At 65.3% G+C, this 56,009-nt stretch carries 52 protein-coding genes (2 of these 52 cut by a window edge); 26 read left to right on the plus strand and 26 right to left on the minus strand.

Translation table 11 applies throughout. The features are described from left to right. Positions 1–331, minus strand: partial view of a 3'(2'),5'-bisphosphate nucleotidase CysQ gene (gene cysQ / locus WCE05_RS04115; protein WP_225786627.1) — the 5' end (the start) only. 497 nt of this gene lie to the left of the window's left edge; 331 of the gene's 828 nt are visible here — the first part of the coding sequence; it begins with the start codon at positions 329–331; its stop codon lies off the left edge, out of view. Continuing rightward, positions 328–894, minus strand: coding sequence for an ADP compounds hydrolase NudE (gene nudE, locus WCE05_RS04120; RefSeq protein WP_225786628.1), 567 nt, complete (start codon positions 892–894; stop codon positions 328–330). The genes cysQ and nudE overlap by 4 nt, the downstream gene beginning before the upstream one ends. A gap of 64 nt (positions 895–958) precedes the next feature. Here nudE and yrfG point away from each other — a divergent pair, with 64 nt between their 5' ends. Further along, positions 959–1,621, plus strand: a complete 663-nt coding sequence (gene yrfG, locus WCE05_RS04125; protein ID WP_368815486.1) for a GMP/IMP nucleotidase — start codon at positions 959–961, stop codon at positions 1,619–1,621. A 134-nt stretch (positions 1,622–1,755) separates the two neighbouring features. On the opposite strand, the gene lysM is transcribed toward yrfG, so the two are convergent. Continuing rightward, positions 1,756–2,196 (minus strand): peptidoglycan-binding protein LysM, encoded by a 441-nt coding sequence (gene lysM, locus WCE05_RS04130; protein ID WP_225786630.1) that lies wholly within the window; start codon positions 2,194–2,196, stop codon positions 1,756–1,758. 176 nt (positions 2,197–2,372) lie between these two features. Between lysM and fdhD the strand changes: the two genes are divergently transcribed. Together fdhD and WCE05_RS04140 are read left to right on the plus strand one after the other, a co-directional pair. After that, positions 2,373–3,203 carry a formate dehydrogenase accessory sulfurtransferase FdhD gene (fdhD, locus tag WCE05_RS04135; protein ID WP_253080286.1) on the plus strand — a complete coding sequence of 277 codons (831 nt, stop codon included), beginning with the start codon at positions 2,373–2,375 and terminating at the stop codon, positions 3,201–3,203. A gap of 212 nt (positions 3,204–3,415) precedes the next feature. Continuing rightward, on the plus strand, positions 3,416–3,898 hold the full coding sequence (locus WCE05_RS04140; RefSeq protein ID WP_225786632.1) for a glycine zipper domain-containing protein: 483 nt from the start codon (positions 3,416–3,418) through the stop codon (positions 3,896–3,898). A 66-nt stretch (positions 3,899–3,964) separates the two neighbouring features. Here the strand turns inward: WCE05_RS04140 and WCE05_RS04145 are convergent, their stop codons facing one another. The 3 genes from WCE05_RS04145 to hslO all read right to left on the minus strand — a co-directional run bounded on the left by WCE05_RS04145 (position 3,965) and on the right by hslO (position 7,699). Beyond that, positions 3,965–4,399 carry a thioesterase family protein gene (locus WCE05_RS04145; RefSeq protein WP_253080287.1) on the minus strand — a complete coding sequence of 145 codons (435 nt, stop codon included), beginning with the start codon at positions 4,397–4,399 and terminating at the stop codon, positions 3,965–3,967. Positions 4,400–5,075: 676 nt separating this feature from the next. Further along, complete coding sequence (locus WCE05_RS04150) at positions 5,076–6,617, minus strand: phosphoenolpyruvate carboxykinase (protein WP_253080288.1); 1,542 nt, start codon at positions 6,615–6,617, stop codon at positions 5,076–5,078. Positions 6,618–6,796: 179 nt separating this feature from the next. Next, complete coding sequence (gene hslO, locus WCE05_RS04155; protein ID WP_225786635.1) at positions 6,797–7,699, minus strand: Hsp33 family molecular chaperone HslO; 903 nt, start codon at positions 7,697–7,699, stop codon at positions 6,797–6,799. Between the two features lie 108 nt (positions 7,700–7,807). On the opposite strand from hslO, the gene WCE05_RS04160 reads away from it, so the two are divergent. Continuing rightward, positions 7,808–8,608, plus strand: a complete 801-nt coding sequence (locus WCE05_RS04160; RefSeq protein WP_368815487.1) for a phosphatase PAP2 family protein — start codon at positions 7,808–7,810, stop codon at positions 8,606–8,608. Between the two features lie 44 nt (positions 8,609–8,652). Here WCE05_RS04160 and WCE05_RS04165 read toward each other — a convergent pair whose 3' ends face one another. Further along, positions 8,653–9,054, minus strand: a complete 402-nt coding sequence (locus WCE05_RS04165; protein WP_225786637.1) for an RNA-binding S4 domain-containing protein — start codon at positions 9,052–9,054, stop codon at positions 8,653–8,655. Between the two features lie 109 nt (positions 9,055–9,163). On the opposite strand from WCE05_RS04165, the gene WCE05_RS04170 reads away from it, so the two are divergent. Both WCE05_RS04170 and rimK read left to right on the plus strand, forming a co-directional pair. Then, the gene (locus WCE05_RS04170) at positions 9,164–9,646 is read left to right on the plus strand and encodes an ATP-dependent zinc protease (protein ID WP_225786638.1); all 483 of its coding nucleotides are present in this window, start codon (positions 9,164–9,166) and stop codon (positions 9,644–9,646) included. Then, positions 9,643–10,548: a 30S ribosomal protein S6--L-glutamate ligase gene (rimK, locus tag WCE05_RS04175; RefSeq protein WP_225786639.1), complete on the plus strand. Its 906-nt coding sequence runs from the start codon at positions 9,643–9,645 to the stop codon at positions 10,546–10,548. Before WCE05_RS04170 ends, rimK begins: the two co-directional genes overlap by 4 nt. Positions 10,549–10,577: 29 nt before the next feature. Here the strand turns inward: rimK and WCE05_RS04180 are convergent, their stop codons facing one another. Together WCE05_RS04180 and ompR are read right to left on the minus strand one after the other, a co-directional pair. Continuing rightward, positions 10,578–11,891 carry an ATP-binding protein gene (locus tag WCE05_RS04180; protein ID WP_225786640.1) on the minus strand — a complete coding sequence of 438 codons (1,314 nt, stop codon included), beginning with the start codon at positions 11,889–11,891 and terminating at the stop codon, positions 10,578–10,580. Between the two features lie 118 nt (positions 11,892–12,009). Continuing rightward, complete coding sequence (gene ompR, locus WCE05_RS04185; RefSeq protein ID WP_225786641.1) at positions 12,010–12,750, minus strand: two-component system response regulator OmpR; 741 nt, start codon at positions 12,748–12,750, stop codon at positions 12,010–12,012. Positions 12,751–12,981: 231 nt separating this feature from the next. Here ompR and WCE05_RS04190 point away from each other — a divergent pair, with 231 nt between their 5' ends. The 4 genes from WCE05_RS04190 to WCE05_RS04205 all read left to right on the plus strand — a co-directional run bounded on the left by WCE05_RS04190 (position 12,982) and on the right by WCE05_RS04205 (position 18,046). Continuing rightward, a complete protein-coding gene (locus WCE05_RS04190) occupies positions 12,982–15,300 on the plus strand; it encodes a Tex family protein (protein WP_368815488.1) in 2,319 nt (772 codons plus the stop codon). Next, positions 15,300–15,683 (plus strand): PaaI family thioesterase, encoded by a 384-nt coding sequence (locus WCE05_RS04195; protein ID WP_368815489.1) that lies wholly within the window; start codon positions 15,300–15,302, stop codon positions 15,681–15,683. The genes WCE05_RS04190 and WCE05_RS04195 overlap by 1 nt, the downstream gene beginning before the upstream one ends. Positions 15,684–15,836: 153 nt before the next feature. Continuing rightward, positions 15,837–17,414 (plus strand): glutamate--cysteine ligase, encoded by a 1,578-nt coding sequence (gene gshA, locus WCE05_RS04200; protein ID WP_368815490.1) that lies wholly within the window; start codon positions 15,837–15,839, stop codon positions 17,412–17,414. Then, the gene (locus tag WCE05_RS04205) at positions 17,414–18,046 is read left to right on the plus strand and encodes a TetR/AcrR family transcriptional regulator (RefSeq protein WP_368815491.1); all 633 of its coding nucleotides are present in this window, start codon (positions 17,414–17,416) and stop codon (positions 18,044–18,046) included. The genes gshA and WCE05_RS04205 overlap by 1 nt, the downstream gene beginning before the upstream one ends. 114 nt (positions 18,047–18,160) lie before the next feature. Here WCE05_RS04205 and WCE05_RS04210 read toward each other — a convergent pair whose 3' ends face one another. The 9 genes from WCE05_RS04210 to WCE05_RS04250 all read right to left on the minus strand — a co-directional run bounded on the left by WCE05_RS04210 (position 18,161) and on the right by WCE05_RS04250 (position 25,965). Continuing rightward, positions 18,161–18,376 carry a molybdopterin-binding protein gene (locus WCE05_RS04210; RefSeq protein ID WP_003255829.1) on the minus strand — a complete coding sequence of 72 codons (216 nt, stop codon included), beginning with the start codon at positions 18,374–18,376 and terminating at the stop codon, positions 18,161–18,163. Positions 18,377–18,408: 32 nt separating this feature from the next. Continuing rightward, positions 18,409–19,221: an aliphatic sulfonates ABC transporter ATP-binding protein gene (gene ssuB / locus WCE05_RS04215; RefSeq protein ID WP_368815492.1), complete on the minus strand. Its 813-nt coding sequence runs from the start codon at positions 19,219–19,221 to the stop codon at positions 18,409–18,411. Further along, positions 19,218–20,015 carry an aliphatic sulfonate ABC transporter permease SsuC gene (gene ssuC, locus WCE05_RS04220; RefSeq protein ID WP_253090677.1) on the minus strand — a complete coding sequence of 266 codons (798 nt, stop codon included), beginning with the start codon at positions 20,013–20,015 and terminating at the stop codon, positions 19,218–19,220. The genes ssuB and ssuC overlap by 4 nt, the downstream gene beginning before the upstream one ends. 10 nt (positions 20,016–20,025) lie before the next feature. Beyond that, a complete protein-coding gene (ssuD, locus tag WCE05_RS04225; RefSeq protein WP_253080294.1) occupies positions 20,026–21,174 on the minus strand; it encodes an FMNH2-dependent alkanesulfonate monooxygenase in 1,149 nt (382 codons plus the stop codon). Positions 21,175–21,231: 57 nt separating this feature from the next. Further along, a complete protein-coding gene (locus WCE05_RS04230; RefSeq protein ID WP_253080295.1) occupies positions 21,232–22,197 on the minus strand; it encodes a sulfonate ABC transporter substrate-binding protein in 966 nt (321 codons plus the stop codon). A 92-nt stretch (positions 22,198–22,289) separates the two neighbouring features. Continuing rightward, positions 22,290–22,883 carry an NADPH-dependent FMN reductase gene (ssuE, locus tag WCE05_RS04235; RefSeq protein WP_225786651.1) on the minus strand — a complete coding sequence of 198 codons (594 nt, stop codon included), beginning with the start codon at positions 22,881–22,883 and terminating at the stop codon, positions 22,290–22,292. A 167-nt stretch (positions 22,884–23,050) separates the two neighbouring features. Next, complete coding sequence (locus WCE05_RS04240) at positions 23,051–23,296, minus strand: DUF3077 domain-containing protein (RefSeq protein WP_253080296.1); 246 nt, start codon at positions 23,294–23,296, stop codon at positions 23,051–23,053. A 542-nt stretch (positions 23,297–23,838) separates the two neighbouring features. Next, entirely contained in the window at positions 23,839–24,477 is a 639-nt protein-coding gene (locus tag WCE05_RS04245) for a peroxiredoxin (RefSeq protein WP_225786653.1), read from the minus strand. Between the two features lie 156 nt (positions 24,478–24,633). Beyond that, on the minus strand, positions 24,634–25,965 hold the full coding sequence (locus WCE05_RS04250) for an OprD family porin (RefSeq protein WP_368815493.1): 1,332 nt from the start codon (positions 25,963–25,965) through the stop codon (positions 24,634–24,636). 510 nt (positions 25,966–26,475) lie between these two features. Between WCE05_RS04250 and tauA the strand changes: the two genes are divergently transcribed. From tauA to tauD, 4 genes are read left to right on the plus strand one after another with little or no spacing between them, the layout of a single operon-like run. Further along, positions 26,476–27,447 carry a taurine ABC transporter substrate-binding protein gene (tauA, locus tag WCE05_RS04255; protein ID WP_368815494.1) on the plus strand — a complete coding sequence of 324 codons (972 nt, stop codon included), beginning with the start codon at positions 26,476–26,478 and terminating at the stop codon, positions 27,445–27,447. A gap of 13 nt (positions 27,448–27,460) precedes the next feature. Next, positions 27,461–28,255 carry a taurine ABC transporter ATP-binding subunit gene (gene tauB, locus WCE05_RS04260; RefSeq protein WP_368815495.1) on the plus strand — a complete coding sequence of 265 codons (795 nt, stop codon included), beginning with the start codon at positions 27,461–27,463 and terminating at the stop codon, positions 28,253–28,255. Continuing rightward, complete coding sequence (gene tauC / locus WCE05_RS04265) at positions 28,252–29,091, plus strand: taurine ABC transporter permease TauC (protein WP_368815496.1); 840 nt, start codon at positions 28,252–28,254, stop codon at positions 29,089–29,091. The genes tauB and tauC overlap by 4 nt, the downstream gene beginning before the upstream one ends. Before the next feature lie 46 nt (positions 29,092–29,137). Further along, on the plus strand, positions 29,138–29,971 hold the full coding sequence (gene tauD / locus WCE05_RS04270) for a taurine dioxygenase (protein WP_368815497.1): 834 nt from the start codon (positions 29,138–29,140) through the stop codon (positions 29,969–29,971). Positions 29,972–30,014: 43 nt separating this feature from the next. Here tauD and betT read toward each other — a convergent pair whose 3' ends face one another. Beyond that, positions 30,015–31,976, minus strand: a complete 1,962-nt coding sequence (betT, locus tag WCE05_RS04275) for a choline transporter BetT (protein WP_253080307.1) — start codon at positions 31,974–31,976, stop codon at positions 30,015–30,017. Between the two features lie 310 nt (positions 31,977–32,286). Next, entirely contained in the window at positions 32,287–33,219 is a 933-nt protein-coding gene (epsC, locus tag WCE05_RS04280; protein WP_225786659.1) for a serine O-acetyltransferase EpsC, read from the minus strand. A 286-nt stretch (positions 33,220–33,505) separates the two neighbouring features. Here epsC and tcyJ point away from each other — a divergent pair, with 286 nt between their 5' ends. From tcyJ to WCE05_RS04325, 9 genes are all read left to right on the plus strand, one after another. Continuing rightward, positions 33,506–34,300 (plus strand): cystine ABC transporter substrate-binding protein, encoded by a 795-nt coding sequence (tcyJ, locus tag WCE05_RS04285; protein ID WP_225786660.1) that lies wholly within the window; start codon positions 33,506–33,508, stop codon positions 34,298–34,300. Next, complete coding sequence (gene tcyL / locus WCE05_RS04290) at positions 34,297–34,965, plus strand: cystine ABC transporter permease (RefSeq protein ID WP_225786661.1); 669 nt, start codon at positions 34,297–34,299, stop codon at positions 34,963–34,965. Before tcyJ ends, tcyL begins: the two co-directional genes overlap by 4 nt. Positions 34,966–34,967: 2 nt before the next feature. Then, the gene (tcyN, locus tag WCE05_RS04295; RefSeq protein ID WP_368815498.1) at positions 34,968–35,729 is read left to right on the plus strand and encodes an L-cystine ABC transporter ATP-binding protein TcyN; all 762 of its coding nucleotides are present in this window, start codon (positions 34,968–34,970) and stop codon (positions 35,727–35,729) included. Between the two features lie 274 nt (positions 35,730–36,003). Then, entirely contained in the window at positions 36,004–37,245 is a 1,242-nt protein-coding gene (locus WCE05_RS04300; protein WP_368815499.1) for an SfnB family sulfur acquisition oxidoreductase, read from the plus strand. Between the two features lie 132 nt (positions 37,246–37,377). Next, positions 37,378–38,559 (plus strand): SfnB family sulfur acquisition oxidoreductase, encoded by a 1,182-nt coding sequence (locus WCE05_RS04305; RefSeq protein WP_253080301.1) that lies wholly within the window; start codon positions 37,378–37,380, stop codon positions 38,557–38,559. Beyond that, positions 38,559–39,947, plus strand: coding sequence for an LLM class flavin-dependent oxidoreductase (locus WCE05_RS04310; RefSeq protein WP_368815500.1), 1,389 nt, complete (start codon positions 38,559–38,561; stop codon positions 39,945–39,947). Before WCE05_RS04305 ends, WCE05_RS04310 begins: the two co-directional genes overlap by 1 nt. Further along, positions 39,940–40,740: a MetQ/NlpA family ABC transporter substrate-binding protein gene (locus WCE05_RS04315; protein WP_253080303.1), complete on the plus strand. Its 801-nt coding sequence runs from the start codon at positions 39,940–39,942 to the stop codon at positions 40,738–40,740. The genes WCE05_RS04310 and WCE05_RS04315 overlap by 8 nt, the downstream gene beginning before the upstream one ends. Before the next feature lies 1 nt (position 40,741). Further along, complete coding sequence (locus WCE05_RS04320; protein WP_368815501.1) at positions 40,742–41,851, plus strand: methionine ABC transporter ATP-binding protein; 1,110 nt, start codon at positions 40,742–40,744, stop codon at positions 41,849–41,851. Further along, positions 41,841–42,485, plus strand: coding sequence for a methionine ABC transporter permease (locus tag WCE05_RS04325; RefSeq protein ID WP_225786668.1), 645 nt, complete (start codon positions 41,841–41,843; stop codon positions 42,483–42,485). The genes WCE05_RS04320 and WCE05_RS04325 overlap by 11 nt, the downstream gene beginning before the upstream one ends. Positions 42,486–42,524: 39 nt before the next feature. Here WCE05_RS04325 and dibA read toward each other — a convergent pair whose 3' ends face one another. Then, positions 42,525–44,420, minus strand: coding sequence for a phosphodiesterase DibA (gene dibA, locus WCE05_RS04330; RefSeq protein ID WP_253080304.1), 1,896 nt, complete (start codon positions 44,418–44,420; stop codon positions 42,525–42,527). A 268-nt stretch (positions 44,421–44,688) separates the two neighbouring features. Here dibA and desA point away from each other — a divergent pair, with 268 nt between their 5' ends. The 3 genes from desA to WCE05_RS04345 all read left to right on the plus strand — a co-directional run bounded on the left by desA (position 44,689) and on the right by WCE05_RS04345 (position 47,647). After that, positions 44,689–45,873 carry a delta-9 fatty acid desaturase DesA gene (gene desA, locus WCE05_RS04335; RefSeq protein WP_253080305.1) on the plus strand — a complete coding sequence of 395 codons (1,185 nt, stop codon included), beginning with the start codon at positions 44,689–44,691 and terminating at the stop codon, positions 45,871–45,873. 142 nt (positions 45,874–46,015) lie between these two features. Beyond that, a complete protein-coding gene (locus tag WCE05_RS04340; protein WP_225786864.1) occupies positions 46,016–47,005 on the plus strand; it encodes a sensor domain-containing diguanylate cyclase in 990 nt (329 codons plus the stop codon). Positions 47,006–47,191: 186 nt separating this feature from the next. Next, entirely contained in the window at positions 47,192–47,647 is a 456-nt protein-coding gene (locus WCE05_RS04345; protein WP_225786671.1) for a type II toxin-antitoxin system PemK/MazF family toxin, read from the plus strand. A gap of 153 nt (positions 47,648–47,800) precedes the next feature. Here WCE05_RS04345 and WCE05_RS04350 read toward each other — a convergent pair whose 3' ends face one another. The 5 genes from WCE05_RS04350 to WCE05_RS04370 all read right to left on the minus strand — a co-directional run. Next, positions 47,801–49,042 carry a response regulator gene (locus tag WCE05_RS04350; protein ID WP_253080306.1) on the minus strand — a complete coding sequence of 414 codons (1,242 nt, stop codon included), beginning with the start codon at positions 49,040–49,042 and terminating at the stop codon, positions 47,801–47,803. A gap of 140 nt (positions 49,043–49,182) precedes the next feature. Continuing rightward, the gene (gene gabT, locus WCE05_RS04355) at positions 49,183–50,460 is read right to left on the minus strand and encodes a 4-aminobutyrate--2-oxoglutarate transaminase (RefSeq protein WP_225786673.1); all 1,278 of its coding nucleotides are present in this window, start codon (positions 50,458–50,460) and stop codon (positions 49,183–49,185) included. Between the two features lie 184 nt (positions 50,461–50,644). After that, complete coding sequence (gabD, locus tag WCE05_RS04360; protein WP_225786674.1) at positions 50,645–52,087, minus strand: NADP-dependent succinate-semialdehyde dehydrogenase; 1,443 nt, start codon at positions 52,085–52,087, stop codon at positions 50,645–50,647. 398 nt (positions 52,088–52,485) lie between these two features. After that, positions 52,486–54,162, minus strand: coding sequence for an aryl-sulfate sulfotransferase (locus tag WCE05_RS04365; protein WP_368815502.1), 1,677 nt, complete (start codon positions 54,160–54,162; stop codon positions 52,486–52,488). 17 nt (positions 54,163–54,179) lie between these two features. Beyond that, on the minus strand, positions 54,180–56,009 hold the 3' portion of the coding sequence (locus WCE05_RS04370; RefSeq protein WP_368815503.1) for a TonB-dependent receptor. The gene runs 510 nt beyond the window's last position; 1,830 of the gene's 2,340 nt are visible here — the last part of the coding sequence; the start codon falls outside the window, past its right edge; its stop codon occupies positions 54,180–54,182.

Here is a 56,009-nt window from a genome sequence, read left to right on the forward strand (position 1 = left end):
CCTCGATCAAGGCGATGTTGACGGTGAATTCCTCGCTGCCGGCGATGAACTCCTTGGTGCCGTCCAGCGGGTCCACCAGCCACCAGCGCTGCCAGGCCTGGCGCTCGGCCAGGGGGATGTCGCAGTCCTCCTCGGACAGCACCGGGATCTGCGGCGCCAGGGCTTGCAAGCCCTCGACGATGACCCGGTGGGCGGCCAGGTCGGCGGCGGTCACCGGCGAGTCGTCGGCCTTGGTGGTCACCGCGACGCCAGCACGCCAGAACGGCAAGATGGCCTTGCCGGCCAGGCCTGCCAGCCTGGCCACCTCGTGCATCAGCTGTTGGTCGTTCATACCTCGAGCAGCCCCCGCTGGGCCAGCAGGTCGCGAGCCAGGTACAGCGCCGCCAGGGCACGGCCTTCGGAGAACTGCGGGTGCATGGCCAGGGCCGACAGTTCACGCAGGCTGACCTTGTCGACCCGCATCGGCTCGGGCTCGTCGCCTTCCAGGCGCTCCTCGTAGAGGTCGGTGGCCAGCACCACCTGGATCTTCTGGCTCATGTAGCCAGGCGACAGGGAGAGTTCGGTCAGGTGCTCCAACTGGCGCGCACCGAAGCCGGCTTCTTCCTTGAGTTCGCGGTTGGCCGCTGCCAGCACGTCCTCGCCCGGCTCGATCAGGCCCTTGGGCAGGGACAACTCGTATTCGTCGGTGCCGCCGCAGTATTCCTCCACCAACACTGCATGCTCGGCGTCGAGCATGGCCACCACCATCACCGCACCGTAGCCATTGCCGCGCCCGACCAGGCGCTCGTAGGTCCGCTCGGTGCCGTTGGCGAAGCGCAACTGTACGGCTTCGACCCGGAACAGGCGGCTGCTGGCGACGATCTCGCGGCTGAGGACGGTGGGTTTCTGGCGCATGGGGCGGCTCCTTGGCGTGAACGGGTTACTATACCGTGGCTTGCCGACTGATCGAGAATTTCCCATGCCCGTTCTTCCCTGGTCCGCCATCGATACCGTCCTGCTGGACATGGATGGCACCCTGCTCGACCTGCATTACGACAACCGCTTCTGGCTGGAACACCTGCCCCAGCGCTACGCCGAGCTGCATGGCGTGAGCCGGGCCATGGCGGAAATGGAGCTGCAGCCGCTGTTCGAGCGCAACGCCGGCACCCTGAACTGGTACTGCCTGGATTTCTGGAGCCGCGAGCTGCGCTTGCCGATCCGTGAGCTCAAGCAGGAGATCGCCGACCTGATCGCCCTGCGCCCGGACGCCGACACCTTCCTCGCCGCCCTGCGCCGGGCCGGCAAGCGCGTGGTGCTGATCACCAATGCCCATCGCGACTCGCTGTCGCTGAAGCTGGAGCGGGTGGAACTGGCACCGTACTTCGAGCGGCTGATCAGCTCGCATGACTACGGCTACCCCAAGGAGAACGGCCAGTTCTGGGATGCGCTGCGGGCGGACATCGGCTTCGAGCCGGGGCGCAGCCTGTTCATCGACGACACGCTGGCGATCCTGCGCAGTGCGCGGCGGTTCGGGGTCGGGCATCTGCTGGCGGTGCGCCAGCCGGACAGTCGCGGCGAGCCGAGGGATACCCAGGAGTTCGCGGCGGTCGAGGATTATCGGGCGTTGCTGGTAGGCCTTTGAAAACTGCCCCAAGGCTTTCTGGGGGCGATGGGCTGCAACGCAGCCCCAATGCCACTTGACCCAGAACCTGGGGAGGCAGGCTTGTCGGGGCACCGAACCGCCGCGAACAGGCCGGCACGGCCCCCAACGCCGTATCACTCAGGAATGCGCAACACCTGCCCCGGATAGATCTTGTCCGGATGCTTGAGCATCGGCTTGTTGGCCTCGAAGATCTTGTTGTACTGGTTGGCATCGCCGTACTCGGCCTTGGCGATGGCACTGAGGGTATCCCCCTTCTTCACCGTGACGAAACGCGCCGCCTGAGCCACCGGCCCGGTGACGGTGATCTGGTCTTCGACCGTGGCCACGCCATCGATATTGCCGGCGGCGAGGATGAGCTTCTCCTTTTCCTCCTGGCTGGCGACCTCGCCCTTGAGGATGACCTTGTCGCCCTCCACCGTGGCAGAGATATTCGGGTTGCCCAAGCCAACGCTCTCGACGTGCTTCTTGAGCTGCTCCTCGGCATTGGCGTTGCCGGGGGTCAGCAGGTCGATCAACTTCTCTCCGGCTTCCTTCACGAAACTGAACAGGCTCATGTCGCTCTCCTTGATGATGAATACTCGGAAGCAGGAGTCTAGGCCAGGATCGTCCACCCCGCTGCCCGGCGCCCCATCGACGCGCTTTATCACCACATAGACCCTAGCGACTGGACGCCACCCGCCCACCGGCTTAGGCTTGGGCGGGTAAACAAAGCCGCCGGTAACCCGCCCCGATGAACAGCAAACCTCCGGTCTGTGCGGCGTCCACATCGCTGTCGCTGCCTGCCGCCAGCAATACCTACGACTACCGACAGCTCACCGACGAGGCGCGCGACAGCACCCCGCTCGCCGAGGAAGTCGCCCTGGCCATCGCCTACAACGGCCTGAACCAGGCAGTGATGCTGGTCAGCCCCACCGACCTGGAAGACTTCGCCGTTGGCTTCAGCGTCGGCAGCGGCATCGTTGCTGGCACCGAGGAAATCTACGACGTGAAGCTCTCCGGCAGTGGCTCGGCGCTGTACGCCGACCTGGAGATCTCCAGCCGGGCCTTCTGGAACCTGAAGAACCAGCGCCGCCAGTTGGCCGGCACCAGCGGCTGCGGCCTGTGCGGGGTCGAGGCCCTGGAGCAGGCGCTGCCTGAGCTTGCCGAACTGCCTGGCGCGCCACTGCCACCTGCCCAATGGTTGGCCGGGCTGCGCGAGCGCATCGACGCCTTCCAGCCCTTGGGCCAGCACTGCGGCGCCGTGCATGCAGCGCTGTTCATGGACCGCCACGGCGAATTGCTGCTCGGCCGCGAAGACATCGGCCGGCACAACGCCCTGGACAAGCTGATCGGCGCCCTGCTGCGCCAGGGCATCGATACCCGGGGCGGCCTGGCCGTCGTCACCAGCCGCTGCAGCCTGGAGCTGATCCAGAAAGTCCTGCGCGCCGGCATCCAGACCCTGGTCAGCCTTTCAGCCCCCACCGGCCTGGCCTTGCAATGGGCCCGCCAGCACAACCTCAACCTCATCCACGTACCCAAGCACAGCGCACCACGGGTGTTCAGCCCGGCGGCGCACGCGTGACGACTGCCTGGCAGGCACAACGAAAAAAGCCCTGTCCGCAAGGGCCAGGGCTTTGTCTCAAGTAACTTAAGACAACCGAAAAACAAGAAAGTTTCATATTAAAATCAATTAGTTAGAAAATTGTGTACAACTCGTGCAACTCGTCGGATTTTCGTTGCCAGGCGCATCGGAGAGCCTCAAATTCGCCTCGTCATCCCTATGAGGCTCTCTTGATGAAGAAGTACTCCTCGATTCTGTTGTTGTCCTTCGGCCTGCTCAGCGGCGTTGCCATGGCAGGCGGCAACACCGAGGCTGGCATTGGCGGCGCACTGGGTGGGGTACTCGGCTCCGTGGTCGGCCAGTCCATCGGTGGCAGCACGGGTTCGGCCATCGGCGCGGGCCTGGGCGGTGCCGCCGGTAGTGCGGTGGGGGCCGACAAGCGCCAACGCGGCGAAGCGGCCATCGGTGGCGCGCTGGGCGCTGCGGGCGGCAACGTGATCGGCCGCCAGGTCGGCGGCAATACCGGCAGCCTGATCGGCGCCGCAGCTGGCGGTGGCGCCGGCGGTGCCCTGGGTAACTACATGGGCAACAAGGCCGACGCCGACGAGCGTCACGACCGCCGTTATCGTCGTGACTACGACGGCCGTCGTCACTGGGACCGCGGCCATCACTACGGCCATCGCAAGCACAAGAACAAGCGCCACTGGCGCCATTGAGATACGCAAGGCCTGCGCCTTGCCTAAAGGCCCTGCCCTGACCGGCAGGGCCTTTTCGTATCGGCCTCAACGCTTGAGCTGCAGCCCCGCCAGGGTGGCCTGCAAGGCCTCGGGCAGCGCTACCGGCCGGCCGCTGGCACGCTCGACGAAGACCTGCACCACCGTGCCCGCCGCACAGGCCTGCGGCTCGCCCGGGCGAAACAGCGCCAGGCGATACTCCACCGTGCTACCCGCCAGGCGCGTCACCCCCAAGCCCACCTCCAGTACATCCGGGAAGCCCGGCAGCGCATAGAAATCCGCCGCCGAACTGACCACGAACGCCGCCAGTTCGCCATCCCGCAGGTCCAGCTCGGCCTGCTCGATGAGAAACGCCTGGATGGCGGTTTCGAAGCAGCCGTGCACCGTGGCGCCGGCGAGGTGGCCGTTGAGATCATTGTCTTGCGCACGGGTGAGGATGGGGTGGAAGTGGGCGAAGTCGGCGTGTTGGGGAGATTCGGTCATGATTTGTCCTGGCCAGTGGCACGGAGATAAATTTTCTGAAAATCACATAGATCAATTTTGCTCCATGGAAGGGACGCTTCCCACAGAAACTCGGCAACCAGGCGGCTGGGCCATACAGGTCAGTATCAATGAACAGGACACGTTCTGACAGCCCAACGCGGCGGCAATGTGGTTTGCTGAACACATGGAGGCCAGCCTCAACGACCCGTCACGACTGAGGGATGACGAGGAAGTAGAGCGACTGTTTACTGCACGTCGCGCAGCCCTCAGAGCCAGGCGGCAGTGACACGCCTGGTATGGCGTGCAAGGACCGCTACCGCATAATGGAGCACATCGCGGCAGACAATCCCGACGCTGCCATTGCGCTGGATGAAGCTTTCAGGGAAAAAGCGAGGCGGGCGCCCATATCCCATCGCTCTACAAGCTGAGTAGATACGACGGCACACGGGAAATTGTCGTTCGGCCAAATGACGTGATGGTCTATCGAGCCCTTCAGGAGCGTATCGAAATCATCCGTATGATGCATGCTAGGCAGAAGTGGCCATGAAGCATAAAGCAATAACCGTAACCCCAAACACCACAAGGCCGCTCCAGGTTCACGACTGATCTTGAGATCAACGTGGGAGCGGCCTTGTGTCGCGATGGGCCGCGAAAGCGGCCCATCGTAGGTCTTGGCTTAGAGCTGTGGACCGGCGGCCTGGATGGCCTCGGAAACCTCGAACTTCTTGAAGTTCTCGATGAACAGCTTGGCCAGGCCCTTGGCAGCCTCGTCGTAGGCAGCCGGGTCAGCCCAGGTGTTGCGCGGGTTGAGCAGGACGGTCTCGACGCCCGGAACGGCCTTCGGCACGTCCAGGTTGATGATGTCCAGGTGCTCGGTCTCGGCACCGACCAGGGCGCCGCTCTGGATCGCAGCGATCACGGCACGAGTGGTCGGGATGCTGAAGCGCTTGCCGACGCCGTAGCCACCGCCGGTCCAGCCGGTGTTGACCAGGTAGACCTTGGAGCCGAAGCCCTTGATGCGCTTGATCAGCAGTTCGGCGTATTCGCCGGCCGGACGTGGGAAGAACGGCGCGCCGAAGCAGGTGGAGAAGGTCGACTTGATGCCGCCGCCCGAACCCATTTCGGTGGAGCCGACCAGCGCGGTGTAGCCGGACAGGAAGTGGTAGGCCGCCTGCTCGTTGTTGAGGATCGACACCGGAGGCAGAACGCCAGTCAGGTCGCAGGTCAGGAAGATGACCGCGTTCGGCTCGCCGCCCAGGTTCTTCTCGGAACGCTTCTCGACGTGCTCCAGCGGGTAGGCCGCGCGGCTGTTCTGGGTCAGGCTGCCGTCGGCGTAGTCAGCGTGCTTGGCATCGTCGAGGACGACATTTTCCAGCACCGCACCGTGCTTGATGGCTTTCCAGATGACCGGCTCGTTCTTCTCGGACAGGTCGATGCACTTGGCGTAGCAGCCGCCTTCGATGTTGAACACGACGCCCTCGCCCCAGCCGTGCTCGTCGTCACCGATCAGGTAACGGCTCTCGTCGGCCGACAGGGTGGTCTTGCCGGTGCCGGACAAGCCGAAGAACAGGGTCACGTCGCCGGCTTCGCCGATGTTGGCGGCGCAGTGCATCGGCAGCACGTCGGCGGCCGGCAGCAGGAAGTTCTGCACCGAGAACATGGCTTTCTTCATTTCACCGGCGTAACGCATGCCGGCGATCAGCACCTTCTTCTGGGCGAAGTTGATGATGACGCAGCCATCGGAGTTGGTGCCGTCGCGCTCGGGGACGCACTCGAAGTTGGCAACGTTGAGGACCTGCCACTCTTCGCGGCCGGCCGGGTTGTACTGGGCCGGGTTGATGAACAGGCAACGGCCGAACAGGTTCTGCCAGGCGGTCTGGGTGACCATCTTGACCGGCAGGTAGTGCTCGGCGGCAGCGCCTACGTGAACGTGGGAGACGAAGTGCTCCTGGGCGTTGTTGAACGCCTCGACGCGCGCCCACAGGGCATCGAACTTGTCGGCAGGGAACTTGCGGTTGATCGGGCCCCAGGCGATGGCACCGGAGGTGCTGGGCTCGTCGACGATGAAACGGTCAGCTGGCGAACGGCCGGTGCGATGACCGGTTTTCACGACCAACGCGCCGGTATCGGCCAGTTCGCCTTCACCGCGGGACAGCGCTTCTTTTACCAGCTCATCGACGCTCAGGTCGGTGTACACGGTGTTGTTGGCTTGCGTCATGAGGTACCCCATCCGGCCCGAGGCCGAGTGCTCCAAACGTTTTGTAGTGGTCTTTTCCAAACTACTACAGCGAAAAAAGTGGCCGGATTATGCCAGAAAAGCCCAAAAAAAGTAGGCCCCTCCTGTCAGAACTGCGCTTTTTCGCAGTTAGACAGGAGAATTTCCTGTAGTGAATCGTTTTAGTGCCGAGTTTCTGACGGTGCGTCCGTGCCGCCCCCGGCAAACAATTGCGCGACATCGCTGGCATCGAAGAAGTAGCGCTGGTTGCAGAACTGGCAATCGATCTCGACCTGGCCGCCACATTCCTCGACCAGTTGCCGTGCATCGTGCTCGCCCAGGCTCACCAGGGCATTGCCGGAACGCTCGCGCGAGCAGCTGCAGCGAAAGTGCAGCGGCTGGATGTCGAACAGGCGCACGGCATCCTCATGGTAGAGGCGGTGCAACAGGGTCTCGTTGTCCAGGGTCAGGGCTTCCTCGGCGCTGAGGGTGCCCGCCAGGGTGGTCACATGCTGCCAACTGGCCTCGCGGTCTTCTTCGTCGCGCTCACGGTCCACCGGCAGTTGCTGCAGCAGCAGGCCCCGGGCGCGCTGGCCGTCGGCATGCAGCCAGAAGCGCGTGTTGAGCTGCTGGGAACGGACGAAGTAGTTGGTGAAACACTCCGACAGGCTGGCCCCGTGCAGGTCGACGATGCCCTGGTAGCGCTGGCCTTGCAGCGGATCGATGGTCAGGGTCAGGGCGCCCTCGGGCATCAGTTGCTCGAGCCCGGCGTCGGCATCGATGCGCGCACTGTCGTACCGGGCCATGCCACGGATCTCGCGGTCGCTGGAGCATTCGACCATCAGCAGCGGCACCGGGCCTTCCGAGCGCGCCTGCAATACCAGCAGGCCATCGAACTTCAGCGCACCGACCAGCAGCGCGGCGGCGGCCATCAGTTCGCCGAGCAGCAGCGCCACGGGCTGCGGGTACGGATGACGGGCCAGCACCTCGGCATAGCTGCGTTCGAGCGCCACCCACTCACCGCGCACATCGCGGTCGTCGAAGATGAAACGTTGGGTGAAATCGGTATCCGGCAAATCGTGCATAGGTTCTGGCTATCTGAAAATGATGACAAAATGTGTAAACGGACTTGAAAGTCCCGTTGCAGAGCGCTCACGAGGCGCTCCATATCCCGCTGGCAATAGAGGTATCTTATGGACAATCGACCACTGTTCCAAGCAAGGTGGTCCTGGGGCCCCTTGGCAGCCTGTACCCTGCTGCCCATCGCTCTACTGTGTTTCTGGTTATGGCCCTTTGGCCAGATCCTGTGCCTGACTTTCGACGAGTGGCTGTTCCACAGCCTCAACGCGCCGTTGGCCGACAACGCCATCTGGCGCTACATCTGGACCCTCGGCAGCCTGCGCCCCTTCGATATCGTCGTCGGCCTGATCCTGCTGGCGCTGCTGATCCGTGGCGACTGGGTGTTCAAGGCCTGCCAGGTACGCGAGGCCTTTTTCGGCTTCCTGGTCACGCTAATCCTCTTAGTGGTGATTCGCGCGCTGTTTTCCAAGTGGGTGGATGCCTCCGGCTGGCAACATGACAGCCCGTCGATGGTATTCGGCGATGCCATCCACCTGAGCGACTTCTACCCCGACCTCGAGGCCAGCTGGGAACTGAAAGACCGCTCCAGCAAGAGCTTCCCGGGCGACCATGCCTCGGTGTTGCTGGTCTGGGCGCTGTTCATGAGCCTGTTCAGCCGCCGCCTGCTGCAGCACCTGCTGACCTGGAGCCTGGCCGTGCTGTTCATGCTGCCGCGCCTGGTGGCCGGTGCCCATTGGGGGCAGGACGACTATATCGGCGGGCTGCTGATGGCGGTCCTGGCGCTAGGCTGGAGCTGCCATACGCCACTGGCGGCCAAGGCCAGCGCGGCGCTGCTGCGCTGGACGGCACCGCTGTTCGTGCTGTTGGCCCGGTTGCCATGGGTGAGGCGGCTGAGCGTGGTACGCGCGGGCTGATCGCGCTTGGCTACCCTTTGGGGCTGCAAGGCAGCCCTGTCGGCTCAGTCGTAACTGCCCTGCAGTTGGTGGATCTGCCGCCGCTGCTTCTTGGTCGGGCGCCCGTCGGTGGTCACGCCCAGCGCCCCGGCCTTGCGCATCTGAGCCGCCTGTTCGCGACGCCGAACGCTCTCCTCGGTCTCCTCGTACAAGGCCTGCGCCTGCGGCGCGCCCCGTCGCACCACCGACAGCGCCTTGACCACCACGGTGCGCTCGTCGAACCCGGTACGCAGGACGAACTCGTCGCCCACCCGCGGCTCCTTGCCCGGCTTGCAGCGCTCGCCCCGGCAATGCACCTTGCCACTCTCGATGGCTGCCTTGGCCAGGGCCCGGGTCTTGTAGAAACGCGCCGCCCACAACCATTTGTCCAGGCGAACCTTGTCGTCTTCTTCCGACTTGTGTGCCATCCCGATACCTCGAATGCTGTCTGTCACCGAACTGTACTACCGTAACTTGCGGATGCAAAAAGTCGCCGGCGTGCTTACAGTTCACCACCTCATTCGCAGGGTGTGCTTCGTGAAGACATTTGACCATCTGACTGTGATCGGCCTGCGCGAGTGGGTCGCCCTGCCCGACCTCGGCGTCGCGGGCCTGCGCGCCAAGATCGACACCGGTGCCAGCACCTCCAGCCTGCACGCCACCGATGTGGAACCCTTCGAGCGCGATGGCCAGCCCTGGGTGCGCTTCACCGCCCACCTGGGCTCGGTGGTGCAGTTGCGTCACCGCCGCTGCGAGGCGCCACTGGTCACCCGCAAGACCATCAAGAGCTCCAACGGCCAGGCCCAGGTCCGCTATGTGATCCGTACCCCTCTGGCCCTGGGCGACCGGGTCTGGGAAGTGGAGTTCACCCTGGCCTGCCGCAAGAACATGCGCTATCGCCTGCTGCTCGGCTCCAAGGCGCTGATCCATGGCCAACTGGTCGTCAACCCCGGCCTCAAGTACGTTCAGGACAAACCGGCCTTTCCGACCACCCTTTCCCCTGTCACAGGTGCTGCATGAAGATCGCTGTGCTGTCGCGCAACCCGCGTCTGTATTCCACCCGTCGCCTGGTCGAAGCCGGTACCCAGCGCGGCCATGAGATGGTGGTGATCGATACCCTGCGTGCGTACATGAACATCGCCAGCCACAAGCCGCAGATCCATTACCGCGGCAAGCCGCTGGAGGGCTTCGACGCGGTGATCCCGCGCATCGGCGCCTCGGTCACCTTCTATGGCTGCGCCGTGCTGCGCCAGTTCGAGATGATGGGCGTCTACCCGCTCAACGAGTCGGTGGCCATCGCCCGTTCGCGCGACAAGCTGCGTTCCCTGCAACTACTGTCACGGCGCGGCATCGGCCTGCCGGTCACGGGCTTCGCCCACTCGCCGGACGACATTCCCGACCTGATCCAGATGGTCAACGGCGCCCCGCTGGTGATCAAGGTGCTCGAAGGCACCCAGGGCATCGGCGTGGTCCTGTGCGAGACCACCAAGGCCGCCGAGTCGGTGATCGAGGCATTCATGGGCCTGAAGCAGAACATCATGGTCCAGGAATACATCCGCGAGGCCGGCGGGGCCGATATCCGCTGCTTCGTGGTCGGTGACAAGGTCATCGCCTCGATGAAACGCCAGGCCAAGCCTGGCGAGTTCCGCTCCAACCTGCATCGGGGTGGCGTCGCCAGCCTGATCAAGATCACCCCGGAAGAGCGCATGACCGCCATCCGCGCAGCCAAGGTCATGGGGCTGAGCGTGGCCGGCGTGGACATCCTGCGCTCCAACCACGGGCCGCTGGTGATGGAAGTGAACTCATCGCCAGGGCTGGAGGGGATCGAGGTGACCACCGGCAAGGACGTGGCCGGCATGATCATCGCGCACCTGGAGAAGAACGGCGGGCCGAACCAGACGCGGACCAAGGGCAAGGGTTGAAATCACCGCCGCGAAGGGAGCCCCGCGAATCAGACCGCGTTACGCGGCAGCATCAACCCCAGCGGCAGGCGTACCCGGGCCTCGACGCCGCCACCGGAGCGGTTGCGCAGCTCGACATTGCCGCCATGCTGGGCAGCGATGCGCTTGACGATCGCCAGCCCCAGCCCGGTGCCCTTGCCTCCCCGGGCCCGGTCGCCACGGATGAAGGGGTTGAAGATGGTCTCCAGCTCCGACTCATCGATACCAGTGCCCCGGTCCAGCACGCTGAGCACCACGTAGGGCGCACTCTGGTCGCCAGACACATAGGCGGCCACCTCGACGCCCTTGCCACCGTGATGCAGGGCATTGCCGATCAGGTTGCCGAGCATGCGCTTGAGCGAGACCCGGCGCAGAGGAAACGGCGGGATCGGCTCCAGGCACAGGCGCACACGCTCCTCCGGCTGGTTGTACGGCGCCACCACCTCGCGCACCAGCTCGTCCAGGTCGACTTCCTCCAGCGGCTCGTCGCGCCCGTCGCGGATGAACGCAAGGAACTGGTCGAGGATGGCGTCCATGTCCTCGATGTCACGCACCATGTCGTCGGTCAGCTCGCTGTCGTTGGCCATCAGCGACAGTGACAGGCGCAGGCGGGTCAGCGGCGTGCGCAGATCATGGGACACCCCCGCCAGCATCAGCTCGCGCTCGCGCCCGGCCTGCTCGACGTCCTCGGCCATCTGGTTGAAAGCGCGGTACACCTCGGTCATTTCGCTCGGCGTATCGCTGATCGGCAAGCGCACGCTGCGCCCCTGGCCCAGCTGGCGCGCGGCGAACACCAGGCGCTTGAGCGGCTGGTTGAGCTGGCGCACGAAGATCCAGGCCGACGCCGTGGACAACAGGCCGATGGCCAGGAACCAGCCCAGCACGTTCCAGATCTTCTGCCCACGCAAGGGGTGCGGGTACAGCGGTACCTTCAGCCAGCCCGGCCCCAGGCTCGGCGCATTGACCCACAGGGCTGGCGGTGCATGGATACGCAGGCGCACCTCGGTGTCTTCGCCCAGCTCGGCCTGCATCTGACGCTGGTAGATCTCGCTGTAGGGCCAGTGCTGTTCACCCTCGGGCACACCGGCACCAGTCACCCGGATCAGGCCTGCGGCCTCGGCGATCTTGTCGCGGTTCTCCTCGTCGGCCGCCCAGTAGGCACGTAGCGTGAGGGCCACGCCATGGCTGTACTGGCGGTCGACCAGCACGTCCTCGTTCATCAGCAGGTACACCAGCGTCAGCGCCTTGGAGAACAGGACGACGATCAGCACCAGCCACAGGGTGCGGGCGAAGAAGCTTTGCGGGAACCACAGGGGCGTTTTCATCGAGGACAACTACTGCAATGCGGCACGAGCAGGGCTCGCGGGGGTTGCCGGCACGCCACAGACGAAAACAGGGCGACCCGTTTGGATCGCCCTGCCGCGTCGAGGCATGCCAGCAGGCTCATTTTCCGGCGTTTCCGTCCGGCACGAAGACATAGCCCACGCCCCAGACGGTCTGGATGTAGCGCGGCTTGGACGGGTCGGGCTCGATCATGCGGCGCAGGCGCGAGATCTGCACGTCGATGGAACGCTCCAGGGCATCCCATTCGCGGCCCCGGGCCAGGTTCATCAGTTTGTCGCGGGTCAGCGGCTCGCGGGCATGCATCACCAGGGCCTTGAGCACGGCGAACTCACCGGTGGTCAGCATGTGCACCTCGTTGCCGCGCTTGAGCTCGCGGGTGGCCAGCGAGAGCTCGTAGTCGCCGAAGGTGACGGTCTCGTCCTCGCTGCCGGGCGCACCCGGTACGCTGGGCGCCTGGCGGCGCAATACGGCCTTGACCCGCGCCATCAGCTCGTCGGGGTTGAACGGCTTGCCCAGGTAGTCGTCGGCGCCCAGCTCCAGGCCCTTGATGCGGCTGAGCTCGTCGCCCTTGGCGGTGAGCATGATGATCGGGATCTGGTTGTTCGCCGCACGCAGGCGCTTGCACGCCGCCAGGCCATCCTCGCCCGGCAGCATGAGGTCGAGCACCACCAGGTTGAAGACCTCGCGGGCCAGCAGGCGGTCCATCTGTTCGGTATTGGGCACCGCACGGGCGCGATAGCCCTTGCTGGTGAAGAAACGCTCCAGCAGGCTGCTCAGCCCCGGATCGTCGTCGACGATGAGAATCTTGTCGCCTTCAGCGGTGTTTGCGGTGCTGGTCATGAATAACTCCTTTGATGTCGCCGCGCATTATGGCGTAGCCATTGCAACGCGTGCCGTGTGCATTGTTAGCAGATTTTTCCCCTGGCGCCAGTTCCCGCCGGGCCTGCGCTGGCCCGGCGCTATCACCGCAAGCCCGGCACGATGGGTATAATGCGCCGCTTTCACCCAGCGCCGCCGGGCCCGAATGCCCCCTTGCGGCCTCCAGCATTCACAATTTGTCAGGTGGTTCTCATGGACAGCATCAACAGCCGTATCGCCGAGGAACTGGGCGTTCGCCCACAGCAGGTCGAGGCGGCCGTGGCCCTGTTGGACGAAGGCTCGACGGTGCCCTTCATCGCCCGTTACCGTAAGGAAGTGACCGGCAGCCTGGACGATACCCAACTGCGTCACCTCGAAGAGCGCCTGCGCTACCTGCGCGAGCTGGACGAGCGCCGTGCGAGCATCCTGGCCAGCATCGAGGAACAGGGCAAGCTGACTCCGGAGCTGGCCCGCGAGATCAAGCTGGCCGACACCAAGACCCGCCTCGAAGACCTCTACCTGCCCTACAAGCAAAAGCGCCGCACCAAGGGCCAGATCGCCCTGGAGGCGGGCCTCGGCGACCTGGCCGACGGGCTGTTCGGCGACCCGCAGCTGACCCCGGAAACCGAAGCGGCGCGTTTCATCGATGCCGAAAAAGGCGTGGCCGACATCAAGGCCGCCCTGGAAGGCGCCAAGTACATCCTCATGGAGCGCTTCGCCGAAGACGCCGCGCTGCTCGACAAGCTGCGCGGTTTCCTCAAGCAGGAGGCGGTGCTCAGCGCCCGCGTGGTGGCCGGCAAGGAAGAGGAAGGCGCCAAGTTCCGCGACTACTTCGCCCATGACGAACTGCTGCGTAGCGTGCCTTCGCACCGTGCCCTGGCGATCTTCCGTGGCCGCAACGAGGGCGTGCTGAGCGCGTCGCTGAAGGTCGGCGAGGAACTGCCGGGCACCCTGCACCCGTGCGAGGTGATGATCGCCGAGCACTTCGGCCTGGCCAACCGCAACCGCCCTGCCGACAAATGGCTGGCCGAGGTGGTGCGCTGGACCTGGAAGGTCAAGCTCTACACCCACTTGGAAACCGACCTGTTCGGCGAGCTGCGCGACAACGCCGAAGGCGAGGCGATCAACGTCTTCGCCCACAACCTGCACGACCTGCTGCTGGCCGCGCCGGCCGGCCCGCGTGCCACCCTGGGCCTGGATCCGGGCCTGCGTACCGGCTGCAAGGTGGCCGTGGTCGACGGCACCGGCAAGCTGCTGGAAACCGCCACCGTCTACCCGCACGCTCCGAAGAACGACTGGGACCGCACCCTTGCCGTGCTCGCCGCCCTGTGCGCCAAGCACTCGGTGGAACTGATCGCCATCGGCAACGGCACCGCCAGCCGCGAGACCGACAAGCTGGCTGGCGAGCTGATCAAGAAGTACCCGGCCATGAAGCTGACCAAGATCATGGTCTCCGAGGCCGGCGCCTCGGTGTACTCGGCCTCGGAACTGGCCGCCCGCGAATTCCCTGGGCTGGACGTGTCCCTGCGCGGCGCCGTGTCGATCGCCCGACGCCTGCAGGACCCGCTGGCCGAACTGGTGAAAATCGACCCGAAATCCATCGGCGTCGGCCAGTACCAGCACGACGTTTCCCAAGTGAAACTGGCCCGTGGCCTGGATGCGGTGGTCGAGGACTGCGTGAACGCCGTCGGCGTGGACGTCAACACCGCCTCGGTGGCGTTGCTGACGCGCATCTCCGGCCTCAACGCCACCCTGGCCCAGAACATCGTCGCCCACCGCGACGCCAATGGCCCGTTCGCCACCCGCGCGGCGCTGAAAAAGGTCAGCCGCCTCGGCGAGAAGACCTTCGAGCAGGCCGCAGGCTTCCTGCGCGTGATGAATGGCGACAACCCGCTCGACGCCTCGGCGGTGCACCCGGAGGCCTACCCGCTGGTACAGCGCATCGCCGCCGACACCGGCCGCGACATCCGCTCGCTGATCGGCGACAGCAGCTTCCTCAAGCGCCTCGACCCGAAGACCTTCACCGACGAGACTTTCGGCCTGCCGACCGTGACCGACATCCTCCAGGAACTGGACAAGCCCGGCCGCGACCCGCGCCCCGAGTTCAAGACCGCCGCCTTCCAGGACGGTGTCGAGGACCTCAAGGACCTGGAGCCGGGCATGATCCTCGAAGGCGTGGTGACCAACGTCACCAACTTCGGTGCCTTCGTCGACATCGGCGTGCACCAGGACGGCCTGGTGCACATCTCGGCGCTGTCGGAAAAGTTCGTCAAGGACCCGCGCGAAGCGGTCAAGGCCGGCGACGTGGTCAAGGTCAAGGTCATGGAAGTGGACATCCCGCGCAAGCGCATCGGCCTGTCCATGCGCATGAGCGACACCCCGGGCGAGAAGGTCGAAGGCAACCGTGGCGGTGGACGCGGCAATGCGGGCAGCCGCCAACAGCAGGCACCCCGCCAGCGTGAAACCGCGGCGCCGGTCAACAACGCCATGGCTGCCCTGTTCGCCAACGCCAAGCAGTTGAAGAAGAAGTGATGGAGGTTCCTGCCGAATACGTCGAAAGCGCCTTCAGCCAGCTCCTGGGCTGCCGCCTGCAACGCCTGGACGAAGGCGTCGCCGAGGTCGCCCTGGCGCTCACGCCACAGCTGCGCAACCGCGCCCACAAGCTGCATGGCGGGGCGATCTTCAGCCTGGTGGACATCGCCATGGGCCTGGCCTGCTCGGCCAGCCATGGCTTCGACCAGCAGAGCGTGACGATCGAATGCAAGATCAACTACCTGCGCGCCGTCAGCGACGGCGAGGTACTGTGCGTCGCCCGCGTGCTGCATGCCGGGCGCCGCACCCTGGTGGTCGACGCCGACGTACGCCAGGGCGACAAACTCGTCGCCAAGGCCCAAGGAACCTTCGCGGTTCTCTAGCTCCCGACGGGGCATCTGCGGTATTTTCGGCAGTGCGCTGGCACTGCCGGATCCGCGTAAACCAGGCGACAACGCCAGTTCCTTTGTCCCTACCCTTGTAGACCGTCAATGCTACCCCCATATTGGGGCGACTGACGCGTGAAGGAATCCATCTTGAGCGAACTCCTCAACCGCCGCCTGAGCCTGCTCGGCGCCAATCTCCCCCTGCTCAAGCAGTGCCTGCACGGTATTGAGCGCGAATGCCTGCGCGTGACCGACGAAGGTCGCCTGGCCCAGACCCCGCACCCGGAGGCCCTGGGTTCGGCGCTGACCAACGAGCAGATCACCACGGACTACTCCGAGTCGTTGCTGGAGTTCATCACCCCAGCCCTGGCCGACCCGGCCCAGGTCCTCGAGAACCTCGAGGAAATCCACCGCTTCGTCTACTCCAGGCTCGGCGACGAGTACCTGTGGAGCCCGTCGATGCCCTGTGCGCTGCCGGCCGAGGATGACATCCCGATCGCCGAGTACGGCACCTCCAACATCGGCAAGCTCAAGCACGTGTACCGCAAGGGCCTGGCCCTGCGCTACGGCCGCACCATGCAGTGCATCGCCGGCATCCACTACAACTTTTCCCTGCCCGAAGCCCTGTGGCCGCTGCTGCGCCAGGCCGAAGGCAGCGATGAAAACGACCGCGACTTCCAGTCGGCGGCCTACATCGCGCTGATCCGCAATTTCCGCCGCTACAGCTGGCTGCTGATGTACCTGTTCGGCGCCTCGCCGGCGCTGGATGCCGGCTTCCTGCGCGGCCGCCCGCACCAGCTCGAGCAGTTCGACGCCGAGACCCTGTACCTGCCCTACGCCACCAGCCTGCGCATGAGCGACCTGGGCTACCAGAGCAACGCCCAGGCGGGCCTGACGCCCTGCTACAACAACCTGGCCAGCTACACCGACAGCCTGCGCAAGGCCGTGGGCACGCCCTATCCGCCTTATGTGGCGATCGGCACGCACAAGGATGGCGAGTGGGTGCAGTTGAACACCAACATCCTGCAGATCGAGAACGAGTACTACTCGAACATCCGTCCCAAGCGCGTCACCTACACCGGCGAGCGGCCTATCCAGGCCCTGATGGCCCGCGGCGTGCAGTACGTCGAGGTGCGCTGCCTGGACATCAACCCGTTCCTGCCGGTGGGCATCGACCTGTCCCAGGCACGCTTCCTCGATGCGTTCCTGCTGTTCTGTGCCCTGGATGAAAGCCCGTTGCTGGACAACGGCGAATGCGGCCAGTGCACCAGCAACTTCCTCACCGTGGTCAAGGAAGGCCGACGCCCGGGGCTGGAGCTACGCCGTGACGGCCAGCCGATCAGCCTGAAGGATTGGGCCGGCGAGCTGATCACCCGCATCGCGCCGCTGGCCGAGCTGCTCGACCGCGCCCAGGGCGGCGACGGGCATGCCAAGGCCCTGGCCGCCCAGCGGGCCAAGATCGACGACCCGGCCCTCACGCCCTCGGCCCAGGTGCTGGCACGCATGACCGAGCGCGAAGAAAGCTTCGTGCGCTTCGCCCTGCGCCAGAGCCAGGCCCACGCCGAGACGTTCCGCGAGCAGCCGCTGCCAGCCGAACGCCAGCAGGCGTTCGACACCCTCGCCCGGCAGTCCCTGGCCGAGCAGGCACGCCTGGAGCAGCAGGAGGTCGGCGACTTCGACCTGTTCGTCGGTGCCTACCAGGCCAGCATCCTGGCGATCAGCAACTGATGAGCCGCAGCACCGGCCCGCGCAAGCCACGCGCCAGCAGCCAGGCGAGGATCGACGCGATCCTCGCCGCAGCGCGCGAGCTGCTGGCCCACGAGGGCGTGGCAGGCCTGTCGATCTACAGCGTGGCCGAGCGGGCGCAGATCCCGCCGTCGTCGGTGTACCACTTCTTCGCCAGCGTCCCGGCCCTGCTGGAGGCCCTGACCGCCGATGTGCACCGGGCCTTCCGCGAAGCCCTGCGCGCGCCGATCGACCCGGCCACGCTGGACACCTGGCACGACCTGTCGCGGCTGATCGAGCAGCGCATGCTGGAGATCTACAACCAGGACACCGCGGCGCGCCAATTGATTCTCGCCCAGCATGGCCTGAGCGAAGTGGTCCAGGCCGACCGCCAGCACGACATGGAGCTGGGCGAGCTGATGCACAAGCTGTTCGACCAGCACTTCCAGTTGCCGGCGATGCCGAAGGATGTGGATGTGTTCGCGCTGGCCATGGAGTTGAGCGACCGGGTCTATGCCCGGTCGGTGCAATTGCATGAACAGATCACGCCGCGCATGGCCGAGGAAGGCAAGCGGGTGTTCGAGGCATACCTGGGGCTGTATCTGCCGCCGTTCCTGGCCAAGCGTTCTTCCTGAGACAAGGCCGCTCCCACAGATATGGCGCTGGATTGCAGACAGCGCTGTGCCTGCAGGAACGGCCTTGCCGGGGCGCCGGACCGCTTGGAAAGGGCTGCGAAGCAGCCCCACTCATCACAACTTGGCGATGGACACCTCGGTCGATTTGACGAAGGCGATCACCTCGCTGCCCACCTGCAGCTCCAGCTCACGTACGGAGCGGGTGGTGATCACCGAGGTGACGATACCGGATGCAGTCTGCACGTCGATTTCCGACAGCACCGGGCCTTCGAGGATTTCCTTCACGGTGCCTTTGAACTGGTTACGCACGTTGATCGCTTTGATGGTCATGACTTTGATTCCTTCTCTATGGCTTCTGGGGTTCAGTGCGCCCAACGCAGTTGCGTGGGCAGAGGGGCTACAGGTTCCGGCTCGGGCGGCGTACCCGGGACGGACAGGACTCGGTTGAGGACTTCGTTCTCCAGCGCTGCCAGGCGGTGCGAGCCACGCGCCCTGGGCCTTGGCAGGTCGACGACCAGGTCCAGGCCGACGGCGCCGTCCTCGATCAGGATCACCCGGTCGGCCACGGCGACGGCTTCGTTGACGTCGTGGGTGACCAGCAGCACGGTGAAGCCGTGCTGGCGCCAGAGGCGCTCGATCAGTTGCTGCATCTCGATACGGGTCAGGGCATCCAGGGCGCCGAGCGGCTCGTCCAGCAGCAGCAGGCGCGGCTGGTGGATCAGCGCCCGGGCCAGGGCGACACGTTGTTTCTGGCCACCGGACAGCGCCGCCGGCCACTCGTTGGCGCGCTCGGCCAGGCCGACCGCCTCCAGGGCTTCCAGGGCCTGGGGGCGCCAGTTGCCGGACAACCCCAGGCCAACGTTGTCGATCACCTTCTTCCAGGGCAGCAGGCGTGCGTCCTGGAACATCAGGCGGGTGTCCTCGCGGGCCTCGGCCAAGGGCGCGGCCCCGGCCAGCAACTCACCGCCGCTGGGCTGGTCGAGCCCGGCCAGCAGGCGCAGCAAGGTGCTCTTGCCACAGCCACTGCGGCCGACGATGGCGACGAACTGGCCGGCCGGAATGTGCAGGTCGATGCCCCGCAGCACTTCGCGCTGGCCAAAGGTCTTGCGCAGGTCCTTGGCCGCCAGGGGGATACCGCGCAACAGGCGCGGCGGTTGTTCGTTGAGCACGGTCATGCGCCCTCCTTCTTCACCGCCTGGTAGGCGGGGTGCCAGCGCAGCCAGACACGCTCCAGGCCGCGGGCGGCCAAGTCGGCAAGCTTGCCGAGCACGGCGTACAGGACGATGGCCAGCACCACCACGTCGGTTTGCAGGAATTCACGGGCATTCATCGCCAGGTAGCCGATGCCGGCGTTGGCCGAGATCGTTTCGGCGACGATCAGGGTCAACCACATGAAGCCCAGGGCGAAGCGCACGCCCACCAGGATCGACGGCAGCGCGCCCGGCAGGATCACCTGGCGGAACAGGGCGAAGCCCGACAGGCCATAGCTGCGCGCCATCTCCACCAGCGCCGGGTCGACGTTGCGGATGCCGTGGTAGGTGTTGAGGTAGATGGGGAATAGCGTCCCCAGCGCCACCAGGAAGATCTTCGCCGACTCGTCGATGCCGAACCACAAGATCACCAGCGGAATCAGCGCCAGGTGCGGCACGTTGCGGATCATCTGCACCGAGCTGTCGAGCAGGCGTTCGCCCCACTTCGAGAGCCCAGTGATGAAGCCCAGCACCAGGCCGATGCTGCCGCCGATCAGGAAGCCCAGGGCCGCCCGCCAGCCGCTGATGGCCAGGTGGCTCCAGATCTCCCCGCTGCGTACCAGCTCGACGCCGGCGCCGAACACCGCGCTCGGTGCCGGCAGGATGCGGGTCGACAGCCAGCCACTGGCGACCGCCAGTTGCCACACCGCCAGCAGCGCCAGCGGCAAGGCCCAGGGCGCCAGGCGCTGCGGCCAGGTGGTGGAGGTTGTACGACTCATGGCTCGGCCCTCAGCTCTGTGCCACGGACTTGGGCAGGATGTCGTTGGCCACCATCTCGCCGAACGGGCTCACGTAGCCGCCGCTCTTGGCGATTTCCGGGCGCTGGACGTCCAGGTGCGGGAACAGCAACTCGGCGACCCGGTACGACTCCTCCAGGTGTGGATACCCCGAGAAGATGAAGGTGTCGATGCCAAGCTCGGCATATTCCTTGACCCGCGCCGCCACGGTCGGGCCATCGCCGACCAGGGCCGTGCCGGCACCGCCGCGCACCAGGCCGACACCGGCCCACAGGTTGGGGCTCACTTCCAGCTGGTCACGCTTGCCGTTGTGCAGAGCAGCCATGCGCTGCTGGCCCACGGAGTCGAAGCGCGCCAGCGAGGCCTGGGCACGGGCGATGGTATCGTCGTCCAGGTGCGAGATGAGTTTTTCGGCGGCAGCCCAGGCTTCTTCGTTGGTTTCGCGCACGATCACGTGCAGGCGGATGCCAAAGCGCACCTGGCGGCCTTGCGCGGCGGCCTTCTCCCGCACCTGGGCGATCTTCTCGGCCACCGCGGCCGGTGGCTCGCCCCAGGTCAGGTACAGCTCGACCTGCTCGGCAGCCAGGTCCTGCGCGGCGTCCGACGAGCCACCGAAGTACAGCGGCGGACGCGGTTGCTGGATCGGCGGGTAGAGCAGCTTGGCGCCCTTGACCTGGATGTGCTTGCCGTCGTAGTCGACCACTTCGCCTTCGAGCACCTTGCGCCAGATGCGGGTGAACTCCACCGACGCCTCGTAGCGCTCCTGGTGGTTCAGGTGCAGGCCGTCGCCGGCCAACTCGTCCGGGTCGCCACCGGTCACCAGGTTGAACAGCGCGCGACCATTGGACAGGCGATCGAGGGTCGCCGCCTGGCGCGCCGCCACGGTCGGCGAAATGATGCCTGGGCGCAGGGCCACCAGGAACTTCAGGCGCTGGGTCACCGGGATCAGCGATGCCGCCACCAGCCAGGAGTCCTCGCAGGAACGGCCGGTGGGGATCAGCACCCCGCCGAAGCCCAGGCGATCGGCGGCCTGGGCGATCTGCTGCAGGTAGCCGTGGTCGACGGCGCGGGCGCCCTCGTTGGTTCCCAGGTACTTGCCGTCGCCATGGGTGGGAAGGAACCAGAAAATGTTAAGGCTCATTGGAGTTGTCTCCTCGAAGGGTGCGAACCGGGGCGGCGCCCCAGCACAGGCGAATCGTCAAGGCGCGGTGGCGACCTTGGCTGGCGGTGTCCAGATCACGTCCTTGATGCTCAAGGGCTTGGGAATCAGCTTCAGGGCCTGGAAGGTGTCGGCGATCTTCTGCTGGGCCGCCACCACCTCTGGGGTAAGTGGCGCCGCACCGTAGCCCTGGCGCTTGACCGATGTGAGGGTGATGTCGGCGGGCAGGCCGAGCAGCGGCGCCACCTGGTCGGTGACCTGCTGCGGGTTGGCCTGGGACCACTCGCCCACGGCACGCACCTCGTCGACCAGGGTGGCGATCACGCCCGGATGGGTGGTCGCGTACTGGCGGGTGGCCAAGTAGAACTGGTGGTTGTCGACCAGGTCCTTGCCGTCACGCAGGGTGCGCGCCTGCAGTTGCTGCTCGGCGGCGGCCTGGTACGGGTCCCAGATCACCCAGGCGTCGACGCTGCCGCGCTCGAAGGCGGCGCGGGCATCGGCCGGTGGCAGGTAGACCGGTTGGATATCGCTGTACTTCAGGCCCGCCTCTTCCAGGGCGCGCACCAGCAGGTAGTGGACGTTGGAGCCTTTGTTGAGGGCGACCTTCTTGCCCTTGAGCTGCGCCACCGACTGGATCGGCGAGCCCTTGGGCACGAGGATCGCCTCGCTGTGCGGCGCAGGCGGCTCATAGGCGACATAGAGCAGGTCGGCCCCGGCGGCCTGGGCGAACACCGGCGGCGTCTCGCCGGTGACGCCGAAGTCGATGGAGCCGACGTTCAGCCCTTCGAGCAACTGCGGGCCGCCGGGGAACTCGGTCCATTGCACCTGCACGCCCTGCTCTGCCAGGCGCTTCTCCAGCGTGCCCTTGGCCTTGAGCAGCACCAGGGTGCCGTATTTCTGGTAGCCGATGCGCAAGCTCTCGGCCTGTGCCTGGGTGATGGCGCCGAAGGACACAGCCGCCGCAAACAGGGCGACCAGACCTCGACGCAAGAAGACTGTGCGCATGGCGCTCTCCTGTGCGATGGGGTTCGGGTTGCACCTGCTTGCCCGTTGGCGGGCGAGTAAGGTGGGGAAAACGGTGAAGCGGTATTACCAGCTCAGATGCTCCAGCGGGCACTGAGCAGGCGTTCGTTGAGCACGCCAGGAGCCACGGGCTTGGGCCGTCGGGCCAAGGCGCTGTGAAACAGTTCCAGCGAATCCTGCAGGCGCTCTTCCAGGGCTTCGCTCAGCCGCGCCGGCTGGCCGTGCTCGCCGTAGGCGACCTGGCTGTCGTCGGCGAAGATGCCCTGCAGCGTCTCCTGGGCCTTGAGCGCCGACAGCACCGGCTTGAGCGCGTAATCCACCGCCAGCATGTGGGCGATGCTGCCACCGGTGGCGATCGGCAGTACCACCTTGTGCTCCAGGGCGCGCTCGGGCAGCAGGTCGAGCAGGGTTTTCAAGGCTCCGGCGAAGGAGGCCTTGTACACCGGGGTGGCGACCACCAGGCCGTCGGCCTGGGCGACCAGCGCGTTGAAGTGCCGTACCTGCGGGCTGTCGAAGCGCGCATGCAGCAGGTCCTCGGCGGCGAACTCACGCACCTGGAAGGTCACCACCTCGACACCACGGTCCTGCAGCCATTGGCGTGAACGATCGAGAAGCACGCCGGAGCGTGAACGGGTACTGGGGCTACCGCCGAGAGAAACGACCAGCATGGAAGACGCGTCCTTGAATTCTGTTACATGGCCGCGGGGTTTGTGGGCCCCGCTGGATGAGGTGACATTAACAGCTCGTCATATATATCTAGAAATCATATTTTTTCATTTGTTTATTCCATTTTTTGTTTTGCCATTTGGGGCCGCAAAGCAGCCCCTGAGTCGAATCACCGTTCCCGGTTCATCCCGATCTCCATGTCATCGATCAACGCCTTGGCCATGGCGCTGAGGATCCGGGTGGCGCTGCCAGCGATCAGGTCGCCCTCCATTTCCGCTTCACAGGCCAGATGACGGATGCAGCCGAGCAATACGGAGAGTTCGCTGAAGGCCGTTTGGAATGGAATGCCGGGCTGGATGCGATACGTATCCAGGCAGGTCTGGACACCTGCCGTCTTCCAGGGGCTATCGGTCATCGCCTTGCTCCTGATATGGGCGGAGGTGGTTGTCGGCGGGAAATCAGGAGAGTGCGGTGGGTCGGGGACGATCTTCTTCATGGCAGAGACTCTTGTGCGATTTCAGGAAGTCACCACCATCGTCAATCTCACAAGACGAAGGGCGGCAGCCGTGTACGGGGTGAGATCCGGGGCACAAGAAACCCGGTCAGACCGAAGTCTGCCCGAACACGGCTGCCATAACAGGAAAGGCCGCTTGTAGCTCCGGGATCTCACCCCCGGTCGCCAAATATGACGACCCGGTGAAATTATCCCCGGGGCATTGCACCAACAATGCGGCGGTTTCCGGCAGGCACGTAGGATAGTTCGCTAATTACGATGAACTGAAGCAATTCGTTTCAGGATCGGAAATGTCCGACAAATTGGGGCAGTGCATGTGGGGCCGCAGAGCGGCCCCAAGAACCATCGCACCGATTCACCCACAAGATTGCGCCCATAAAAAAGGGCCGTCGAAACGGCCCGAAGATCCCTGCTATGGCTAAGAGCAATGCAACGAAGGATTCTCAACGATTGGGTTGCGGAGTCAGCCGCAGATAGGGTTTCACCGCCCGGTAGCCTTTCGGGAAGCGCTGCTTGATCTCGTCCTCGTCCTTCAACGACGGCACGATCACCACCTCGTCGCCATCCTGCCAGTTGGCCGGCGTGGCGACCTTGTGGTTGTCGGTCAGTTGCAACGAGTCGATCACCCGCAGGATCTCGTTGAAGTTGCGCCCGGTGCTGGCCGGGTAGGTGATCGTCAGGCGCACCTTCTTGTTCGGGTCGATGACGAACAGCGAACGTACGGTCAGGGTGTCGCTGGCATTGGGGTGGATCAGGTCGTACAGGTCGGAAACCTTGCGGTCGGCGTCGGCGATGATCGGGAAGTTGACCACGGTGTTCTGGGTCTCGTTGATGTCATCGATCCAGCGGGTATGCGACTCGACCGGGTCCACCGACAGGGCGATGGCCTTGACGCCGCGCTGGGCGAAGTCTTCCTTGAGCTTGGCGGTCAGTCCCAGTTCGGTGGTGCACACCGGGGTGAAGTCGGCCGGGTGGGAGAACAGTACGCCCCAGCTGTCGCCCAGCCATTCGTGGAAACGGATCTTGCCTGCGCTGGAATCCTGTTCGAAGTCGGGGGCGATGTCGCCGAGTTTGAGGCTCATGGTGGGGCTCCTGTGTCTGCGTTATGGGTTCAATGTGCCTGTATCCGATGCAAAACAAAAAGAATAAATATCGATTTGTTTATAACAAAAGGTCATACCAAATCGCGATCACAAAAAAGCCTCGCACTAGGCGAGGCTTTTGTATGCAGCTACGACTTACATGAAGCTGTAAGTGTAGTTGACGATGAAGCGGGTCTGGTCCTTGTCGACCGGTGCTTCGCCCTCGCCACGGTAGACGCCGTGACGCAGGCTGGCGCCCAGGCCCTTGAGGGTACCTTCCTGGATCACGTAGTCGATCCGCGCATCGCGTTCCCACTCATGGTAGGTACCGTTGCCGGAAGCGTTACGGATGTCGGTACCACGCAGGTAAGCGACCGACGCTTTCAGGCCAGGTACGCCGACACGGGCGAAGTCATAGCTGTACTGACCGAAGGTGGTGTTGGTACCCGCACGTGCGAACTGGTTGATCATGCTATCGGTGAACAGGTAGAAGCTGGCACCGCCAGCGCCTTCCAGGTTGCCGTTGCCATCTTCGACGTTGCCTTGGTTCAGCCAGACGAAACCGCCGTCATCGCTGACTTGCTGATGGCCGACCATCAACGCATGGCCACCCAGGGTATAGGTGAACATGGCAGACCAGGTCCTGTTGTCGACCTCGCCGGTGTTCTTGGCGTAACCACCGTTGTTGTTGAAGTTGTAGCCGCCGCCGTCGCCGTTCTTGCCGTCGCTGCTGCTGTCAAAGTAGCGCAGGTCGGTCTTGAACGACGAGTCGTCGGAGATCTTGAAGACGTGGGTCGCACCCAGGAAGTGCTGTTTGTAGAAGTCTTCGAGGTTCGAGTAGTAGTACTGCAGGGTCAGGTCTGGAGTGACTTTCCAGTCCACGCCACCGAAGCGGAACTTGTTGCTGTCAGCCGAGGCGCCAGCGACCGACAGGCCGGTACGGTTGCTCGAAGCACGACCCATGGCGTGGGTCAGCTGACCGGCATTGATGGTCAGGTTGTCGATTTCCTTCGAGGTGATGGTGCCACCTTCGAAGGTCTGCGGCAGCAGACGACCGTCGTTGGAGACCAGGATCGGCAGGTTCGGCGCCAGGGCGCTACCGAAGTGGGCCTCGGTCTTCGAGAAGCGCGCCTTGGCGTTACCACCGATGCGGGCCCAATTGTGGACGGCCGAACCGTCGGAGTCACTTGGGAAGAACGTGTTGTTGGCATCTGGACGGCTACCACGGCCACCATCCAGGTGAATGCCCCACAGCGCTTGAACATCAACGCCAAAACCTACGGTGCCTTCGGTAAAGCCAGACAGGTAGTCGAGCTTGAAGCCCTGGCCACTTTCTTTCTGGTCGGCACCGCCTTCGCGGTTGTCGTCGTTGAAGTACATGGTGCGCGAGCTCAGGGACAGCTTGCTGTCCTCGATGAAACCGGCTGCGCTTGCTTGTTGGGCGAGAACCCCCAGTGCCACGGCCAGGGCCAGGCTGGACTTGTACATGTTTTGCTCCTCTACGTTCTAATTCTTGTGCGTCTCTGGCGGCGGGATCTTCTGCCCCGCTCACCCGGGATGGGCGATTTAGCACCAAAGAGTGGCCGTGAAGTCAATCGTTACCAATCATTTCACGACTTTGGTCTAAGACGCCGCCTGCGCTACAGGATAATGACAATCCTATAAATCCAAAATGACTGTTTTATGAATTACTAAGATTTTTAAGGAATAATCTAGGAACCTTTACTACCAAAAGTTGTATCGGCACCCAGCTACCATTCCTTTAGGTTATTTGCAAACGTTTGCCTATAACCGTCATCACCCTGCCGCAAAGCCCGGAAAGCCTAGCAGGCCTCTCTTGTTTCGCCATTGCGCAAGATCACGTCCCGTCAGCCTGCCGCCCCAGGCTTAAAGCGATTGGCTCCTAAGCTAATGCTAAAAAGTTATTTATTTTTAATTTCTTAGATCATTTAGCCTCTCGCCATCCATCACCCTGATTGCCTGACGAGGAGTCCTCCCATGATCCCGCACGCTCCGCTGCGCCTGTTCGCCGCCCTGACCCTGGCCGGCGCCAGCTGGTTCGCCCAGGCAGCCGACCTGACGGTGGCCTACCAGACCACCGTCGACCCCGCCAAGGTCGCCCAGGTCGATGGCACCTATGAAAAGGCCAGCCAGGCCAGCATCGACTGGCGCAAGTTCGACAACGGCGCCGACGTGATCACCGCCGTGGCCTCCGGCGACGTGCAGATCGGCTACCTGGGCTCCAGCCCGCTGGCCGCCGCGGCCACCCGCAAGCTGCCGGTGGAAACGTTCCTGATCGCCACGCAGATCGGCGCCGGCGAAGCCCTGGTCGCCCGCGATGGCATCAAGACGCCGCAGGACCTGGTCGGCAAGAAAGTCGCCGTGCCCTTCGTCTCCACCGGCCACTACAGCCTGCTGGCCGCCCTGAAGAACTGGAACATCGACCCGGCCAAGGTGCAGATCCTCAACCTGGCGCCACCGGCGATCATCGCCGCCTGGAAACGTGGCGACATCGACGCCACCTACGTCTGGGACCCTGCCCTGGGCGTGGCCAAGGAGAACGGCAAGGTGCTGATCACCTCTGGCGAGCTGGCCGAGAAAGGCGCACCGACCTTCGACGCCTGGATCGTGCGCAAGGACTTCGCCGCCAAGCACCCGGACATCGTCAAGTCGTTCGCCAAGGTGACCCTCGACGCCTACGCCGACTACGGCAAGGACCCACAGGCCTGGCTGGCCGACCCGGACAACGTCGCCAAGCTGGCCAAGCTTTCCGGCGCCAAGCCCGCCGATATCCCGGTGCTGCTGCAGGGCAACGTCTACCCCCTGGCCGCCGACCAGGCCAGCGCGCTCGGTGCACCGACCACCCAGGCGCTGACCGACACCGCCACCTTCCTCAAGCAGCAAGGCAAGGTCGAGGCGGTACTGCCGGACTACTCGCCCTACGTCAGCGCGCAATACCTCCCCAACTGATCCGGAGCCTGCCATGGCCTTGCTCGAACTGGAGCGCATCAGCGCACAGTACCCCGGCGCCACCACCCCGGTACTGGCCGATATCAACCTGAACCTCGGCCCCAGCCAACTGCTGGTAGCCCTGGGCCCCTCCGGCAGCGGCAAGACCTCGCTGCTCAACCTGATCGCCGGGTTCGTCGCCCCCAGCGGTGGGCGCATCACCCTCGATGGCGCGCCGGTGCAGGGCCCGGGCGCCGAGCGCGGCGTGGTGTTCCAGGACGACGCCTTGCTGCCCTGGCAGGACGTGCTGAGCAACGTCGCCTTTGGCCTGGAACTCGCTGGAGTGCCCCGCGCCGAGCGCGAGGCCAAGGCCCGCGAAATGCTCGCCCTGGTCGACCTCGCCGGCTTCGGCGAGCGGCGCATCTGGCAACTCTCCGGCGGCCAGAAACAGCGCGTGGGCCTGGCCCGGGCGCTGGCGGCCGACCCTCGGGTGCTGTTGATGGACGAACCCTTCGGCGCCCTCGACGCCTTCACCCGCGAACAGATGCAGGAGCTGTTGCTGCAAGTCTGGCAACGCACCGCCAAGCCGGTGTTCCTGATCACCCACGACATCGAGGAAGCCGTGTTCCTCGCCAGCGAACTGGTGTTGCTGGCGCCCAACCCGGGGCGCGTGGTCGAGCGCCTGCAGCTGGACTTCGGCCAGCGCTACGCCGCCGGTGAGCCGGCGCGGGCGATCAAGTCCCACCCACGCTTCATCGAGACCCGCGAGCACGTACTGGCGCGGGTGTTCTCCCAACGCGAAGCCGCCCGTCGGCAGGAGTCCGCATGAGCAGCCTGGACCTGCCGGTCGCCACCAAGCGCAACGCCCGGCCACACCCCTCCGCCAAGGCACGCCGCGCGCTGCCGACCCGCTGGATCAGCGCCCTGACCCTGGCCACCTTGCTGCTGGCCTGGTGGCTGGTGACCACGGCCGGCTGGATCGAGCCGCTGTTCCTGCCCTCGCCCGCCGACATCCTGGCCAAGGCCTGGACACTGCTGACCCAGGGCTACATGGACGCCAGCCTCTGGCAACACCTGGGCGCCAGCCTCGGGCGCATCGGCCTGGCCCTGGGCGCCGCGGTGCTCAGCGCCATCCCGATCGGCCTCGCCATCGGCCATAACCGTGTGGCCCGTGGCATCCTCGACCCGCTGATCGAGTTCTACCGGCCCATCCCTCCGCTGGCCTACCTGCCGCTGATCGTGATCTGGTGCGGCATCGGCGAGCTGTCGAAGGTGCTGCTGATCTACCTGGCGATCTTCGCCCCAATCGCCATCGCCACGGCCACCGGCGTGCGCACCGTCGATCCGGCCAGGCTGCGCGCGGCGCAGTCCCTGGGCGCCAGCAAGGCCCAGCTGATCCGCCACGTGATCCTGCCCAGCGCCCTGCCCGACATCCTCACCGGCATCCGCATCGGCCTGGGTGTCGGCTGGTCGACCCTGGTGGCCGCCGAGCTCATCGCCGCCACCAGCGGCCTGGGCTTCATGGTGCAGTCGGCGGCGCAGTTCCTGGTCACCGACGTGGTGGTGCTGGGGATCCTGCTGATCGCCCTGATCGCCTTCGCCCTGGAGATGGGCCTGCGCGCCCTGCAACGCAAGCTGGTGCCCTGGCACGGGCAGAGCCACTGATGACACTGACCACGCCGGCACCCCGGCGCCTAGGAAAGCAACCGACATGAGCCTGATCGTCACCCCCCTCAGCCCGGCGCTCGGCGCCCAGATCAGCGGCGTGGACCTCACCCGCGACATCAGCGCCGAACAGCGCGATGCCATCGAGCAGGCGTTGCTCGAACACCAGGTGCTGTTCTTCCGCGACCAGCCGATCGAGCCGGCACAGCAGGCGAACTTCGCCGCGCGTTTCGGCGACCTGCACATCCACCCGATCTACCCCAACGTGCCGGAAACCCCGCAGGTGCTGGTCCTCGACACGGCGGTCACCGATGTACGCGACAATGCCGTGTGGCACACCGACGTCACCTTCCTGCCAACGCCGGCGCTGGGCGCGGTGCTCAGCGCCAAGCAGTTGCCAGCCTTTGGCGGAGACACCCTGTGGGCCAGCGGCATCGCCGCCTTCGAAGCGCTGTCGGCGCCATTGCAGGCGCTGCTCGACGGCCTGACCGCCACGCATGACTTCACCAAGTCGTTCCCCCTGGAGCGCTTCGGCACCACCCCCGAAGACCTGGCACGCTGGGAGGCGACCCGGCGCAACAACCCGCCATTGTCGCACCCGGTGGTGCGCACCCACCCGGTGAGCGGGCGCAAGGCGCTGTTCGTCAACGAAGGGTTCACTACACGGATCAACGAATTGAACGAGTATGAGAGCGAGGCGCTGCTCAAGCTGCTGTTCGCCCATGCCACACGGCCGGAGTTCAGCATTCGCTGGAGATGGCAGGAGCATGACGTGGCGTTCTGGGACAACCGTGTGACCCAGCATTACGCGGTGGACGACTACCGGCCGCAGCGGCGGGTGATGCACCGGGCGACCATTCTTGGGGATGTGCCGTTCTGAAGGGCCTCGTGTCGCGAAGGGGCCGCAAAGCGGCCCCAGCGATCTACCGGACCAGGTGCAGGAACTGCATGTGCCGCTCGTACTGGTCGAGGATGTCGTTGATGATCTGCTCCTTGCTGTAGCCCACCAGGTCGTAGTTCTGGCTGCCCTCGGACAGATGCACCTCGGCGCGGTAGTAACGGCGATTCCTCAACTCCTGGGTCCCCAGCCCACCGAGGGCGAACGATGGGGTGAAGTACCCGCGCATCTGCACCTGGTAGATGAACGGCTGTTCCTCGCCATGGCCGATCTTCAGGCTGACGTTGTCATGGCTCGGATCGTCCTGGGTGATCAACGCCAGCCCCTTCTGCTCGAACACCTCGGTCACCTCGGCGATGGCCGGGCGCACCACGTCATCCATGAAGCGATACACCTCGTCCCGCGATGGGAAGTGCACCGCCTGGCTCAGGCGCTGGCGCCAGCCGCCGCGACCACGGCGTGACTGGGCGAACGGTGCCAGCGAATGCATCTGCGCGATCTGCCGCTGGGACTCCAGGTAGAACGCCTTGTGCAACCCCCACATCATGCACAGCAGGATCAGCGAGAACGGCAGCGAGGTCAGCACCACCGCGGACTTGAGCGAGTCGATGCTGCCGGCGAACAGCAGCCCACTGGTGACCAATGCGGTCATCGCCCCCCAGAAGATGCGCAGCCAGTTCGGCCCGTCTTCGTCGGCGTTGCCGCCCTTGGCCGACAGGGTCGAGAGCACCACGGTGCCGGAGTCGGCCGAGGTGACGAAGAACACGAAGCTGATGAACACCGTCACCGCGATCACCGTCTTGCTCCACGGGTAGGTTTCCAGCAGCAGGTACAGGCTCATGGGCGGGTTGTCCAAGGCCGACTGGGCCAGCGCGGTCATGCCGTGTTCGAGCACCTGATTGATGGCGCTGTTGCCGAAGATCGACATCCACGCCAGGGTGAACCCCAGCGGGATCAGCAGCACGCCGAAGACGAACTCACGGATCGTGCGGCCCCGGGAAATCCGTGCGATGAACAGCCCGACGAAGGGCGCCCAGGCGATCCACCAGGCCCAGTAGAACACCGTCCAGCCGCCCAGCCAGTCTCGGTTCTCGCCGTAGGCATAGACATCGAAGCTCTTGCGCGGCAAGGCGCCAAGGTAGTCGCCCAGGTTCTGGATCAGGGTGTTGAACAGGTGCTGAGTAGGCCCGGCGAACAGCACGAACAACAGCAGAGCGCAGGCCAGGAACAAGTTGATGTCGCTCATCACCCGCACGCCCTTCTCCACCCCGGCGACCGCCACGGCGACGGCCGCGCCCATCATCAGCACGATGAGGATCACCTGCACCCACTGGCTGTGGTCGATGCCGAACAGGTAGTCCAGGCCTGCGTTCAGGTGCAGCACGCCAAAGCCCATGTCGGCGCCCAGGCCGAACACCGTGGCGATGATGCCGAAGCCGTCCACCGCGTAGCCGATCGGCCCGTTGATGCGCTTGCCGATCAACGGGTACAGCGCCGAGCGCAGCGCCAGCGGCAGGTTGTGGCGGTAGGCGAAATAGGCCAGGGCCATGCCGACGAAGGCGAACACACCCCAACCATGCAGGCCCCAGTGCAGGAACAGCAACTGCATCGCCTGGCGCCCGGCCTCCACCGTGCCCACCTCGCCCTGGGGGGGCTGGAGCATGTGGGTCAGGGGTTCGGAGACGCAGAAGAAGAACAGGGTGATGCTGATACCGGCGGCGAACAGCATGCCGGCCCAGGACAGGTAGCTGAACTCGGGTTCGTCGTGGTCGGCACCGAGCTTGATCTTGCCGTAGCCAGACAAGGCGGTGACCACCACGAAGACCAGGTACAGGGTCATGGCCAGCATGTAGTACCAGCCGACCGTGTTGGCCGCCCAGTTCTGTGCCGCCAGCAACCACTTGCCCGCCGCCTGCGGGTTGGCGATGACCACCAGGCCGAAGATGAGGATGAAGCTTGCCGCGAAATAGAACACCGGCGGGTTCATGCGGATCTTGCCGTTGGCAAGGGATGGCGTCGGTGCAGTCATTGAACGTGCACCTCGTCGAAGGACGTAAGGTTCGGATTGAACGGGTTCAGCAAAGGGAATCCTCCTGTTGAACACCGGCAATGGACCAGCGTTTAATTTGAACAAGCGTTCAAGTTAAACATGGATCGGCGTTCAATGCGACCCGGGGTCGCGGTTCGGCCGACCATCGAACCTTTCACGGCGCGGGTAGTTGGGGCCGCTTCGCGCCCCATCGCCGGCAAGCCGGCTCCCACAGAATGGACTGCCCCCGTCATCCCAAGCGCCAGGCCTACTTCTGCCCCTCGCATTCCAGCTGCAGGTTCGCCTGGGTGATGTTGCTCTCCGGCGGAACGCTGCGGGTCAGCCAGACGTTGCCGCCGATGGTCGAGCCCTTGCCGATGGTGATCCGCCCAAGGATGGTCGCCCCGGCATAGATCACCACATCGTCCTCGACGATCGGGTGGCGCGGCTCGCCCTTGTGCAGCATGCCGGTCTCGTCGGCCGGGAAGCGCTTGGCGCCCAGGGTCACCGCCTGGTAGATGCGTACCCGTTCACCGATGATCGCGGTCTCGCCGATCACCACGCCCGTACCATGGTCGATGAAGAAGCTCGAGCCGATCTGCGCACCGGGGTGGATGTCGATACCGGTGGCCGAGTGGGCCAGCTCCGAACTGATCCGCGCCAGCAGCGGCAAGCCGGCCTGGTACAGGTGGTGGGCCAGGCGGTGGTGGATGACCGCCAGGATGCCCGGGTAGCACAGCAAGACCTCGTCGACGCTGCGCGCCGCCGGGTCGCCCTGGTAGGCGGCCAGTACATCGGTGTCGAGCAGCACGCGCAGGCCCGGCAGGGCGGCGGCGAAGTCCTGGATCAGGCGCAGGGCATGGGCATCCACGTCGACGATCTCGGCCTTGCCGTGGCGCGCCGCGTAGCGCAGCTCCAGACGGGCCTGGGCCAGCAACGCCGTGAGGGCGGCATCCAGGGTATGGCCGACATAGAAGTCCTCGCTTTCCTCACGCAGGTCCACCGGCCCCAGACGCATGGGAAACAGCGCCCCGCACAACTGCTCGAGGATCTGCCGCATGGCCTCGCGCGAAGGCAATTCCCGCCCGCCTTGCTCGCCGCTGCTGCGGCCGTTGCGGCTACGCCATTGCTCACGGGCGCTGCGCAAGCCGCTGACGATGCCCTGCAGTTGCCAATGCCCAGTCGATGGATGTTCGCTCACGGTATTCTCCTGACCCGGCGGTTTTCTTGGTAATGGCTGCGCCGGTACGATCCACTCTACGGCAAATCCGTCCCTTGGAAAAAACAACGCTTTATTCCATCCTGCGCTAAGTCGGGCATAAGCAGCGCTGACAGACCAGGCATTCCTGACCTACCCTCAATGCTGTCGAATCTCTCGATAAAGAAATAAAAGAAATAACAAAATAAGTTTTTATTATTTCAAGACCTATATAGCCCACCCCTATAGTCGCCACCCACTACTTCCACAACAAGCGCGGGGCCCACACATGTCGACATTCGCCAAACCGCTTCTCACCGCCAGCCTGGCCATCCTGCTGGGCACCGGCCTGTTCAACCAGGCCTTCGCCGGCGAGCAACTCAAGACCATCCAGGAAAAAGGCAGCATCAGCATCGGCCTGGAGGGCACCTACCCGCCGTTCAGCTTCGTCGACGAGAACGGCAAGCTGGCCGGTTTCGAGGTGGAGTTGTCCGAGCTGCTGGCCAAGGAGCTGGGGGTCAAGGCCAGGATCCAGCCGACCAAGTGGGACGGTATCCTCGCGGCGTTGGAATCCAAGCGCCTGGACGTGGTGGTCAACCAGGTGACCATCTCCGAGGAGCGCAAGAAGAAATACGACTTCTCCGAGCCCTACACCATCTCCGGCATCCAGGCCCTGGTGCTGAAGAAGAAGGCCGAGCAATTGAACATCCACAAGGCCGCCGACCTGGCCGGCAAGAAGGTTGGCGTGGGCCTGGGCACCAACTACGAGCAATGGGTGAAGCAGGACGTGCCACAGGCCGACGTGCGCACCTACGAGGACGACCCGAGCAAGTTCGCCGACCTGCGCAACGGCCGCATCGACGCCATCCTGATCGACCGCCTGGCCGCCCTGGAATACGCCCAGAAGGCCAAGGACACCCAGCTCGCCGGCGAGGCGTTCTCGCGCCTGGAATCGGGCGTGGCCCTGCGCAAGGGCGAGCCGGAGCTGCTCGAGGCGATCAACAAGGCACTGGACAAGCTCAAGGCTGACGGCACCCTGGCCAAGCTGTCCGAGAAATACTTCGGTGCCGACGTCACTCAATGATCGCCGAAAGCCTGCAACTCGTCCTCGACTCCACGCCCTTCCTGCTCAAGGGCGCTGGCTACACGGTCGTCCTCAGCGTCGGCGGCATGTTCTTCGGCCTGATCCTGGGCTTTGCCCTGGCGCTGATGCGCCTGTCGAAGATCCTGCCGCTGGACTGGCTGGCCCGGGTGTACGTGTCGTTCTTCCGCGGCACGCCGTTGCTGGTGCAACTGTTCGTGATCTACTTCGGCATGCCGCAGATCGGTATCGAACTCGACCCGATACCGGCGTCGCTGATCGGCCTGTCGCTGAACATGGCGGCGTACATCTGCGAGATCCTGCGCGCGGCGATTTCCTCGATCGACCGTGGCCAGTGGGAGGCCGCCGCCAGTATCGGCATGACCCGCACCCAGGCCATGCGCCGGGCGATCCTGCCACAGGCCATGCGCACCGCCCTGCCGCCGCTGGGCAACAGTTTCATCTCCCTGGTCAAGGACACCGCCCTGGCGGCGACCATCCAGGTACCGGAGCTGTTCCGCCAGGCCCAACTGATCACCGCGCGGACCTTCGAGGTCTTCACCATGTACCTGGCCGTGGCCGTTATCTACTGGATACTGTGCAGCATCCTCGCGCACTTCCAGAACCGCATGGAAGCGCGGGTCAACCAGCATGACCGGGAGCACTGAAGATGATCGTCGTAGAAGGCCTGAGCAAGCAGTTCAAGGGCCACACCGTGCTCAACGGCATCGACCTGACCGTCCAGCCCGGCGAGGTGGTGGCCATCATCGGCCCCAGTGGCTCCGGCAAGACCACCTTCCTGCGCTGCCTCAACCTGCTCGAGACACCCGACGCCGGACGCATCCAGGTCGGTGACATCAGCATCGACGCCAACCGCCCGCTCGGCGGCCAGCAAGCGGCGATCCGCCGTCTGCGCCAGCAGGCCGGCTTCGTGTTCCAGAACTTCAACCTGTTCCCCCACCGCACCGCCCTGGAGAACGTCATCGAGGGGCCGGTGATCGTCAAGAAGATGCCCCGCGACAGGGCCGTGGAACTGGGCCGCACGCTGTTGGCCAAGGTCGGCCTGGGCGGCAAGGAAGACGCGTATCCGCGGCGCCTGTCCGGCGGCCAGCAGCAGCGGGTGGCCATCGCCCGGGCCCTGGCGATGGAACCGGAGGTGATCCTCTTCGACGAACCGACCTCGGCGCTCGATCCAGAGTTGGTCGGCGAGGTCCTGGCGACCATCCGCGGCCTGGCCGAGGAAAAGCGCACCATGATCATCGTCACCCACGAGATGAGCTTTGCCCGGGACGTGGCCAACCGGGTGATCTTCTTCGACAAGGGGGTGATCGTCGAGCAGGGCGAGGCCAAGGCGTTGTTCGCCCATCCGCAGGAGGAGCGTACGCAGCAGTTCCTGCGCAAGTTCCTTGGCACGGCAGCCTCGCAAGGCTAGAGCGCTTTCGAGCACCTGGGGGCGCTTTGCGCCCCTATCAATCAAGCGCCATCCTTCCCCGCCCGAGCGGCTCTTCTATCTATAGTCCAAAAAGTTAGTTCATAAAGTTTTTATAAGCGCATAGGGTATATAGACCGGACCACCGGACCAGCAAACGTCTGTCGCCGTCAGCTGAGGCGACGCTTTCAACTTTTGTGAGGTAAGGAATGGTCAGGATCACAATCACCCCAGTGCGCAACGCCAGGGCATTGAGTGCAGCCAGGGAGCAGCACTGATGTCCAGCCAGCCGAACACGCTTCCCTCCAGCGATCTCGACAGCTCGCCCCTGCTGCTGCCGGCCAAGGTGCTGCGCACCGATGCCGAGGCCCTGCAAGCCGCCCGCGAACTGGCCGAGACCGCTCGCCAGCAAGCCGCACGCCGTGACCAGCAGCGCAGGCTGCCATGGGCCGAGATCGAACAATTCACCCGCAGCGGCCTGGGCAGCATCAGCATTCCCAAGGCCCATGGCGGCCCCGAGGTTTCCTTCGCCACCATCGCCGAGGTCTTTCGCCTCATCAGCGCCGCCGATCCGGCGCTCGGGCAGATCCCGCAGAACCAGTTCGGCATGCTCCAACTGCTGCGCCTGACCGCCAGCGAGGCGCAGCAGGCCGTGCTGTTTCGTTCCGTGCTCGACGGCTGGCGCATCGGCAATGCCGGCCCCGAACGCGGCACCAAGGACACCCTGACGCTCAAGGCGCGGATCACCCGCGACGGCGCCGGCTATCGCATCAGTGGCGAGAAGTTCTACTCCACCGGCGCCCTGTTCGCCCACTGGGTAGCGGTCAAGGCCCTGGATGACGAGGGCCACCAGCGCCTGGCCTTCGTCCGCCGTGGCAGCCCGGGGCTGCGCATCGTCGACGACTGGTCCGGCTTCGGCCAGCGCACCACCGCCAGCGGCACCGTGCTGCTCGACCAGGTGCCGGTGGACGCGGACCTGGTGATCGACACCCGCCGCCAGCGCGAAGTCCCCAACACCCAGGGTGCCGCCTCGCAACTGATCCAGGCGGCCATCGATGCCGGCATCGCCGAAGCGGCGATCGAGGATGCCATCGCCTTCGTGCGCGACAAGTCCCGGCCATGGGTCGACGCCAAGGTCGAGCGGGCCGGCGATGATCTCTACGTGATCGCCGACATCGGCCGTCTCAAGCTCGAGCTGCATGCCGCCGAGGCCCTGCTGCGCAAGGCCGCCAGGGTGCTCGACGAGGTCAACGCCGGCGCCGTGGACGAAGACGCCGCGGCACGTGCCTCGATCGCCGTGGCCGAGGCCAAGGTGCTGACCACCGAGATCGCCCTGCAAGCCAGCGAGAAGCTGTTCGAACTGGCCGGCAGCCGCGCCACCCTCGCCGAGTTCAACCTCGACCGTCACTGGCGCAACGCCCGGGTGCACACCCTGCACGACCCGGTGCGCTGGAAATACCACGCGGTCGGCGCCTGGCACCTCAACGGCACCCGCCCTGCCCGTCATTCCTGGATTTGAGTGAGCCGGGGCTGCTTCGCAGCCCTTCGCGGACAAGCCCGCACCCATAGGTTTGACGCTGTTCTCACGAACAGCGCGACTCATGTGGGTGTCCCTGCGAGAGCAGCGAAGCAGCGCCCCTTGGAGAACGACATGACCCAATCCCTGATCACCTCCGACGCCCAGGCCCTGGCCGTCGCCGAGGAAATCGCCCAGCAGCTGCAACGCGACAGCGCCCTGCGCGACCGCGAGCGCCGCCTGCCCCACGCCGAGCTCGACCTGTTCACCCGCTCCGGCCTGTGGGCCATCAGCGTGCCCAAGGCCTTCGGCGGCGCGGGGGTATCCAACGTCACCCTGGCCAAGGTCATCGCCCGCATCGCCCAGGCCGACGCCTCCCTCGGGCAGATTCCGCAGAACCACTTCTATGCCCTGGAAGTGCTACGGGTGAATGGCGCCCCCGAGCAGCAACGGCGCCTCTATGCCGAGGTCCTGGCCGGGCGACGCTTGGGCAACGCCCTGGCCGAGCTGGGCACCAAGACCGCCCACGACCGCACCACCCGCCTGACCCGCGATGGCGATGGCTGGCGGATCAACGGCCGCAAGTTCTACGCCACCGGCGCCCTGTACGCCCAGCGCATCCCCACCTCGGTGATCGATGAACAGGGTGTACAGCACCTGGCCTTCGTGCCTGCCGATGCTGCTGGCCTGCAGGTGATCGACGACTGGAGCGGCTTCGGCCAGCGTACCACCGGCAGCGGCTCGGTGACGTTCGACAACGTGTTCGTCGCGAACCAGGACGTGGTGCCCTTCGACAGCGCCTTCGAGCGCCCGACCCCGGTCGGCCCGCTGGCGCAGATCCTCCATGCCGCCATCGACACCGGCATCGCCCGCGCCGCCTTCGACGACGCCCTGCGCTTCGTGCGCAGCCGTAGCCGCCCCTGGGTCGATTCCGGCGTCGACAAGGCCAGCGACGACCCACTGAGTCTCAAGAGCTTCGGTCACCTGGCCATCCGCCTGCATGCCGCCGAGGCCCTGCTGGAGCGCGCCGGTGAATACCTCGACCGCGCCCGCGACGCCAGCAACGCCGACACCGTCGCCGCCGCGTCCATCGCCGTGGCCGAGGCCCGGGCAATCAGCACCGAGATTTCCCTGGCAGCTGGCAGCACCCTGTTCGAACTGGCCGGCAGCCAGGCCACCCTGGCCGAGCACAACCTCGACCGCCACTGGCGCAACGCCCGGGTCCACACCCTGCACGACCCGGTGCGCTGGAAGTACCACGCCATCGGCAACTACTACCTCAACGGCGAGAACCCGCCACGCCGGGGGACGATCTGATGGGCAAGCAGATCCTCCTCAACGCCTTCGACATGAACTGCGTCGGGCACATCAACCACGGCCTGTGGACCCACCCTCGGGACCAAGCGACCCAGTACCGGACCCTGGAATACTGGACCCGGCTGGCCCAGTTGCTCGAGCGCGGGCTGTTCGACGGGCTGTTCATCGCCGATATCGTCGGCACCTACGACGTCTACGGGCAGTCGGTGGACGTGACGCTCAAAGAGTCCATCCAGTTGCCGGTCAACGACCCGCTGCTGCTGGTCTCGGCCATGGCCGCCGTGACCCGGCACCTGGGCTTCGGCCTGACCGCCAACCTCACCTATGACGCGCCCTACCTGTTCGCTCGGCGCCTCTCCACCCTCGACCATTTGAGCAATGGTCGGGTCGGCTGGAACATCGTCACCGGCTACCTGGACAGCGCCGCCCGCGCCATGGGCCTGGCACGGCAACCCGAGCACGACCGCCGCTACGACCAGGCCGACGAATACCTGCAGGTGCTGTACAAACTGCTCGAAGGCAGCTGGGATGACGACGCCGTGGTCGCCGACCGCGCTCGGCGCGTCTATGCCCGCCCAGACAAGGTGCGCAAGGTTCGCCACCAGGGCGAGTTCTACCATGTCGAGGGCTACCACCTGTGCGAGCCCTCGCCCCAGCGTACCCCGGTGCTGTTCCAGGCCGGCAGCTCGCCACGCGGCCTGGCTTTCGCCGGCCAGCATGCCGAGTGCGTGTTCATCAGCGGCCAGGACAAGGCGACCACCCGTGCCCAGGTCGACAAGGTACGTGCCGCGGCCCAGGCCAGCGGCCGCGCCCCGCAGGCGATCAAGGTCTTCATGGGCATCACGGTGATCGTCGCGCCGAGCGAACAGCAGGCCCAGGCCCTGCACGCCGAATACCTGCGCTATGCCAGCCCGGAAGCGGGCGTGGCGCACTTTGCCAGTTCCACCGGCATCGACTTCGCCGCCTACGGCCTGGACGAGCCGATCGGCTTCGCCAAGGGCAACGCCATCCAGTCCGCGACCCGCCAGTTGCAGGACAACGCCTGGACCCGCCGCCGTCTGCTGGAGCAGCACGCCCTGGGCGGGCGCTACGTGACCCTGGTCGGCTCGCCCGAACAGGTCGCCGGGCAGTTGATCGCCTGGATCGACGAGACCGGCCTGGACGGCTTCAACCTGACCCGCACCGTCACCCCGGAAAGCCATGAGGCGTTCATCGACCTGGTGGTCCCCGAGCTGCAACGCCGTGGCCGCTACAAGACCGCCTACGCACCCGGCAGCCTGCGCGAGAAGCTCTTCGCCAGCGGCCACCCGCACCTGCCCGCCGACCACCCCGGTGCCGCCTACCGCGCCACCCCCCCTACCCCGACTGGAGCCTTGCACCATGCTTGAGAAACTGTTCCGGCCCGTCGCGGCCGCCGTGCTGTCCCTGGGCCTGGCCGCCACTGCGCTGGCCGGCGAACCGCTGAAGGTCGGCACCACCGCAGCCTTTGCCATCCCGCTCGAAGCGGCGGTGGACGAGGCCCGCAAGCAGGGCCTGGAGGTCAAGCTGATCGAGTTCAGCGACTGGATCGCGCCGAACGTGAGCCTGGCCAGCGGCGACATCGACGTGAACTACTTCCAGCACATCCCCTTCCTGGAGAACGCCAAGGCCGCCGCCGGCTTCGAGCTGGAGCCCTACGCCCCGGGCATCATCAACAACGTCGGCCTGTACTCCAAGCGCTACAAGCGCTTTGCCGATCTGCCCAACGGGGCCAGCGTGGCCATCGCCAACGACCCGATCAACAGCGGCCGCGGCCTGCAGTTGCTGGCCAAGGCCGGGTTGATCGACCTCAAGCCGGGGGTTGGCTACAAGGCCACCGAGGACGACATCGTCGCCAACCCGAAGCAGTTGAAGATCCTCCAGGTGGAAGCTGTACAACTGGTACGTGCCTACGATGACGCCGACCTGGTCCAGGGCTACCCCGCGTACATCCGCCTGGCCAACAGCTTCGACGCCACCTCGGCACTGCTGTTCGATGGCCTGGAGAACAAGGAATACGTGATCCAGTTCGTCATCCGCCCACAGAGCAAGGACGACCCGCGCCTGGCCAGGTTCGTCGACATCTACCAGCATTCGCCCGCCGTGCGCGCGGCCCTGGACAAAGCCCACGGCAGCCTCTACCAGGCCGGCTGGGAGGGTTGAGATGAGCAGCGCCAGCGCCCTCAGGGCGCCCACCGCGCAAGCCTCGCCGGCCCCTGCCCGCGAGCAGGCCCTGCGCCCAGAGGTGAACGATGCCCACGTGCGCTTCGTCGGCCTGGGCAAGACCTACCCGGGCCAGGCCCAGCCCGCCTTGCAGGGCATCGACCTGAACATCCGCCGCGGCGAGATCTTCGGCATCATCGGCCGCAGCGGCGCCGGCAAGTCATCGCTGCTACGCACCATCAACCGCCTGGAACAGCCCTCCCAGGGCCGGGTGCTGATCGACCAGGTGGACATCGCGCCGTTCGACGAGGACCACCTGGTCGCGCTGCGCCGGCGCATCGGCATGATCTTCCAGCACTTCAACCTGATGTCGGCCAAGACTGTCTGGCAGAACGTCGAGTTGCCGCTGAAGGTGGCGAGCGTGGCCAAGGCCGAGCGCCAACGCAAGGTTCGCGAACTGCTGGAGCTGGTGGGGCTTGCGCACAAGCACCACGTCTACCCGGCGCAGTTGTCGGGCGGGCAGAAGCAGCGGGTGGGCATCGCCCGGGCGCTGGTCCATGACCCTGAAATCCTGCTGTGCGACGAGGCCACCTCGGCGCTCGACCCGGAAACCACCGCCTCGATCCTCGAGCTGCTGCGCGACATCAACCAGCGCCTGGGCCTGACCATCGTGCTGATCACCCACGAGATGGCGGTGATCCGCGACATCTGCCACCGGGTGCTGGTGCTCGAACGTGGGCAGATCGTCGAGCAGGGCGACGTCTGGCAGGTGTTCGGCGCACCGCGGCACGAGGTCACCCGCAGCTTGCTCGCGCCGTTGCAAGCCAAGCTGCCCGCCGCCTTGCAGGCCAACCTGCGCACCAGCCCCGGCGCAAGCGATGCGGCGCTGGTACTCAGGCTGAGCCTGCTGGGCGCGCCGGAACTGTCCGAGCTGTTCAGTGCCCTGGGCGGGCGCGTGCGCCTGCTCCAGGGCGGCATCGAGACCATCGGCGAGCGGGCCGTGGGGCAACTGATCCTGTCGGTACAGGGTTCGCCCCATGCACTGCCGCTATTGCTGGAGCGCGCCCGTCGCTGGGCCGATGAGGTGGAGGTACTGGGCTATGTGGTTTGAGCGTCTGTTCCAGGGCTTGCTGGATACCTTGCTGATGGTCGGCGTGTCGTCGCTGATCGCCCTGCTGGTCGGGGTGCCGATGGCGGTGCTGCTGGTCACCAGCGACAAGGGCGGGATCTTCGAGGCGCCGTTGCTGAACCGTGTGTTGAGTGCGTTCGTCAACCTGTTCCGCTCGATCCCGTTCCTGATCCTGATGGTCGCCCTGATCCCCTTCACCCGCCTGGTGGTGGGTACCACCTATGGCGTGTGGGCCGCCGTGGTCCCGCTGACCATCGCCGCCACGCCCTTCTTCGCCAGGATCGCCGAGGTCAGCCTGCGCGAGGTCGACCATGGCCTGATCGAGGCGGCCCAGGCCATGGGGTGCCGGCGCTGGCACATCGTCTGGCACGTGCTGCTGCCCGAGGCACTGCCGGGGATCGTCGGCGGCTTCACCATCACCCTGGTGACCTTGATCAACTCCTCGGCCATGGCCGGTGCCATCGGCGCGGGCGGGCTGGGGGATATTGCCTATCGCTATGGGTACCAGCGTTTCGACAGCCAGGTCATGCTGACCGTGATCGCCATGCTGGTGGCGTTGGTGGCGTTGATCCAGCTGGGTGGGGATCGGTTGGCGAAGGGCTTGAACAAGCGCTGAAGCCTTCCCCCTACTGGTCGGAGCGGCCCCGGACCGGCCTCAGTCCCAGCGCAACGCCTGTGCCGGTACCGGCCGCCCGAACCAGTACCCCTGCCCCAGGTGACATTGCTGTTCCAGCAGGAAGCGAGCCTGCTCGGCCTGCTCGATCCCCTCGGCGTGCACCTGCATGCCCATGCTGCGGGCCAGGGCGATGATCACCCGGACGATGGCGATGTCATCCTCGTCATGGGGCAGACCGGCGACGAAGCCCTGGTCGATCTTGAGCTTCTGCACCGGCAATCGCTTGAGCCGCAGCAACGACGAATAACCGGTGCCGAAGTCGTCGATGGCCAGGCTCAGGCCCAGCTCGCGCAGCCGGTGCAACTGTTCCAGAGCCACCTCCGGATCTTCCATCACCGCGCTTTCGGTGACCTCCAGCTCCAGCAGCGCCGGGTCCATGCCGGTGTCGTGCAGCACCTCGGCCACCTGCCGGTACAGATCGCGCTGGCCGAACAGGCGGCTGGAAATGTTCACCGCGACGAACGCCAGCTGCCGCCCCTCGCCCTGCCAGCGCACCATCTGCCGGCATGCCTGGCGCAGCACCCAGGCATCGATCTCGGCGATCAACCCGGTACGCTCGGCGATGGGGATGAACTCGCCCGGCGACACCAGCCCCCGTAGCGGATGCTGCCAGCGCACCAACGCCTCGACCCCGACCATCCTGTCGCTGCACAGGTCGTGCACCGGCTGGAAGTACACACGCAGCTCTTCGTGCTCCAGGGCACGGCGCAACTCGCCGGCAGTCTCGACCCGGTGCTGGGCGTGGGCGGTCAGTTCCTCGGTGTACAGGGCGTAGCAGGCGCGGCCATTGCTCTTGGCCTTGAACAGCGCCGAATCGGCATTGCGCAGCAGTTGCTCGGCGCCGAGCGCATCGCTGGGGAACAGGCTGATACCGACACTGACGCTGATGAACAGGCGATTGTCGTCGAAGACGAACGGCTCGCGCATGCGCTCGATGATCGTCTGCGCCAGGGTCGCGGCTTGGCCGACCTGTGGGCAGTTCTCCGCCAGCACGCCGAACTCGTCGCCGCCCAGGCGCGCCAGGGTCACGCCATGGCCGAGGATGTCGCGCAGGCGCTCGCCGACCAGCTTGAGCAACTGGTCGCCGATGGTGTGGCCAAGGCCATCGTTGATGCTCTGGAAATGATCGAGGTCCAGCAGCAACAAGGCACAGCCGCGCTTGTTGGCCTGGGCGGCGGCCAGGGCCTGTTCGGCCCGGTCGTTGAACAGCAATCGGTTGGGCAGGCCGGTCAGCGGATCGTGGTGCGCCAGGTAGGCCAGCTCCCGTTCGGAGTGCTTGATCGCGCTGATGTCACTGAACACCGCCACATAGTGGCTGACCGCGCCGCTGTCGTCGCGGATGGCGCAGATCGTCTGCCACTGCGGGTAGATCTCGCCGCTCTTGCGCCGGTTCCAGATCTCGCCGCTCCACTCGCCCTTCTGCGCCAGCGCGGCGTAGATCTGCTGGTAGAACGGCGCACCGTGGTGGCCCGACTTGAACTTGCTAGGGCGCTGGCCGATCACCTCGTCCTGCTGGTAGCCGGTGATGCGCATGAAGGCCCGGTTGACGTGCACGATCAGGCCGTCGCGGTCGGTCACCAACACGCCCTCCAGGGTGCTGTCGAACACCGCCGCGGCCATGCGCAGGCGCTCACGGTCCTCGCTGCGCAGGCGCGCACCGATGCCGATGAAATTGAGCAGGCGGGCACGCGAGACGAAGATCAGCAAGGCACTGACCAGCACCCAGACGAGCACATTGGCCTGGCGGCCCACGGCCAGCACCGTCGGGTCATCGGAAAGGCCGCGCAGCACCTGTTCGGACAGCACCAGCCAGAGAATCGAGAGCACCAGGTACAACGCCGCCATGCGCAGGGCGTCGCGAACGGAAACAGACATGTCGGGTGGGTAAGCCCATGAAAAAGGATGGGGCATTATAAAGGCGGAAACATGCCGTGACTTAATTCCCGGCATTAGAAATAGGTTGCAGATTTCATCTGCCCTGCTCGCGGGCAAGCCCGCTGCCACGGGGGCTGCACGACCTCGTGCGGGAGCGCGCGCACCCGCGACAGGGCTGGCACCCTCGCAACGGGCGACTGGCTTTATTTCCCCGCCAGGGGATAATTGCCGACGCTGTTCCCCTGTGTTTCCGAGGGCTTCTACACCTATGTGGTACAACGGTTTGCTCGACTTGTCGGCCTGGCAACTGGTCGGCGTCACCCTGCTGATGACCCATGTGACCATCGTCAGCGTCACCCTCTACCTGCATCGCTACTCGGCCCACCGCGCCCTGGAGCTCAATGCCGGGCTCAAGCACTTCTTCCGCTTCTGGCTGTGGCTGACCACCGCGCAGAACACCCGCGAGTGGACCGCGGTGCACCGCAAGCACCACGCCAAGTGCGAAACCCCCGACGACCCGCACAGCCCGCTGCACAAGGGCCTGGGCACCGTGCTGCGCAAGGGCGCCGAGCTCTACCGTGAGGAAGCGCGCAACCCCGAGACCCTGCGCATCTACGGCAAGAACTGCCCGGACGACTGGATCGAACGCAACCTCTATTCGCGCTACAGGCTCGGCGGCGTGGCGCTGATGGCACTGATCGACCTGCTGCTGTTCGGCACCATCGGCATCACCATCTGGGCAGTGCAGATGATGTGGATTCCGTTCTGGGCCGCTGGCGTGGTCAACGGCCTGGGCCATGCGCTGGGCTACCGCAACTTCGAATGCCGCGACGCGGCCACCAACCTGGTGCCCTGGGGCATCGTCATTGGCGGCGAGGAGCTGCACAACAATCATCACACCTACCCCAACTCGGCCAAGCTGTCGGTCAAGCGCTGGGAGTTCGACATCGGCTGGATGTGGATCCGCCTGCTGTGCCTGCTGCGCCTGGCCAAGGTGCAGCGTGTGGCGCCCATCGCCCACCGCGTCGAGGGCAAGGCGCACCTGGACATGGACACGGCCATGGCGATCCTCAACAACCGTTTCCAGATCATGGCCCAGTACCGCAAGCTGGTGATCGCGCCATTGGTCAAGCAGGAACTGGCCCGGGTCGATGCCTCGATGCGCCACCGCTTCCGCCGCGCCAAGCGCCTGTTGTCGCGGGAAACCAGCCTGCTGCAGGACCGCCATCACGTACGTATCGAGTCCATGCTGGCCCACAGCCAGGCGCTCAAGACCATCTATGAAAAACGCCTGGCCCTGCAGCAGATCTGGGCCCGTACCAGCGCCAACGGCCACGACATGCTCGCCGCCATGAAGGATTGGGTGCATGAGGCCGAGGCCAGCGGTATCCAGGCCTTGCGCGACTTCGCCGGCCAGCTCAAGACCTACTCCCTACGCCCTGCCGGGGCCTGAGCACCGTTGATCGGCCCGCCCCGCGACGGGGCGGGCCACCCCGGAACTTCGTCCCCTGCCTTCCACTCAAATCCGGCACATCGCCCGCGTGGCGGGCCGGATCGTGGCCGCACGCTTTCATGCCGAGAACCGTTCCGTGCTCATGGCCAAAGACTTCACCCCGCCCCTCTGCGGCAACCCGCCGCCCGAAGCCGCCCAGACCCTGCTCGCCCTGCTGCACGCTCAGGGCGAAGTGGCTCGCCTGAGCGAACGCGAGCAGCTCTACAGCTCGCTGCTCGACAGCCTCAATGCCGTGCTCTGGGCCTTCGACTGGGAGACCCGCCAGGTGCTGTATGTCAGCCCAGCCTACGAACGTATCTTCGGGCGCCCGGCCAGCCTGGTGCTGGCCGACTACAACGAGTGGCGCGACAGCATCTACCCCGACGACCTGGACTACGCCGAGCGCAGCCTGGCCCAGGTGCTGCTCAAGGGCGCGGTGGAAGACCGCGAGTACCGCATCATCAATGCCGCGGGCCAAGTGCGCTGGCTGAGCGACAAATGCTTCATCAACCAGCAACGTGAAAACGAACAGCGGGTGATCATCGTCGGTATCGCCGAGGACATCACCGAGAAGAAGCAGCTCGAAGGCGAGTTGCAACGCCTGGCCACCACCGATGTGCTGACCCAGAGCAGCAACCGCCGGCACTTCTTCGAATGCGCCCGCCAAGCCTTCGAGGCCGCGCGCGAGGAGGGTTCGCCCCTGGCCTTCCTGTTGCTCGACATCGACGACTTCAAGCAGATCAACGACAGCTACGGCCACCAGGAAGGCGACCAGGTGCTGCAACGTATCGCTGACAGCGGCAGGGCCGTGCTGCGCCGGGGCGACCTGTTCGGGCGTATCGGTGGCGAGGAGTTCGCGGCGGTCTTCCCCGGCTGCACCGCCCAAGTCGCCAAGCACATCGCCGAACGCTTGCAACGCGAGATCCAGCGCCTGAGCTTCAGCCATGGGCAGCAGGTGTATGGCGTCACCGTGAGCCAGGGCCTGACTGGCCTGAACGACACCGACGAAACCCTCGAAGCCCTGTTCGCCCGGGCCGATGCAGCCATGTACCAGGCCAAGCGGCAGGGCAAGAACCAGATCGTGCTGGGGTGAGCCAGCCCCGAATGGCCATACTTGCCCATTTGGATCCATTATCTAGCAAGCTCAGAAATGTCTTACTCCCTTTGGTTACCTTCCAAAGGGGAATATTCTTTAATTGCCGTGAGGCATTCCTAGAGCAATCGGAAGCTGTTCCCGTTATGACACCATGAGCCGCTTAACAACTGCTCAGGGTGGAACATGGCAATTAGGTTCGAGCCAAAAGTAGGGCAGGTGCTGGAATGCAATTACGGCGAGTATCGAGATCAAGGCGATGTTGTTTCAGCATCGAGTCGGTACGACTTCCGCCTTAAACCGGAAATGGTGAAAAATCGGCTTGTCATGGTGCTCAATGGAAAAATCGATTCGAATGCCTGTATTGTCGTTCCACTCTCGACCACCAAGGATCCCGGCAAGCTGAGCCGAGGATGGCATGTGCAGTTCTCTGCCGACCTGATCGAGGATCTCCCGTATTTCAAGCAACAGGTACGTTGGGCCAAGGCTGACTTGGTCGCCCAGGTGAGCCGGGAGCGCTTGTTCAAGCCCAGGACCATCGGCCGCGGTTTTCTTGAGCAAGTCGTGGCACGCGAGGTTGTCGAGCGAGTCCAACGCGCCGTGGTGAAGGTGATGAATGCGAGCTCCCTGCTCAAAAATTGACAGGATCCAAGCTTTTCCCTATCGTGGCCCCGTAGCCCTTAGAGGCACTCAGCGCTTTATTCCCCTTAGAGGGACCTGCGAAACCCAGCCTAGGCTGGGTTTCGCCATTCAGAACCCCCTGTTTTCTCAAGATCCTGGGCTGTCACACGGGATCTACCGGTTGGCCTCCGGCTGGACGATCTCCTGTTTCTCCACCCTGCGCAACCGCCCCAGCTCCGGCAAGCCCAGCTTGAGCAACCGTGCCGTCTTGCTGTCGGCGATTTTCTCCATCCCCTGCTCCGCCGGCAGCCGCGCCAGTTGCCCGGCCAGGTTCATTGCCAGGATCTCCCGCGAATACACCCCGCCACCCAACTGGTAGATGGCGGCGATCAGCTCGCGCAGGCTCAGCGGCAGCCGCCAGCGGGTGCGCAGCGCCGAGCCGAAGGCGGCGCCGAACGCGTTCAGCGACAACTGCACCTGGTCCTCGTCCAGCTCGCCACCGGCCAGGCGCCATTCCTGCAGGCAACGCAGCACGGCCAGGTCGCCCAGGCAGTGCAGCAGTCCGGCGCAGTAGCAGCGGCCTTCATCCAGCTCGAGCATGCGCGCCAGGCTGCGGGCGTACTCGGCGGTGTGCAGGGACAGGTCCCAGTAGTGAGCGGCATGCCGGGCCAGCAACAGGTCGCTCAGGCGAGCGCTGCGCTTGAGCGCCAGGCCCAGGATCAGGTTCATGCTCTGGGTGCTGCCGAGCTTGTTCAGCGCCTGCAGCAGGGTCTGCACCGGCGCCTCGCGATGCAGTGCGGCGCTGTTGGCCGCCGCGATCAGCACGCCGGTGATCTGCGGATCGTTGCGTACCTCTTCCTCGAGCACCTTGAGGTTCAGCCCATGGGGGTTGAGGGCGCGCTTGATCGCCACCTGCACATCGGCGAACAGCGGCCCGCCATCGGCAGTGACACGGCGTTGCTCGAGGAACGCCGACAGGCGGATGCCCGGCTGCAAGGACGGCGTCGGGCAGGCAATCTGCTCGCCAACCGCCAGCAACAGGCTCTCCAACCGCTTGCGCAGGTTGGCCAGGTCGAGGGGTTTGCCCAGGTAGGCGGTGGGGTGGAACGGTAGCACCTCATGCACACTGGCGCTGTCGGTGCGCTCGCTCATCAATATGAACGGCAGGGACGGCTTGTACCCCTTGGCACGCACGTTGCGCAACAGGTCGAGGCCATCGACCCCGGCCAGCTCACGGGCGGCAATGATCAGGTCAGGCTTGCTCGACAGCGCGGCCAAGGCCTCGGAGCCGTTGGCGCAGACCTGCAGGCGGGCGTCGCAGCGCACGCTGAGCAACATGTCGCGAAGCATGTCGCGCACCCACGGATCGCCTTCGGCAATCAGGATACAAGGCGGGATGGGGTCGGCAGCGCTCATGAGTGGCTCCTGGGTAATCCTTGACACACGATCCTTCGCAGCTTCCAAGGCAAATCCATCCGCCTACGATAGCGCCCAGCCGCATCGAGGGTGCAAAAAAAAACCCGCCGAAGCGGGTTTTTTTCTAACGCCTGTCACATTCAGGCCAGCTCGGCGAAGCACTCTTCGATGATCGCCAGGCCTTTGTCCAGCTGCTCGTCCGGCGCGGTGACCGGCACCAGGATACGCAGGACGTTGCCGTAGGTGCCGCAGGACAGCAGGATCAGGCCCTTGTCGCGTGCCTTGGCCACGACCTGGGCGACCGCGGCAGCGTTCGGGGTGTGGGTCCCCTTCTCGAACACTTCGACAGCGACCATCGAGCCCAGGCCACGGACATCACCGATGATCGGGTGCTTTTCCTGGATCTTGCGCAGGCCAGCGGTCAGGCGCTCGCCCACCGCCTGGCTGCGCTCGAGCAGCTTCTCTTCCTCGAACACTTCGATCACGGCCAGGGCCGCGGCGCAGGCGATCGGGGAACCGGCGTAGGTACCGCCCAGGCCACCCGGGGCGATGGCGTCCATGTACTCGGCCTTGCCGCACACACCGGCCAGCGGGAAGCCGCCAGCGATGGACTTGGCGAAGGTGGTCAGGTCAGGCGCGACGCCCATCTGCTCCATGGCGAAGAAGGTGCCGGTACGGCCAGCGCCGGTCTGCACTTCGTCGGCGATCAGCAGGATGCCGTGCTGGTCGCACAGGGCGCGCAGGCGCTGCATCAGCTCTTTCGGTGCCGGGATGAAACCACCCTCGCCCTGGACCGGCTCGAGGATGATCGCAGCGATGTCCTTAGGCTCGGCATCGTTCTTGAAGATACGCTCGATCGAAGCGATCGACTCGTCGACGCTGACGCCGTGCAGCTCGCTCGGGTACAAGGCGCGGAAGATGCCACCTGGCATCAGGCCCATGCCAGCGGAGTACGGCACGACCTTGCCGGTCAGGCCCAGGGTCATCATGGTACGGCCGTGGTAACCGCCGGTGAAGGCGATGACGCCGGCACGGCCAGTGGCGGCACGGGCGATCTTGACGGCGTTTTCAACGGCTTCGGAACCGGTGGTGACCAGCAGGGTCTTCTTGGCGAAGTCTCCTGGCACCAGGGCGTTGATCTTCTCGCACAGCTCTACGTAGGGCTCGTAGGCCAGAACCTGGAAGCAGGTGTGGCTGACCTTGGTCAGCTGCTCTTGCACGGCCGCCACCACTTTCGGGTGCAGGTGGCCGGTGTTCAGTACTGCGATGCCGCCGGCGAAGTCGATCAGTTCGCGGCCTTCAACGTCGATCACGGTCGCGTTCTTCGCGGTGTCGACGAAGATCGGGTGGATCTGGCCAACGCCACGTGGGACGGCGTTGACACGGCGTTGCATCAAGGATTCGTTGGTCTTGCTCATAGTGCCCTCATTCGCGCCGACGCTGACGGCGCTGTTATTCGGGGGTGGCTGGATCCGTGCATGAGCAGCATGCGTTGATCGACTGTCATGAACGCCCTGGCCACCAGGTACCGCGGTGTAAAAAAGACCAGCGAGACGTCGCTCTCGCGCCCCGCTGGCAGAGGTAAAAACTGTCAGCCCGTGATCAGACGCTGATGCACAGGTACTTGATCTCCAGGTAGTCCTCGATGCCGTACTTGGAACCTTCGCGACCCAGGCCCGAGGCCTTGATGCCGCCGAACGGCGCGACTTCGTTGGAGATCAGGCCGGTGTTGATGCCGACCATGCCATATTCCAGGGCCTCGGCGACACGGAACACACGGCTCATGTCACGGGCGTAGAAGTACGAGGCCAGGCCGAACTCGGTGTCGTTGGACATGGCGATGACCTCGGCCTCGTCCTTGAAGCGGAACAGCGGGGCCAGCGGGCCGAAGGTTTCTTCCTTGGCCACGGCGGCGGTCTTCGGTACGTCGACCAGGATGGTCGGCTCGAAGAAGTTGCCTTCGATCAGCTTGCCGCCGGACAGCACCTTGGCGCCTTTGCCAACGGCGTCCTCGATGTGCTCCTGGACCTTCGCCACGGCCTTGCCGTCGATCAGCGGGCCGGTGGTGGTGCCTTCTTCCAGGCCGTTGCCGATCTTCAGCTTGGCCACGGCGGCCTTGAGCTTCTCGGCGAACGCGTCATAGACGCCGTCCTGTACGTAGATGCGGTTGGCGCAGACGCAGGTCTGGCCGTTGTTGCGGTACTTGGAGACGATCGCGCCCTCGACGGCCTTGTCCAGGTCGGCGTCGTCGAACACGATGAACGGGGCGTTGCCACCCAGCTCCAGGGACACTTTCTTGATGTCCTTGGCGCACTCTTCCATCAGCTGGCGGCCGATCTCGGTCGAGCCGGTGAAGGACAGCTTGCGCACCAGCGAGTTGCCGGTCAGCTCGCCGCCGACTTCGCCCGCGCTGCCGGTGACCACGCTCAGCACACCGGCCGGGATGCCGGCACGGTTGGCCAGCTCGACCAGGGCCAGGGCGGAGTACGGGGTCTGCGAAGCAGGCTTGAGGACCATGGTGCAACCGGCGGCCAGGGCCGGGCCGGCCTTGCGGGTGATCATCGCGGCCGGGAAGTTCCACGGGGTGATCGCGGCGGTGACACCGATCGGCTGCTTGATGACGATCAGGCGCTTGTCCGGCTGGTGACCCGGGATGGTGTCGCCGTAGACGCGCTTGGCTTCCTCGGCGAACCACTCGATGAACGAGGCGGCGTAGGCGATCTCGCCCTTGGCTTCGGCCAGCGGCTTGCCCTGCTCGGTGGTCATCAGGCGGGCCAGGTCGTCCTGGTTCTCGATCATCAGCTCGAACCAGCGGCGCAGCTTGTTCGAACGCTCCTTGGCGGTCAGTGCGCGCCAGGCCGGCAGGGCCTTGTCGGCCGCTTCGATGGCGCGGCGGGTTTCGGCGGCGCCCATCTTCGGCACGGTACCGATGACTTCGCCGGTGGCCGGGTTGGTCACCTTGATGGTCTGACCGCTGTCCGCATCCAGCCATTCACCGTTGATGAAGGCTTGCTGGCGGAACAACTGAGCGTCTTTGAGCTGCATGTCGGCTTCCCTTAAAGCACCGTGCACGCACGGGGCGAATTATTGATTGTTGAAAAGGCGCCCCAAGGGGCTGCCGTCAGGAATTCTTGCACCAAGGGTGTTCAACGCCTGGGCAGTGAGCGTTTGAAATCTCAAACGAATGCTAAGCGGCTGCTGGGGTGTTGGACAATAGGCTGTTCGAAAAAAAGAACGAATGGTTGAACACCGGGCTGGAATTTCCAGATCGGCGGTGAGGCATGAGCCCCCTTCGTGGCCCCCGCAGGGCCCTGCAAACCACAATTGATGTGTGATCGGCTCGAAGCTTGTGGGAGCGGGCGTGCCCGCGAAAGGGCCAGTGAAGGTTAGACCATGGGCCAGGAGACATCGTGATGGGAGGACCGACGGCCCTCCCGGCAGGGTCAGAACGCCTTGGCGAGGTCGATCACCAGTGCCCGGTAGCCGACGCTCCCTGGCTGGCGGCTGTGCACCTTGAGCTCCACCAGCACCTCCTGGGTACCTCGGCGCACCTCATTGAGCACGGTGGTGGTCAGCTTCTGTGGCGTCAGGTAGCCCACCGACGCCGAATAGATGAACTGGGTGTCGGTATCCGGCCGATACGCCACCACCGAGGTGATCGGGCTGTACCACGCCTCGCCCCGCTCCTTGCCGTACTGCCAGATTTGCTCGACCGTTCCCTTGGTCTCGTCGATCCTGTACTCGACCGCCCGGCTGTAGTTGCCGCTCAGTTTCGTCGGGGCAAAGCCACGTCCCCAGCCATTGTCGAACACCGTCAGCGTGCCCTGCCCGGTCAACCAGGCGGTGTGTTGGGTCCAGGACCAGTCGAAGTCGTCGCTGCCGACCGGGGTCAGCACCTTGGCCTTCAGGTGCGCCGGCCAGCCCTGGGGCGAGGCGAGAATCCACTTCACCGCCTTGTCGCGGCCGATCTTCACCACGCCCTGGTGACGGGCTGAAACGATGATGCTGTCGTCATCGGCGTCGTAGTCGATGGCATTGACGTGGGCCCAGTTGCGCCCGGTGCCGACGCCCGGCGTGTCGCCGAACGGCAGCTCGCCCTCGGCCAGCTCGTTGGCCAGCCGGCTGTCCTGCTTCTGCACGCCATCCGGTAGCTGGATCGCCGCCTTGCCCAGGGTTTCCAGCAAGTCGCCGCGGTACGGGTCGAGGATCTGGTTGAGGTCCCAGAAGTCCAGCACGTCGCCGGCCTCGTTCACTTCGATGATGTGGTCACGGATCGAACGCACGCGCTTGCCGTCCGGACGGCGGTAGTCGCTGGTGCCGACCCGCAGCAGGTAGGTGCCGTGCGCGGTCTCGCGGATCTCGTGGGAGAAGTCGGCGAACTTGTCCGGCAGGCTGCGCTGCCAGATACGCCGGCCGAGCAGGTCGTACTTGGAGTAGGTCTGGCCCTGGCCCCAGATCAGCTTGCCATCGCGGGTCTGCTGGAAGCCCATGGTGCCGCCCAGGCCGTCGCGGCGGTTGGAGTCGTGGATCTGCTCGATGTCCAGGTACCAGCGCACGTCGCCATTGCTGTCGGCGATCCAATTGTTGCCGACCTGGTCCCACTCGGCAGCGCCACCCAGGCCGTTCCACTTGAAGGCGCGCCCGCCCGGGATGTCGCCGAGCAGGTGGTTGAACAGGTACAGGCGCTGCTCGAAGCCTGGCGCGACCTTGACCGGCTCCACCTCGGGCAAGGCGGCCGTCTGCCTGGCCACCACCGGCAGGCGCACGGCAGGCGCGTAGATTTCGTAGCGCTCGCGAATGCGCTCGCCATCGAGCTTGTAGGTGACCTCCACCTGGTTGACGTGATCCGGGTACAGGCCGAACACCGGGATGCCGCCGTAGGTCCACAGCGAGCGGTCGGACACCGCGTAGGCGATGTCCACGCCGCGCTCGCCACGGCCCAGCACCCGTACGTGGACCGCGCCGAGGATGCGGCCACCGTCACGGATGATGGCGGTCAGCGGCGCCAGGCGATAGGGATTGACCACCACGTCACCGAGCAACGCCTCATCGTGGTCGGGGACCTTGGCGGTGATGCAGGCACCTTCGGGCAGGCGTGGGGTTTCGGTCTTGGCATTCATGGCAAAGCTCCTTGTGCTCAGAAGTCGTAGCGGGCTGTGGCACCGACGGTGCGCGGCGTGCCGAGCACGCCGGCATAACCGCCGTTGGCGGAGTTCCACAGGCTGGTGAAGTAGGTCTTGTCGCCGGCGTTCTTCACCCACAGCGACAGATCGAGGACACCGTCGCCCTGGTCCAGGCGCACGCCGGCGGAGAGGTTGACGATGGCGTAGCTGGGAATCTGCCCGTAGTCGGAGTCGTCGATGGTGCCCACCGCCCTGGAGCGGAAGGCGTAACTGGCGGTGAGGTAGGGCTCGATGCGCTCGGCCAGTTGCCAGCTGTACTGGCCATTGAAGTTGGCGATGTACTTGGAGGCGCCGACCACCTGGTGCCCGGTCAGGTCGCAGGTGGCGGTGGCGTCGGCCAGGCTCACCTCCGGCGGGCATGGGGCGTCGTCGTACTCGGTGTAGCGCACGTCGTTCCACGAGCCGTTGACGTTGAGCGTCAGGCCGCGCAGCGGCAGCGCCATGGCCTCGAACTCCAGGCCCCGGGAACGCACGCTGCCGGCGTTGGCCAGGTACTGCACGCGGTTGACCTGGTCATAGACGTTGGCCTGGTAGCCATGGACCTCGGCCCAGAACAGGTTGGCGTTGAGTTGCAGGCGGTTGTCCAGCAGGGTGCTCTTGATCCCCAGCTCGGCGTTGTTGACCCGCTCGGTACCGACCAGCAGCGAGTCGGTGCCCAGGCGCGGCGCGGCACCTACGGTGAGGTTGATGCCACCGGACTTCTCGCCGTGGGACAGGCTGGCGTAGCCGAGCACCTCGTCGCTGAAGCGGTAGCTCAGGCTGAGCAGGCCGGAAGGGCTGAAGCTGTACTGGTTGAGGTCGCCCGAGTCGTAGGCGCCGACCCGGCCCTGGCGCGCGGCAGCCGCCCCACCCGTCACCGCCGCACCACCGATCGGCGCGTCGCGGGTGACCCAGGCGCTCTTTTCCTCGTAGGTGCCGCGTACACCGGCGGTGAAGTCCAGGCGCTCGGACAGGTGCCAGGTGCCCTGGGCGAACAGCGCGTAGCTGTCGGTGTCGATGTGGCCGTCGCCGAGGGTCGTGACATTGGCCAGGGCACCGGCCGGGGTGAGGTTCCAGATGTCCGCCTGGGGGCCGAAGTAGGTGAAGGACTTGTTGTCCAGGTCTTGCTTGAAGTAGTAAGCGCCCAGCACATAGTCGAAGAACCCACCGGTGGGCGAGGCCAGGCGCAGCTCCTGGGAGTATTGCTTGTCGCGGACCGAGACGCCGGCATTGTGGGCGGCTGCCACGTTGAGCCCGTCGTCGTTGCGCGGGGTGAAGTCCCACCAACGGTAGGCGGTGATCGAGGTCAGGGTGAAATCGTTGGGTAGGGTCCAGTTGGCCTCCACCGAGGTGCCGCCCTGGAATACCTTGACCATCTGGTCGGCGTCGAAATTGACCTTGCGGTCCTTGCCCGACACCAGCGTGGCGCCGGCCTGGGCCGCCAGGCTCTCGTAGCGGTTGACGCCGTTGATGGTCGGCCCGGTGCTGTAGAGGCTGAGGATGCCGTTGTTGGAGTCTTCCTCGTTGTATTCGCCGATCCAGCGCAGGTTGAAGGTCTCGCTCGGCGCGAACAGCAACTGGGTACGAAAGCCCTGGCGCTTGCCGCCGTTGAGGTCGTCGCCGTTGTAGACGTTCTTCACATAACCGTCGTCCTCGGTGTGGTAGGCGCTGATGCGCCCGGCGAGGGTTTCGCTGAGCGGCCCGGAGAAGCTGCCCTGGGTCTGCCAGTAGCCGTCTTCGCCCAGGGACGACTGGATGCTGCCCTCGCGGTGGAAGGTCGGCTTGCGGGTGGTGATGTTGAGCAC

It is taken from the genome of Pseudomonas sp. I2 (genome assembly GCF_040984075.1).
Classification (GTDB): domain Bacteria; phylum Pseudomonadota; class Gammaproteobacteria; order Pseudomonadales; family Pseudomonadaceae; genus Aquipseudomonas; species Aquipseudomonas guariconensis_B.

Excerpts from the sequence above, each read along its gene's own strand:
- WCE05_RS04250 (WP_368815493.1), bottom strand. The coding sequence starts at position 25,965 with ATGTACAAGTCCAGCCTGGCCCTGGCCGTGGCACTGGGGGTTCTCGCC.
- WCE05_RS04350 (WP_253080306.1), bottom strand. The coding sequence starts at position 49,042 with ATGAGCGCTGCCGACCCCATCCCGCCTTGTATCCTGATTGCCGAAGGC.
- WCE05_RS04145 (WP_253080287.1), bottom strand. The coding sequence starts at position 4,399 with ATGACCGAATCTCCCCAACACGCCGACTTCGCCCACTTCCACCCCATC.
- desA (WP_253080305.1), top strand. The coding sequence starts at position 44,689 with ATGTGGTACAACGGTTTGCTCGACTTGTCGGCCTGGCAACTGGTCGGC.
- lysM (WP_225786630.1), bottom strand. The coding sequence starts at position 2,196 with ATGAGCCTGTTCAGTTTCGTGAAGGAAGCCGGAGAGAAGTTGATCGAC.
- betT (WP_253080307.1), bottom strand. The coding sequence starts at position 31,976 with ATGAACCCGCCGGTGTTCTATTTCGCGGCAAGCTTCATCCTCATCTTC.
- WCE05_RS04205 (WP_368815491.1), top strand. The coding sequence starts at position 17,414 with ATGAGCCGCAGCACCGGCCCGCGCAAGCCACGCGCCAGCAGCCAGGCG.
- WCE05_RS04245 (WP_225786653.1), bottom strand. The coding sequence starts at position 24,477 with ATGAGCCTCAAACTCGGCGACATCGCCCCCGACTTCGAACAGGATTCC.
- WCE05_RS04150 (WP_253080288.1), bottom strand. The coding sequence starts at position 6,617 with ATGACGCAAGCCAACAACACCGTGTACACCGACCTGAGCGTCGATGAG.
- rimK (WP_225786639.1), top strand. The coding sequence starts at position 9,643 with ATGAAGATCGCTGTGCTGTCGCGCAACCCGCGTCTGTATTCCACCCGT.
- WCE05_RS04345 (WP_225786671.1), top strand. The coding sequence starts at position 47,192 with ATGGCAATTAGGTTCGAGCCAAAAGTAGGGCAGGTGCTGGAATGCAAT.
- WCE05_RS04180 (WP_225786640.1), bottom strand. The coding sequence starts at position 11,891 with ATGAAAACGCCCCTGTGGTTCCCGCAAAGCTTCTTCGCCCGCACCCTG.
- ssuB (WP_368815492.1), bottom strand. The coding sequence starts at position 19,221 with ATGACCGTGCTCAACGAACAACCGCCGCGCCTGTTGCGCGGTATCCCC.
- ompR (WP_225786641.1), bottom strand. The coding sequence starts at position 12,750 with ATGACCAGCACCGCAAACACCGCTGAAGGCGACAAGATTCTCATCGTC.
- WCE05_RS04190 (WP_368815488.1), top strand. The coding sequence starts at position 12,982 with ATGGACAGCATCAACAGCCGTATCGCCGAGGAACTGGGCGTTCGCCCA.
- WCE05_RS04300 (WP_368815499.1), top strand. The coding sequence starts at position 36,004 with ATGTCCAGCCAGCCGAACACGCTTCCCTCCAGCGATCTCGACAGCTCG.
- WCE05_RS04305 (WP_253080301.1), top strand. The coding sequence starts at position 37,378 with ATGACCCAATCCCTGATCACCTCCGACGCCCAGGCCCTGGCCGTCGCC.
- ssuE (WP_225786651.1), bottom strand. The coding sequence starts at position 22,883 with ATGCTGGTCGTTTCTCTCGGCGGTAGCCCCAGTACCCGTTCACGCTCC.
- tauA (WP_368815494.1), top strand. The coding sequence starts at position 26,476 with ATGATCCCGCACGCTCCGCTGCGCCTGTTCGCCGCCCTGACCCTGGCC.
- WCE05_RS04310 (WP_368815500.1), top strand. The coding sequence starts at position 38,559 with ATGGGCAAGCAGATCCTCCTCAACGCCTTCGACATGAACTGCGTCGGG.
- tauC (WP_368815496.1), top strand. The coding sequence starts at position 28,252 with ATGAGCAGCCTGGACCTGCCGGTCGCCACCAAGCGCAACGCCCGGCCA.
- gabT (WP_225786673.1), bottom strand. The coding sequence starts at position 50,460 with ATGAGCAAGACCAACGAATCCTTGATGCAACGCCGTGTCAACGCCGTC.
- dibA (WP_253080304.1), bottom strand. The coding sequence starts at position 44,420 with ATGTCTGTTTCCGTTCGCGACGCCCTGCGCATGGCGGCGTTGTACCTG.
- WCE05_RS04230 (WP_253080295.1), bottom strand. The coding sequence starts at position 22,197 with ATGCGCACAGTCTTCTTGCGTCGAGGTCTGGTCGCCCTGTTTGCGGCG.
- tcyN (WP_368815498.1), top strand. The coding sequence starts at position 34,968 with ATGATCGTCGTAGAAGGCCTGAGCAAGCAGTTCAAGGGCCACACCGTG.
- yrfG (WP_368815486.1), top strand. The coding sequence starts at position 959 with ATGCCCGTTCTTCCCTGGTCCGCCATCGATACCGTCCTGCTGGACATG.
- WCE05_RS04160 (WP_368815487.1), top strand. The coding sequence starts at position 7,808 with ATGGACAATCGACCACTGTTCCAAGCAAGGTGGTCCTGGGGCCCCTTG.
- WCE05_RS04210 (WP_003255829.1), bottom strand. The coding sequence starts at position 18,376 with ATGACCATCAAAGCGATCAACGTGCGTAACCAGTTCAAAGGCACCGTG.
- WCE05_RS04340 (WP_225786864.1), top strand. The coding sequence starts at position 46,016 with ATGGCCAAAGACTTCACCCCGCCCCTCTGCGGCAACCCGCCGCCCGAA.
- WCE05_RS04240 (WP_253080296.1), bottom strand. The coding sequence starts at position 23,296 with ATGACCGATAGCCCCTGGAAGACGGCAGGTGTCCAGACCTGCCTGGAT.
- WCE05_RS04365 (WP_368815502.1), bottom strand. The coding sequence starts at position 54,162 with ATGAATGCCAAGACCGAAACCCCACGCCTGCCCGAAGGTGCCTGCATC.
- tcyL (WP_225786661.1), top strand. The coding sequence starts at position 34,297 with ATGATCGCCGAAAGCCTGCAACTCGTCCTCGACTCCACGCCCTTCCTG.
- hslO (WP_225786635.1), bottom strand. The coding sequence starts at position 7,699 with ATGCACGATTTGCCGGATACCGATTTCACCCAACGTTTCATCTTCGAC.
- ssuD (WP_253080294.1), bottom strand. The coding sequence starts at position 21,174 with ATGAGCCTTAACATTTTCTGGTTCCTTCCCACCCATGGCGACGGCAAG.
- fdhD (WP_253080286.1), top strand. The coding sequence starts at position 2,373 with ATGAACAGCAAACCTCCGGTCTGTGCGGCGTCCACATCGCTGTCGCTG.
- tauD (WP_368815497.1), top strand. The coding sequence starts at position 29,138 with ATGAGCCTGATCGTCACCCCCCTCAGCCCGGCGCTCGGCGCCCAGATC.
- WCE05_RS04315 (WP_253080303.1), top strand. The coding sequence starts at position 39,940 with ATGCTTGAGAAACTGTTCCGGCCCGTCGCGGCCGCCGTGCTGTCCCTG.
- gabD (WP_225786674.1), bottom strand. The coding sequence starts at position 52,087 with ATGCAGCTCAAAGACGCTCAGTTGTTCCGCCAGCAAGCCTTCATCAAC.
- tcyJ (WP_225786660.1), top strand. The coding sequence starts at position 33,506 with ATGTCGACATTCGCCAAACCGCTTCTCACCGCCAGCCTGGCCATCCTG.
- WCE05_RS04195 (WP_368815489.1), top strand. The coding sequence starts at position 15,300 with ATGGAGGTTCCTGCCGAATACGTCGAAAGCGCCTTCAGCCAGCTCCTG.
- ssuC (WP_253090677.1), bottom strand. The coding sequence starts at position 20,015 with ATGAGTCGTACAACCTCCACCACCTGGCCGCAGCGCCTGGCGCCCTGG.
- tauB (WP_368815495.1), top strand. The coding sequence starts at position 27,461 with ATGGCCTTGCTCGAACTGGAGCGCATCAGCGCACAGTACCCCGGCGCC.
- nudE (WP_225786628.1), bottom strand. The coding sequence starts at position 894 with ATGCGCCAGAAACCCACCGTCCTCAGCCGCGAGATCGTCGCCAGCAGC.
- WCE05_RS04165 (WP_225786637.1), bottom strand. The coding sequence starts at position 9,054 with ATGGCACACAAGTCGGAAGAAGACGACAAGGTTCGCCTGGACAAATGG.
- WCE05_RS04325 (WP_225786668.1), top strand. The coding sequence starts at position 41,841 with ATGTGGTTTGAGCGTCTGTTCCAGGGCTTGCTGGATACCTTGCTGATG.
- WCE05_RS04320 (WP_368815501.1), top strand. The coding sequence starts at position 40,742 with ATGAGCAGCGCCAGCGCCCTCAGGGCGCCCACCGCGCAAGCCTCGCCG.
- WCE05_RS04140 (WP_225786632.1), top strand. The coding sequence starts at position 3,416 with ATGAAGAAGTACTCCTCGATTCTGTTGTTGTCCTTCGGCCTGCTCAGC.